This is a genomic window from Novosphingobium sp. HII-3, from assembly GCF_002916655.1.
Taxonomy (GTDB): domain Bacteria; phylum Pseudomonadota; class Alphaproteobacteria; order Sphingomonadales; family Sphingomonadaceae; genus Novosphingobium; species Novosphingobium panipatense.
The window spans coordinates 1-55,015 of sequence record NZ_PPSM01000014.1 but is presented as its reverse complement, the minus strand read 5'-3'; the positions used below and the strand labels follow the sequence as shown (position 1 = coordinate 55,015).

Sequence of the window (55,015 nt, the reverse complement as noted above, 5' to 3'; positions counted from 1 at the left end):
TCTTCCTATCGGCGGAAATGCCGGAACGAAAATGCGGGCGAATCGCGTCACCCGCCACGTCGGCAAGGCGCAGGGCGAGGGCGATATCCTGTTCGATCTTCATCATCTCGCTCTGCCCTGTGGCGCGCGAAGCGGTCAAGTTCCTTGCGACAGCCGCCTGCAACCCCGATCATCCTGACATTTGTTAACACATCCGGATTTTCGTCCATTGCCGACCCTCTGAGCCCGGCGTATCGGCAATAAGGGGCATTAATTCAGGGTTAATATGCAGCGTAAATTTCGCCCTGCGGTCGATCCGATGGTCAAATCGCGCGAGGGCAAGACACGGGATGGGCAGCCCATGTCCTACAACCGCAGCCCGGCCGCCGACCTGGTTCCGTGGCTGGCGCGCTTCCACGTGTCGAGCATGTCCATGCCGGAGGGCCATGTGCTTTCGTGCGGTCTGCTCAACGAAGCGGCCACGGTGCGCATTTTCCTGAGCGGAGAGTGGACAGTACACACCGCCGATGGCCCGGCCCTTCTCAGGAACGGCGCCTTCTACTTCGGACCGAACTCCCGTCACATGCCGGTGACGGTCAGCGGCAGCTTCGTCAGCGTAGGGTTCGCGCTCCGGCCGGGCACCGGCACGGCGCTGAAGCTCCCGCACGTCGGCGACTACGTCGACCGGGTGGTCCCCACGGATGTCCTGAATGCGCCCTCCGCCGACTTCGTTGCGGCGATTGATCCCGGCGCCCCGCCGGAGCAATGGCTTCAGGGAATAGAGGAAGTCACCCGCCGCCAGGTGAAGGAGCGGGGTGGCGGCCGGCCCGATCCCGTCACCGCCGCCTTCGAAGCGATCAGCTTCAGCAACCCGGGTCTGTCGATCAAGGAGGCGGCGGCGGGCTGCGGGGTGGATCGCCGCAAGCTCGAACGCGTGATCAGCCGCGACTTCGGGATGCCGCCCAAACAGGTGCTGCGCCGGGCGCGGGCGCTTGACATGGCCAGCTATCTGCGCGGCGTCGCCGACGCGGCCGAAGGCGAGGAGATGGCTCTTCGCTATTACGACGAGAGCCACCTGATACACGAATTCACGAACTTGTTCGGTATATCGCCGCGACAGTTCATAGCACGGCCCCAGCCTATCCTCACGCTGTCGCTCGAAGCGCGGCAGGCGCGGCGTCTGGAAATGCTGAACCGGCTGACCCCGGGCGGAATCCGCCCTTGGGAATAGCCGGTCACTGCCTCAGTCAAACAGGCTCGACACCGAGCTTTCGTCGGCGATGCGGCGGATCGCTTCGCCGACCAGCGGGGCAATGGTGAGGATGCGGATCTTGTCGGAAGCCTTGGCGGCCTCGGTTGCCTGGATCGAATCGGTGATGACCAGTTCCTTGAGAGCCGAACTCGTCACGCGGCTCACCGCAGCACCCGAGAGGACGCCGTGCGTGATGTAGGCCGTCACGCTGACGGCGCCGGCATCCATCAGGGCCTGCGCCGCGTTGCACAGGGTGCCGCCCGAATCGATGATATCGTCGATCAGGATGCAGGCGCGGCCCTTCACGTCGCCGATGATGTTCATCACCTCGGACTGGCCCGGACGGTCGCGACGCTTGTCGACGATCGACAGCGGCGCGTTGTCGAGGCGCTTCGCAAGAGCGCGGGCGCGCACCACGCCGCCGACGTCGGGCGATACCACCATCAGCGACTGGTCGCCATATCGCGCCTGGATGTCCGCCGCCATGACCGGCGCGGCAAACAGGTTGTCGGTCGGGATATCGAAGAAGCCCTGGATCTGTCCCGCGTGCAGGTCGACCGAAAGAACGCGGTCGGCACCTGCCTCTGTGATCAGGTTGGAGACCAGCTTGGCCGAGATCGGCGTGCGCGGGCCGGGCTTGCGGTCCTGCCGGGCATAGCCGAAGTAGGGAACCACCGCCGTGATGCGCTTGGCCGAGGCGCGACGCAGCGCGTCGATGCAGATCAGCAGTTCCATCAGGTTGTCGTTCGCGGGATAGCTCGTCGGCTGAACGACGAAGACGTCCTCGCCACGCACGTTCTCGTGAATTTCGACGAAGATCTCCTCGTCAGCGAAGCGGCGGACGCTGGCGTCGGTCAGCGGCAGTTCGAGATACGCTGCGATCGCACGCGCGAGCGGCAGGTTGCTGTTGCCGGACATGATCTTCATTTTGGCGAATCCCCGTGACGTTTCCTGGCGGTCTGTCGTTGGGACCGGCCCTGTAGCCTGGAGAGCCGGGAATGCAAGAGAGCGGGCCCTCTTTTCGCTGGTCGAGACCCACGCCCCCAACGAAAAGGCCGGCCTCGACATTGTCGAAACCGGCCTTTTCGGATCCTTCGGGGAGCCGCCGATCAGATGCGGTGTTCGCCCTTGATCCAGCGGACGGTGCCCGAGCTTGCGCGCATGACGACGCTTTCCGTGGTCATGACGCCGCCCTTGCGGCGCTTCACGCCGTCCAGCAGCGAACCGCTCGTGACGCCGGTCGCCGCGAAGATGCAGTCGCCCTTGGCGAGATCTTCGAGCTTGTAGACCTTGTCGAGGTCGGTGATGCCCCACTTGTGCGCACGGGCGCGTTCGTCGTCGTTGCGGAAGAGCAGGCGGCCGTTGAACTGTCCACCCACGCAGCGCAGCGCAGCGGCGGCAAGCACGCCTTCGGGGGCGCCGCCCGATCCCATGTAGAGATCGATCGTCGTGTCCTCGTCCGTGACGGCGATGACACCCGCGACGTCGCCGTCACCGATCAGTACCACGCCGCAACCCAGCGAACGCAGTTCAGCGATGAGTGCCTCATGGCGCGGACGGTCCAGCACACAGACGTTGATGTCCGAGGGCTTCACGCCCTTGGCGGCCGCTACCGCCTCGACGTTCTGCGTAGGCGTCTTGTTGAGGTCGATGATGCCGTCCGGATAACCCGGGCCCACCGCGATCTTGTCCATGTAGACGTCGGGCGCATTCAGGAGCCCGCCTTCCTCGGCGGCGGCGAGCACCGCCAGCGAGTTGGGTCCGGCTTTCGCCGTGATCGTCGTGCCTTCCAGCGGATCGAGAGCGATGTCGATCTTCGGGCCCTTTCCAGGAGCACCGCCGACCTTCTCACCGATGAAGAGCATCGGCGCTTCGTCCCGCTCACCCTCGCCGATCACGACGGTGCCGTCGATGTAGAGGCCATCAAAGGCCTTGCGCATCGCTTCGACTGCGGCATGATCGGCTGCCTTCTCGTCGCCGCGGCCGATGAGATTGGACGCGGCGATGGCGGCGGCTTCGGTGACGCGCACCATCTCAAGAACCAGGACGCGATCGAGTACGTGACTTGCAGGGGTATTGTTTTCGGGCATGTTCACTCCGGATTAATCCAGGGAGGAAGGGTTTTAACCGCTTAGACAGAGGATTTTGAATTGTCGAGAAGCTGGATATACCTTTTCGCACTCGCAATAGCGGCCCCCGTCCCGGCGATTGCTCAACAAGCCCCGCCCGCTTCGGAAAGCGACCGGGCAATCGCTGAAAAGATGCTGGGGACCGGCGGACGAATTACGCGCGATACTTCGCGCAACGCCTGCCTGCGCACTGTCCGGCAGGGTGAGATCGTGGTCTGCGCGCCTGAAACGGACACGTACAGGGTCCCCTCCACAAGCGACGACGATCCCACCGGTGCCGGGGCCGACGACGGGCGCCTGCGCACACCGGACGTTTCCGGCAACGGCATCTTCAAGGGCAAGCCGACAATGGCCGGCCTTTGCGTGATCCCGCCATGTCCGCCAGAGCAGCCTTACATCATCGACCTGTCGACGATACCTGAGGCACCTGCCGGCTCCGACGCGGACCGGATCGCGAAAGGAGAGCTTCGCGCCCGCTGATCGTGCGGCGGGCCGCCGTCCGGAGGAGCCTGCCTCAGGCGCCGATTATTTGCATGACCAGCGGCTGCGCGGCCAGGCTTTCGGAGCCGTCGAGGATCCGCATGGCCTCAGTCACCGCGCTTTCCGGCCCGGGGTGCGTGACAACGGCAAGGATCACTTCGCCATCCTGGTCGGGATCGCCCTTCTGGATCAGGCTTTCGATCGATACGCCCGCATCGCGCATGGCAGCGGTGATATCGGCCAGCACGCCCGGGCGGTCAGGCACGGTGAAGCGGATGTACGAGCTGCCGACACGGTGGCCGGTCTCCGCCGGCTCCATGACTTCCAGTTCACGCGCCGGCATCGAGAACGCCGCGCTCTTTTCCCCGCGCGCGATGTCGATGATGTCCGCCACGACCGCGCTCGCGGTCGGCCCGTCGCCTGCGCCCGCACCCTGGAACAGCAGGCGTCCCATGAAGTTGCCCTCGGCCACGACGGCGTTGGTCGCGCCGTCGACATGGGCGAGCGGGTGGTCGAAGGGAACGAGGTGCGGGCGGACGCGCTGGAAAAGGCGCGGAGATCCGCAGGTCATGTCCACCCCGGCCATGCCGAGCAGACGGATGACGTAGCCGAGCGACCGTGCCTGTTCGATGTCGGCCGCCTTGACCCGGCTGATGCCCATCGTCTCGACCGCATCGAAGCGCAGCTCCGATCCGAACGCTATGGCCGCGAGGATGGACAGCTTGTGTGCCGCGTCGATGCCTTCGATATCGAAGGTGGGATCAGCTTCCGCATAGCCCAGGCGCTGCGCCTCGGCGAGAACGTCCGCGAAGTCAGCTCCTGTGTCCTCCATGGTGGAAAGGATGTAATTGCAGGTGCCGTTGAGGATGCCGTAGACCCGATCGATGGCATTGGCCGCCGCCCCTTCGCTCAGGCCCTTGATGACCGGGATACCGCCCGCCACCGCGGCTTCGAACTTCAAGGCCACACCCATCGCCTCGGCTGCGGAGGCAAGCTCCAGCCCGTGATGCGCGATCATCGCCTTGTTCGCGGTCACCAGGCTCTTGCCGCCGGCGATGGTGTTGCGCGCCAATGCCAGCGCCGGGCCATCGGAACCGCCCACCATCTCCACGACGACGTCCACATCCCCGCGAGAGGCCAGCGCCGCCGTATCATCGACCCAGTCGTAGGCGGAAAAGTCGACCCCGCGATCCTTCGAACGGTCCCGCGCGCTGACGGCAGCGATGCGGATCGGCCGGCGGGCGCGGCGGGCGATCAGCTCCGCATTGGTCTCGATGAGACGGACGACGCCAGTGCCGACTGTACCCAGTCCGGCAAGCGCAATATTCAGCGGTTCGGCCATGCTAGCTCCTTATTCGGAGCGGCCACTAAGGCAGGCGGATCGTAATTTCCAGCAAGAACCGGCCTGCCCAGGCTTCGATGCGTGGCTGTTTATTTCAAATTGCGCATGCAGGGCGCGAGCTGCGCCACGACCAGACGATAGTCGGAGAGCGCCTGCTGCCGTTCCGCGAAGGTGCCGGACTGAGTCACGTCAGCGGGAGGATTGCGAGGAAGGAAGCACGCGAGCCGGTACCATTCCAGCGTTTCGGGTGCGGGCGGCCGCCCCACCGCCGCAACCAGTTCGGAAAACGACGCGCCCCAGACGGGGGGCTGCCCCTGCTCATGGCTGACGGTGATGGATGCGGCGGAGTTGTCGTGCGTCTTCAGGAAGATCTGCGTCTCTCCCTGTCCCGCCAGCGTTCCCGGCACGAAGAGGAGTTCACGCACACCGGTGATCCTGGCGGGCGCGTCCGGCGCGACGAGCGCCTCAAGCACGGAGCGCAGCCGCGCCTCGCGCGCGGGCGTCCACAGGAGTTGCGCCCTGGGGCGGACAAGCTGCAGCTCTCCCGGCCTCCCCGGCACGGCACGCGCGAAAAGCAGCACATCCTCCTTCTTGAGCTTGGGCGCCTTCCCCTTGGCGTCCAGCGGAAGATCGACCAGGTAGCGGATGGACTCGCCAAGCGGGCTGCGGCCCATCAGGAGCGTCCGGGTCTGCGCCTCTACATAGAACCGGCCATGGCCCGGCGTAAGCCCGGGCGCCCGCTGGTCCTCGATGCGCGTCGTCGAAGCGACCTGCGCCCGCACGACCAGACCGGCCGATTCGGCCAGCCCCGCAATATCGGCATAAGCCAGTTCGTTCGTCGTCCCCGGGGTGGCCTGACCGCTCGCCGCAAGCGGCGCCAGCATCAGGCAGGCACCTGCGAAGGCTGCGGCAAGTGGGCGCAGTTTCAATGACATGACCGGTGATCTCCGTGGTAAAGGGCGCGGGTATAACCGCTTGGTGAAGCCATTTCAAAAAGGCACTGGATCAAATTCTCCCGAGGGGGCATGAATCGCGCGTTAACTCCGCGCAGGCTGATAAGGCGTTGCGCGGGGTCGGCTTCAGGGTTAAGACCCCGACAAATTTGGGGTGAAAATAACAAAAACCCCTCGGTTCGCCTCCCGTTTCTTGTTGTTCACGGACAGGTAGACTGTTAGCCGTCAGGGTGGGTAATTTGGAGTTTCGTCATGGGGTCCCCCTTCCGGGTGGGAAACCATGGGCGCCCTTGGGCATGTGTTTCAGGCACCTCTGTCCGGGGCTTGGTAATGGAGTGATGCGTCTGAATGGCTTACGCTGACCAGCAGATGAGCGGTAGCAAGGTTACCGCTCTTGTCATTGTCGCCTTGATCCATGTCTTCGTCGGCTATGCGCTCGTCACCGGCTTGGCCTATGAGGCGGCGAAGAAGGTCATCAACAAGGTGACCACCGTGGATATCAAGGAAGAGAAACCGAAGGAGGAAGAGCCACCGCCGCCTCCGCCGGAACAGCCCGATACGCCGCCGCCGCCCATCGTGGCGCCGCCGCCGCCGATCAATATCGCCCCGGCCCCGCCGCCGGTGCAAACCGTGATCACCCCGCCGCCGGCGCCGCCGGTGGTTATCCAGACCGCGGCTCCCCCGCCGCCGCCGCCGGCACCGCCGCCGGGACCGTCCAAGGCTCGTGGCGTCAAGCCGAAGGGCCAGGCGAGCTGGGCAGGTCGCATCCAGGCGAACTACCCGACCCGCGCCGCTCGCGAAGAACGTGAAGGCCGCGTCGGCGTTCGCGTCACCGTGGGTGCGGACGGAAGGGTCAGCGCGTGCTCGGTGTCAAGCTCGAGCGGCAGCCCCGATCTGGACGAGGCAGCGTGCGACGGTATGCAGCGCTATGCGCGCTTCGACCCCGCCCTGGACGACGGCGGGAACCCGGTTTCGTCCTCGTACTCGACCGCGATCGTCTACAAGCTCAACTAATCTCCAAGGGGTCGGCCCCGACAGCGGCTCCCGACCACAACCTGCATTCTTCTTGAGAGGTAACTCGCATGCTTATCGTTGACATCCTTGCCGCTGCCGGCGAAGCCGCGCCGCAGAACAAGTTCGGCTTCAAGGAAGCACTCGAACAGGGCGGTTTCATCGCTTACGCGACCGTCATCATCCTGGGCATCATGTCGTTCGGTTCGTTCTACATTCTGTTCACCAAGTGGTTCGAACAGTCGAAGATCCTGCGCCAGTTCAACGCCATCCGCACCAACTTCTGGCGCGCCCCTACCCTGCGCGAAGGCGCTGCCAAGCTCGAGAAGAACAGCGCATGGCGTCAGCTCGTCGAAGACGGCCTCGCCGCTGAAGACCAGCACGCCAAGATGACGGACTCGCTCGAGGCCCACGACTGGCTGCACGGGTCGCTCGCTCGCTCGGAGCAGACCATCAACGCACGCCTTGCTTCGGGCCTGCCGTTCCTCGCCACCGTCGGTGCGACCTCGCCGTTCATCGGTCTGTTCGGTACCGTCGTCGGCATCTACCGCGCTCTGATCGCCATCGGTCTCGCGGGTTCGGCTTCGATCGACAAGGTCGCCGGTCCGGTCGGTGAAGCTCTCATCATGACCGCGCTGGGTCTGCTCGTCGCCGTTCCGGCCGTGCTTGCCTACAACTACCTGCAGGCTCGCAACAAGCGTATCGCCGAACTGCTGACCGGCTTCTCGAACGACGTTCTCGCGAACATCAACTCGAAGGGTGCCGTGAAGCCCGCCCTCGCTTCGGCGAAGGCTGCTCCGGCTCCGGCCAAGCCGGCTGCCGCTCCGGCCAAGCCGTAAGAGCACGGGGACCAATGCGGATCGGTCACTGCTCTTTCAGCGGATCGGTCCGCCCCCGTCGGGGTCAGGTAAAGGCGACGGCAGGAAGCATGCGAATGGCCGTCGCCGGCCCCCAGGCAACGCAAGGATTAGGATAAGACTATGGCGATATCCACGGGCGGAGGCGGTGCAGAGACACCGATGTCCGACATCAACACGACGCCGCTCGTCGACGTCATGCTGGTGCTGCTCATCATCTTCCTGATCGCGGTTCCCGTCGCGATCCAGACGATCGAGAAGCTGCGCATCCCCGTCATCGAAGCCGTCGAATCGAAGGACAAGGTCGAAAACCTGCTCCTCACCGTTTCGACAACGGATGCCTCCGGCAAGAGCGCCGGCGAGCCGGGCTTCCAGGGTGCGAACCGCGGCGGTGAATGCCGCATCTACATCAACAATGTGACGCCGGTGACTTCCGAGGAACTGCGCGACCAGGCCTTCAAGCGTCTTGACGCGATCGTGAAGCGTGAAGGTGGTCCGCAGGCTCTGATGACGAACCCGGATCTCATCCCGCAGGTCCACATCCGCGGTGACGTCGAAGCGCCCTGGCGCTGCGTGGCCGGTGCGATCTACAACGTCCAGATTTCGGGCTACCCGACGGTTGGCTTCATCACCAACCCGATCGACCCGAACGGCTGACGCGCGGAACAGGAGTAACATCTCATGGCAATGTCAGGCGGCAAGGACGATGGTTCGCCGATGATGGAGATGAACACGACGCCGTTGATCGACGTCATGCTCTGCCTCCTCATCATGTTCATCATGTCCATTCCGGTTGCGACGCACTCGATCGATATCGATCTGCCCGTAGCCACCCCTCCGACGGACACGCCTCCGCCGATCGATCCGGTCAAGAACAAGATCGTGCTGACTCAGGACAGCAAGATCATGTGGAACGGCACTCAGATCGACCAGGCAAGGCTGATCCAGACCCTGCAGGCGACCACCCGCATGAACCCCGAGCCGGAACTGCAGTTCCAGCCTGAGCCCGAAGCCAGCTATGAGCTGTCGGCGCAGGTGCTCCAGGTCATCAAGGGCTCCGCCGTTACGAAGTTCGGCTTCGTGGGCAACGAACAGTTCGCGACCTTCGGCAAGTAAGCCGAAGTTGGCAGACTGGTCCGAGAGGACACCTGAAAGGGGCGGAACTTTCCGCCCCTTTTTCTTGCGTGCCTCAATCTTCCCCGCGTTCCCGATCTTCCGGCAGCGCATCCACGCGCATCGCGACCGAGGCCAGGCTCTCCGCCTCCAGCAGCAGGTCATCGTCGGCCGCGCCCGATGGCAGGCGCTCGCGGCCCACCATCGAAAGCGCGGGAACGGCTAGCGGGCTGATGCGGTCCAGCCAGACATGATCCACTTCCCGTGCCGCGCGATCGAGCACGTCCCCCACTCGCCCGATGTCGGTCATGCGGGCGCGGGCGTCGGCCCAGGCCGCCTGGATCAGAAGGTGATCCGGCTCGTATTTGCGCAGGACGTCGTAGATGAGGTCGGTCGAGAAGGTGACCTGCCGCCCGGACTTGCGCTTGCCCGGCTGCTGCCGCTCGACGAGGCCCGATATCACCGCCACCTCCCGGAAGGCGCGGCGCAGCAGGTACGACTGCTGGATCCAGTCGACGAATTCATGCGTGAGGATGTCCGGCGAGAGCAGCGACGCTGGATCCCCCACCGGTTTCAGGCCCCATACGATGAGAGTGTAGTCCGTGGCCACGAATCCGAGTGGCCCCAGCCCTCGATCTTCCATCCGGCGGGTGATCAGCATGCCCAGCGACTGATTCGCGTTCCACCCTTCGAAAGTGTAGTAGCTCGTGTAGCACAGGCCCTGGTGCGGAAAGCTTTCCACCAACAACCGTCCGGGCGCCGGCAGGTGTGAACGCCAGCCCTGAACCTCCAGCCACTCCCGCACGTCGTCGGGAAACCGCGCCCATCCCGCCTGATCGCAGAGCATGGCCCGCACGCGATCGGCAAGATGCGTTGAGATCGGCATGCGTTGCCCCATGTAGCTAGGTATCGTGGCCGAGCGTTTTGCGGCCCGCACGATGAGGTCGAGATCCTTGAGCGCCTCGACTTCAAGGTCCATGCCCGCAAAGCGAAACGTGTCGCCGGGGCCGAGGCTCGCGCCGAAACCCTCCTCCACCCGGCCAAGTGACCGCCCGTTGCGGAACCGCACGTCGAGCATCTCGGCATCGACGATGATGCCCGCGTTCAGGCGATGGCGGGCCGCATGTTCGGGATGCGCCAGCCGCCAAGTCCCATCCCGTTCACGCACGATGCGACGAAACCGGTCGTAGGAGCGTAGCGCATATCCGCCGGTCGCCACGAACTCGAGCACGCGCGCGAAGACCGCCTCGTCCACCCAGGCATAGGACAGCGAGGAGCGGACCTCGGCCAGCAAGGCCTCTTCCCGAAACGGCCCGGCGCAAGCGGCTCCCATGACATGCTGCGCCAGCACGTCCAGGCCCCCCGGCCTGAAGGGATCGCCGTCCCGCTGCCCCTCGCGGACGGCCTGCTGCGCGGCGAACGCCTCCAGGAATTCGAAGCGGTTGCCCGGCACCAGGATCGCTTTGCTCGGCTGGTCCAGCCGGTGGTTGGCGCGGCCGATCCTCTGCAGCAGGCGCGAAGAGCCCTTTGGAGCACCCATCTGCACCACAAGGTCGATATCGCCCCAGTCGATGCCGAGATCGAGGCTCGCCGTGCAGACGAGAGCCCGGAGTTTGCCGTCGGCCATGGCCGCTTCGACCTTCCGCCGCGCTTCCCGCGAAAGGGAACCATGATGGATCCCGATCGGAAGGTTTCCTTCGTTCGCGTCCCACAACTGCTGGAAAATGTACTCGGCGAGGAAGCGGGTGTTGGTGAAGACCAGCGTTGTGCGATGCGCCCGGATCTGCTCGATCAGCTGCGGGATTGCCCATGTCGCCGCGTGCCCGCTCCAAGGGATGCGTTCCTCGCGCGGGAGCAATATCTCCACCTGCGGGTCGGCGCCGGGCTCCCCCTCCACCAGTGCGACGCTGTCGATCTCCCCCCACGGAGCGAGCCATCCTCGGTACTCGTCCGGATCGGCAAGCGTAGCGGAGAGCGCCGCGCGCTGCAGGGTCGGGCTGATCGCCTGCAAGCGCGACAAGGACAGGGCGAGCAAATCTCCGCGCTTGCCCGTGGCGAAGGCGTGAACCTCGTCTATGACGACGTGTCTCAGCCCTCTGAAGAGCTCGGGCGCTTCAGGGTAGCTGAGGAGCAGCGACAGCGACTCGGGCGTGGTCAGAAGTACGTGAGGCGGCCGCGCCCGCTGCCTCGCCTTGCGGTCGGACGGCGTATCCCCACTGCGTGTCTCCACGCGAATCGGCAGCTTCATCTCCTCGATGGGTGCGAGCAGGTTGCGCTGCACGTCCGTCGCCAGAGCCTTTAGCGGCGAGACGTAAAGCGTGTGCAGACCCTCAGGCAACGCACCCCCCGCCAGTCTCGACGGGCAGAACGCGGCAAGCGTGGGCAGGAAGCCGGACAGCGTCTTGCCGGCGCCCGTGTCGGCGACCAGCAGGGCGTGTCCGCCTCGGTCGGCCGCTTCCAGCATCTCGCGCTGGTGGCGCCGTATCCGCCACCCCCTCCGGTCGAACCAGTCGGCTATTTCAGGCGGCACCAGGCCGGGCGCGGTGTTCAGCGGAGGCATCGGGATGAGCATATCGGAACGGATAAGGAAAAGCACCGAAAGCCTTACGGTTTCCGGCCTCACACGCATCGCGCCCGGCGGCTACGTTCTTGAAACTCCCGACATGCGCAACTGCTCGTCGATCGCCGCGACGAGGCGCCCTAGCCCCTCTTCGGTGGCGCTTTCCGCGCGCGCAGTCAAAGCTGCCTGAGTGTTGGAGGCTCGCAGCAACCACCAGCCGTCCGGAGTGTCGACCCGCACGCCGTCCATGGCGTTCACCTGCGCGTTCGAAGCCGCGAGCCGGGCCCGCACCTCTTCCACGACCGGGAATTTCCGCTCCTCCGCTACGGGGAAGCGGAGCTCGGGCGTGTTCACCACGGCCGGCGCGGCATCGTGAATTTCGCTCGCCCGGGCCCCATCGCGCACGAGACCGGCGATCAGCCGGATCGCTGCATAGATGCCGTCGTCGAACCCGAACCAGTCGTCGGCAAAGAAGAAGTGGCCGCTTGTCTCGCCGCCAAGGACAGCCCCCGTGGCTTTCATCCGCGCCTTGATGTGGGAATGGCCCGAGGGCGCCATCTCCGCCTTCCCGCCGAGCCGGTGGACCGTATCGAACACCGATGACGATGCCTTCACATCAGCGACGACGCGCCCGCCCGGCTTGCGGCTCAGAACATCACGAGCGAAGGCTATGAGCAGGCGGTCGGCGTTGAGGATACGGCCACTGGCGTCGATCACGCCCAGCCGGTCCGCGTCGCCGTCGAAGGCGACGCCGAGGTCAAGGCCCTTGCTCCTCACCCGCTGCCGCAGGTCCAGCAGGTTGGCTTCTATCGTCGGATCGGGGTGGTGGTTCGGAAACCGGCCATCCACCCGTGTATGGAGAAGATGATGCTTGCCAGGCAGCAGCGCCGCCAGACGCTCAATCACCGGTCCGGCTGCGCCGTTGCCCGTGTCCCAGGCCATGCGCAGAGACGACAGCCGCTCCGCGTCCACTCCTTCCAGTTCCTGCATCAGCCGCGAAACGTAGGCCGGCAGGATGTCGCGTTCTTCCACCTTCCCCGGCGCGGCCGGCATGTCCCAGTCCCCAGCAGCCGCCATGATGCCGAGGCGGGCGATGTCTCGGCCAAAGAAAGGAGCGCCGCCCACGACGAGCTTGAAGCCGTTGTGATCGCGGGGGTTGTGGCTACCGGTGACTTGGATGCCGGCCTGCACCGTGCCGATCGTCGCCTCCGCGAAATAGAGCATGGGAGTGGCGGCGAGCCCGATGCGCACCACCTCGATGCCGGTACGCACGAGACCGTCGACCAGGGCGGCTTCCAGGGCGGGGGAACTCAGCCGACCGTCGCGCCCGACGACGACGCTGCATCCACCGCTGCGCCGCAGATGCGTGCCGAAGGTACGCCCCAGAGCAAAGGCATCCGCCTCGACCAGCGTTTCGCCGAACACACCACGGATGTCGTAAGCGCGCAGCACTTCGGCGCTGAACTCATGCATCGCGCGCTCCCGCGCGTTTGCCAGGCTCCATTTTGTGCCTGCCGCCGATCACCCTCCCCTGCAGCCCCGGCGCAGGCAGCGGCTCAGCCATCCGATGGCAGCTGGGAGAGCAGCAGGTCCCGCGCCGCGTTGGCTTCATGAACCTGCTCGGACGAACCGCCCCTGTCGGGATGGACCTGCGCTACCCGGCGGCGGTGCGCTTCCAGAATGCGGCGCCTGTCCACATCGCCGTCGATGCCGAGAAGGGCGCGCGCGCGGGCCGCTTCGAACGAGGGCGGCGCAGCCTTGCGCATCTGCCAGGGCCAGCGTCCCGCGACCATGCGCCAGACCACGCAACCCAGCGCCAGAAGCCACAGCAGCTTGATCATCGCCGCGCGTCAGCCTGCATCCGCCAGCGCCGGCTCAGACCCGGGCCGGCTGGGCATCGGCAGGTTCAGGCCGGCCACCAGCCCGCGCAGTTCCTGCCGCGCAACCAGGTGGCTCGTACCCAGATCCCCCAGGTGTCCCTTGTCGAGGAGGGTGAGGCCGGAGGGAAACAGCTCACGGAAAATGACGCGTTCGGAAAGGCCCGCCGCCACCCGGAAGCCGGCCCGCTTCGACAACTCCTTCAGCGCTCCGTCGATACGCCGCATGTTGCGTGCTTCAACGTGCTGGACGCGGTTGCGCACCACCACCCAATCCAGTTCCCGCCGTCCTTCGTTGATGGTCTTGAGGCCCCGCTTCTTGCGCGCCTCCCACATGACCTCCGCATAGAAGGACAGGCGCTTCACCTTGAAGGTTTCGCTTTCCACCTGGCCGAGAAGATCGAAATCAACGAAGCTGTCGTTCAGCGGAGTCACGAGCGTATCAGCCGTGGTCGCAACATGGCGGGCGAACGGATCGTCGCGGCCCGGCGTGTCGAATACAAGAAAATCGTACCCTTCCGCGATCTGCTCGGCCAGTTCGTCCAGTTCATTCACGTCATCGCCGTCGTATACGGCGAAGCGCGCACCCGGCAGCGCGATGTCGCGGCTGCGTTCCGTCTCGATGCGGTTTTCGAGATAGCGGAACAAGGTCCGCTGGCGGTGGTCAAGGTCGATGCACGCCACATTGGCGCCCTGGTACGCCAGCGCGATGGCGACGTGGACGGCCGTGGTGGACTTGCCGGTGCCACCCTTTTCGTTGGCGAAGACGATGCGATGCGCTGTCACGTGACCGTATTCCTGCTCGCGGACCGGTAACCCGGCCGACTGTTCCCTGTCCACCGGACAGCCGAGCCGCACCGGTAGGTTCAAATCCATTGCCCCCGTAGGCGCGCCGGGGCTATGGGCCCGTGCGACTGTCGGTCGCGCGCATCATACCGGAGCAGCGAAGCCCAATGCAAATCCTCCATGCCCTTGATCCACTGCGCAATGCTGTCAACGCTCTTCGCGGCAGGGGGACGGTCGCTCTCGTCCCGACCATGGGCGCTTTGCATGAAGGGCACCTGACTCTCGTTCGACAAGCGCGTCAGCAGGCCGAAAGCGTGGTGGTATCGATCTTCGTGAACCCGCTGCAGTTCGGCGCGAACGAGGATCTCGACGCCTACCCCCGGCAGTTGGCGCGCGATTCAGCCCTGCTTGAAGCCGAAGGCGTCGACATCCTCTGGGCCCCCACGGTCGACGCCATGTACCCGGCGGGCTTCGCCACCAGCGTTTCGGTGGCGGGTGTCAGCGAAGGCCTCTGCGGCGCGGCCCGGCCCGGTCACTTCGACGGCGTGGCGACCGTGGTATGCAAGCTGTTCAACCAGGTCCTGCCGGACGTTGCCCTCTTCGGTGAGAAGGACTGGCAGCAGCTTGCCGTCATCCGACGCATGGCGCGCGACCTCGATCTCAGCCGCCCTTGCGCGAGCGCCATCCTCGGCGTGCCCACGGTGCGCGAAAGTGACGGGCTGGCGATGTCGTCACGAAACGCGTACCTTTCAGCCGAGGACCGCGCGCGCGCCGTAGCCTTGCCGCGCGCCATGAAGACGGCCGTCGCGGCGATCGAACAGGGTGCCGTCGTGGCCGAAGTGCTGGCGCAACTGAGGGAGGACATCGTGGCGGGCGGGTTCCTGTCCATCGACTATGCGGAACTGCGCGATGCCGATGATCTGACCGCGCTTTCCGCTCCTGGCGGTAATCCGATGCGCCTGATCGTGGCTGCGCGGATCGGCTCCACGCGACTGATCGACAACATGCCGGTTTCACCGCCGGCGCACTGACGAAGCTCCATCAAAAGGGCTCCTCCGCGCGGGTGAAACCGCGGGGTCTCCTATCCGGAATAGATCGGCCTGTGTCTTGAAGGGCGATTGGCGGGTGCCCAGCATCCTGCCAGATTGCGGGAATGATAGAGCAAGAACAACCTCTTAGTGCCGTCTTGGCGACCGCCTGCCTCCATAGCTGGCTCTAGACGCGATGCACGGCTCCCTGTCCCTCGCAATCCACAATTCCATCCTTAGGGAGGGTCTTCGGCGAATCTTCATCGACGCGGGTTTCGAAGTGCTTCACTCCACCGCCCGGATGGACGATCTGGAGCCTCGGCACCTGGGACAAGGCAGACAGCACACCCTGGTCATCGAACGCGACCTCCTGCCCGAAGAAGCCCGCGCCGCTGTCACCCGGCTTCAGCGCGCACACCCTTCCCTGCGCATTGTCGTCCTGACGCAGGCGTTCGACTTCGACGAGATGATCACGCTCTACTCGGCCGGCGCCTACGCCTACTTCCCGCAGGATGTGCCTTACCTCTCCCTTGTCGCGGTGCTGCAGATGGTCGCCAACGGCCAGAAGGTCGCCCCGCCGCAGGTGATCGACTTCCTGGTCAGCATGCCCGCTGCCGCGCGCCCCGAGAAGGCCGCATCGCAATTGGCCCGGCTGAACCTCAGGGATCGCGAACGGCTCGTCCTCCTTCACCTTGCCAACGGATTGTCGAACAAGGCGATTTCACGGGAGATCAGAATCAGCGAGGCTGCGGTAAAGGCGGGGGTGAAAGCCATACTGCGCAAGCTCGGCGTTTCGAATCGAACGCAGGCTGCTGTCATCGCACGGGAGCTCGCCGCCGCCTCCGGGCTGGGCTCTTCTGAAGAAAGCGAATCACCCAGGGCCGATTCGCAGCCCCCCCACACCCGAAACGCCAATGGCCTTGATGGAGAGGCGTCGCACCATGCTGGACCTCGGTCGGCTTTGATGTGAGGGGCGCGACGGGTCCCTCTGCTCGTTTTTGCCGCTGTTTCATCCAATTGGATGCTTCTGCCTAATTTTTGCAACCCCATTTTAGCACTATGGCAATGGCCTTCGGGCTGAAGAGCTAAGTATAACTCCGAAATATTGCGTGACTCTCCTGAGAGTCGATGCGACACACGGTTTATGGGGTTAACTTACTTCATTTGTGTCTAGGGGGTTTCTATGGAACGAATGTCTGGAAGTGAAAACGTCCAACTTACTTCGCGTGAATTGGACGTTTTGCAGTACGTAGCGATGGGCAGATCGGCTAAGGAAACTGCAATTGAACTCAACATCGCGCCCTGTACAGTAGAACGGCACGTGGAGAACGTGCGGCTGAAGACCCGGACACGCAATCGCGCACACATGATCGCCTACGTCATTCGCGAAGGCCTTCTGACGGAAAGAAGCAACTGATCCTTCGCCAGCGCTGACGAAGGACATACGTCGTCCCGCACGACGCACCAAAGGGACAGAGCAAAGCCCATTCCCCTTCGGGTCGATTACCTACCCTGCAGCTGAACGAAGACGCCGTTGGCGGCGCTGCATCTGCCAGCGAGCAGAACCTCCGGCCATAGTGGCAGATATGGCTGCCACTCTCACCCGGAGTCTGGTCGCCCCCAACCGGGGACCGCGAAGCGACTCTGTCGAAAGCCGTAATCCGTGCGGAGATCTGTGCAAGGGCTGGAGCGGGTAGCGGGAATCGAACCCGCATAACTAGCTTGGAAGGCTAGGGCTTTACCACTAAGCTATACCCGCTCATTGAGCCTGGAGACGCAGCGGGTGGCAACCGTCATGCCGCGTCGTGACGTGCGCTTGCCACGGTCTGGGCGGTTTCGTCAACGCCTCTCTTGCACGAGCCGTGGGAAATATGCCGTGACAGGGATCGCTGCGGCGAATACTCCTGAGCAACTGATTGATTCATCGGATTTATCCTAAAGTCATGACCACCTTGCCGCAACTCTCCACTGACCTTGGTTATTCTCCGGATGCCGGAGCGATGATAGCCTCGGGCTCCCAAGGCAGCGCACGAAGCGAGGTGACGATGAACACGGCACGGCAACAGGCTCCTGGCGAAGCAACCGCAGCACGGCGGCGCAACCCCCTGGATATCCTGATGAACTCCGGCCTCGGCAAGCTGCTGCGGGGCATCGGCATAGCTCCGCGCCAGGACAGCGGCGAAAGCCTGCTCGACCTCGCCGACGCCCTGCTCTCCTTGCGAGGTCGCGCCTCGGGGCCGGCGCTGGCTTCGGCCTTCTTCGACCTGTACGAAGCCAGCGATGTGGCCGCGCGGCAGGAGTTCCTCGCCAAGATCCATGATCGTCATCCGGCCGACGGCAAGGCGATCGACAAGGCCATAGCCAAGTGGCAGGAAAAGCGGGACGACGCATCCGCGCTTGCTCTCAATCAGGCAAGTGAGTCTGTCAGCCGCAGGCTCATCAACCAACTCAACCTGGCGCCCCAAGGCACGCGCCGCCTGATCGACATGCGGGAGGACCTGCTGGCCGTTCCCAAAGGCGCTGCGACGGAAGGTCTCGCCGCCCTGGACCGAGAGTTGGAATGTGCCTTCATTGCCTGGTTCAACGCCGGGTTTCTCGAACTGCGGCGCATCGGCTGGGACAGTTCCGCTGAACTGCTGGAACGGATCATCCAGTACGAGGCCGTTCACCAGATCCAGGGTTGGGAGGACCTGCGGCGCCGCGTGGAGCCGGCGGATCGGCGCTGCTACGGGTTCTTCCATCCGCAGATGCCCGAGGACCCGCTCATCTTCGTCGAAGTTGCGTTGACGGCAGAAGTGCCCGGTTCGATCCACGCCATCATCTCCGAGGAACGCGAAGGCATCCGTCCGAGCGAGGCGAACTGCGCCATCTTCTACTCGATCAGCAACTGTCAGGTCGGCCTCAAGGGTATTCCCTTCGGCAACCACCTCATCAAGCGGGTCGTAGGACTCCTCAAGAAGGAATTGCCTCACCTCAGGACCTTCGCCACGCTCTCACCCGTCCCCGGGTTCGCGAAGTGGCTGGCCAAGGAGCAAGGGAAGGATGCCGATGGCAGCGCCACGATGCCGGGTGCGTCAGACCTTCGCCGGCTGGCGGCGCGTTACCTGTGCGAGGCGAAGGGCAAGGGTAACCAGCCTCTCGACCCGGTGGCGCGTTTTCACCTCGGGAACGGGGCGCGGCTGGAAGCCATTCACGCCAACGCTGACCTGTCCGCAAACGGCCAGAAGCAGTCCCATGGCGTCATGGTGAACTATCTCTACGAACTGTCTGACATCGAGGCCAACTTCTTCGCCCTGACGGAACTGGGTACCGTCGCCGCCTCCAAGGGCGTCCAGAGCCTGCTGGACGAGCCGGAGGGAGGAAACCGCAAGGCGAATGGAAAGAAGGCGAAGAGCAAGAACAAGGACGCTCTGGCTGCATGAGCCTCGCTTCAGCGGGCATCAGTCCTCAAAATTCAGCAATGCGGCCGCAGGAACACCGATTTGCCGCAGTCGGTCTGCACCGCCGAGCGCCGGAAGATCGATGGCGAACAGCGACAGCACCACGTTGCCGCCGGCACGACGCAGCAGTTCCACGGCCGCGAGGGCGGTGCCGCCGGTCGCTATGAGATCGTCAACCAGCACGAGCCTGCTGCCGTCCTCAACGGCGCCGGGGTCGACCTCAAGCGTGTCGGTGCCATATTCCAGTGCGTAGTCGATCGCGAGCACCGGCACGGGCAGCTTCCCGGGCTTACGAACGGGGATGAAAGGCAGCTCCAGCCGGGCGGCGAGTGCCGCACCGAAGATGAACCCCCGCGCTTCGATGCCGGCAATCGCCTGCCCGCCGGCCTCCTTGGTAAAGGCCGCCAGGTGATCGATCGCAGCTGAAAAGCCGGCGCCATGGCCAATCAGCGTCGTGATATCCCGGAACAGGATCCCCGGCTTCGGAAAATCGGGAATGGAGCGTACCAGTTGGCGCAGTTCATCCAGCGTCACGTGCTTTTCTCCGATAAGAAAACGCAAGGTGCCCCGCCATCGCAGGATGGCGGGGCACCAAAGATATCACAGGGCTGACTGAATGCGCTCAGTGCTTCTTGCTGGCCCAGACATTGCGGTAGGACATATAACCCAGCACCGTCGCGAAGAGCAGGAAAAGCACGACGACGAGGCCGGTCTGGTTGCGCTTCTCGAGCTTTGGTTCGGCCGTCCAGACGAGGAAGGCGGCTACGTCCTTGGCCATCTGGTCGACCGTTGGCTTGGGGTTGCCGGGACCGTACTCGACCTGCCCGTCTCCCGTCAGCGGCGGGGCCATCGCCAGATTGAGGTTGGCGAAGTACGGGTTGTAATGAAGGCCGTTCGGGGTCTTGGAATCCGGGAATCTCTTCAGGAGCTCCGCCGGCTGCGCCTGATATCCCGTCAGCAGCGAGTAGACGTAGGCGCTGCCATCGTGGCGGGCCTTGGTCATGAGCGAGAGATCCGGCGGGATCGCGTTGTTGTTCGCCGCCCGTGCGGCAATATCGTTCGCGAAGGGCTTGGGGAAGTAGTCCGTCGGCATGCCGGGGCGGGTGTTTGCCTCACCCGTGTTCGGGTCCGTGCCCGGAACCTGGAAGCCGGCCGCGATGGCCTTCACCTGACCTTCGGAGTAACCGAGCTGGCCGAGATCGCGGAACGCGACGTGGCTCAGCGAGTGGCAGGCCGAACAGACTTCCTTGTAGATCTGGAAGCCCCGCTGGAGCTGCTGCTTGTCGAACTTGCCGAAGGGCCCGTCGCTGGCAAGGTGCAGCGCCTTGGGGTGCTCGTGGAACTCGTGCTCGGCCGTCGGGACCGCGGGCTCGGTGATCGCCGTGTAGGCGCCCTTTCCGAAGGACCACGCGAGGGCGACCGTGAAGAACAGCCCGACGAGGATCGAGAGAATGCGTGCCATGTCTTTCGTCTTTCGCTCTAGCTGTTGATCACGCGCCGTTCACGGCGGCATCGCCATGTACGGCTTCCGTCGCGCCGTGAGCGGGGCGGAGCTGCGATCCCTCATCCGCGCCCAGCACGGATTCCGTGATGGAATACGGCAGCGGCAGCGGCTTCTCGATTGCCGAGACAATCGGGATGATGATGAGGAAGTGGGCGAAGTAGTACAGCGAGGCCAGCTGGCTGAGCATCACGTAGGGCTCTTCGGCAGGAGCGCCGCCGCAGTAGAACAGCACTGCCATCGCCGGGATGAGACCGAACAGGAAGAACTTCTTGTAGAGCGGACGGTAATTGCCCGATCGTACCGGCGACTTGTCGAGCCAGGGGAGGAAGAACCACACCAGGATGGCGCCGAACATGGCGAGGACGCCCATCAGCTTGGCCGGAATGAAGAAGAAGTCCTGCGTGAAGGCGCGAAGGATCGCGTAGAACGGCCAGAAGTACCATTCGGGCACGATGTGCGCCGGCGTGCTCATGGGGTTGGCCGGAATGTAGTTGTCCGGGTGACCCAGGGTGTTCGGAAGGTAGAACACCATGATCGAGAACAGGATCGCGAACACGCCGATGAACCAGCCGTCCTTCGCCACGAAGTACGGGTAGAACGGCACCGTGTCGCTGCTGCTTTTCACCTCAACGCCGGTCGGGTTGGAAGACCCCGGGATGTGAAGCGCCCAGATGTGCAGGATCACGACGCCCAGGATCACGAAAGGCAGCAGGTAGTGCAGCGAGAAGAAGCGGTTGAGTGCCGCGTTGTCCGGTGCGAAGCCACCCAGCAGCCACTGCTGCAGCGGCTCGCCCACGAAGGGGATGGCGCCGAACAGGCCGGTGATCACCTTCGCGCCCCAGAAGCTCATCTGGCCCCAGGGAAGAACGTAGCCCATGAAAGCGGTGGCCATCATCAGCAGGAAGATGACGACGCCCAGCAGCCACACCATTTCACGCGGCGCCTTGTACGAACCGTAGAAGAAGCCGCGGAAGATGTGGATGTAGATGACGACGAAGAAGGCCGAGGCGCCGTTTGCGTGCGCATAGCGCATCAGCCAGCCCCAGTTCACATCACGTACGGTCTGTTCGATCGTGTCGAACGCCACGGCTGTGTTGGCTGCATAGTGCATGGCCATGACAATGCCGGTGACGATCTGGATGATGAGGCAGAGCCCCGCAAGGAACCCGAAGTTCCACATATAGTTGAGGTTGCGCGGCACCTCGTAGCCGCCGCCCACCGCGTTGTACACGAGGCGGGGGATAGGCAGCTTTTCGTCCACCCACTTCATGAAGGGATGGCTGGGGGTATATTCCTGTGCCCAGGGAAAGCTCATGTCAGTGATCCTCTCTCTAGGGCTCAGCCGATCTTGACGACAGTGTCGGAAGTGAACGCGTACTCCGGAACCTCGAGGTTCGTGGGCGCGGGTCCCTTGCGGATGCGGGCGGCGGTATCATAGGACGAGCCGTGGCAGGGGCAGAAGTAGCCGCCGAACTCGCCCTTGACTTCACCCTCGCCGGCGCCGAGCGGCACGCAGCCGAGGTGAGTGCAGACGCCCATGGTGATGAGCCAGTTCTCCTTGCCCTCCTTGGTCCGCTCCGCCAGCGTCTGGGGATCACGAAGGGACGAGGCGTCGACCGCGTTGGCTTCCTCGATCTCCTTGGGCGTCAGGTTGCGCACAAAGACGGGCTGCTTGCGGAAGATCGCCTTGATGGCCTGGCCGGGCTGGATCGCGGAAATGTCGACTTCGGTGGAGGAAGCCGCCAGAACGTCCGCCGATGCCGACATCTGGCTTACGAGCGGGATGACGATCCCGACGCCAGCGACACCCGCGGCGCTAACTGCGGCGATGTTGATGAAATCGCGCCGCCTTACGCCCTCTGTTTCTGCCATGTTTGCCCTTGCCTTGCTTTCGACAACCCACACTGCCGGGGGACCGACAGGAGGCCATCAGACCAACGGTATCCTGGTATCCCCCTTGACGGTTCGAAGCCCGGGCAAAGCCCGCTCCTCTCCCGACTTTGCGGGCCTGATATACGTGAAACCCGGCCGTGCCAACCGTGTTTTTGGTGAAGGCAAGCCACTGTAATGGCACTGATCAACTTGGACTCTACTGTCGCAGTACGACGCCGACTTGCCCGCGACTTCCCGTTCCGGCGTTCCTAAAGGTCAGGAAGACCGATCAGCGAGATCTGCCTGCCATAGGCTTCCTCCCCCCGATGCGTGGCGCGGCGGAACGAATAGAACCGGTCCGGCTGGCTGTACGTGTCAAGCCCCAGCCCTTCGCAGTGGCCGAGACCGGCCGCATGCAGCCGCGCCAGAACGTAACCCTGCAAATCGAACTGGTAATGCTCCGTTCGTCCCGCCTTGAAAAAGGCTGCATTCCCCAGGTCAGCTTCAAGAAACCGCTGGCGAAAAGCCTCATCCACTTCGTAGGACGACTGGGCTATACAAGGCCCTACCGCCGCGACGATACCTTCGCGCGTGGCGCCCAGCGCTTCCATTGCGGCGATCGTTGCGTCGGTCACGCCCTCTACCGCACCCCGCCAGCCTGCGTGGGCGGCGCCGATGACGCCGGCCTCGCGGTCGGCGAGGAGGACAGGAGCGCAGTCGGCCGTGAGGATGCCGAGCACGGCACCGGGCTGGTTCGTGACGATGGCATCGGCCCTCGGCCTCTCGTCCTCCGGCCAGGGCGCGCCCGCCAGGGTCACGCAGTCTGCCGAATGGACCTGGTAGACAGTCGAGAGGCGCCCACCGGGGAGAACGGCCTCGACCGCGATCGCACGGTTGCGCTCGACCACGGCAGGATCCTCCCCCGAGCCGCGGCCGACGTTCAGCCCGGCCACCATGCCTTCGCTCACCCCTCCGCGGCGACCGAGGAAGCCGTGCGGCAGCCCTTCGAGAAGGTGCGCGCTGTTGACTTCGACTGCCTCAGCCAAGGGACTTGGATACCTGTTCACGCACATCGCGCGAAAGGCCCGGAAGAGCCGCGATGCGTTCCAGTTCCTCGCGCATGATCCCGGCCCGCCCGGGCTCGACGCGGCGCCACCGGCCAAGCGCCGGCACGAAGCGTGCCGCCGTCTGCGCATTGATCGGGTCCAGACGGCGGATGAGATCGCCGATCATCCGATACCCCGCGCCGCTCTCGTGATGGAAGGCGTTGGGGTTGGTCGTGGCGGTCATGTAGAGCGCCCGCACGCGATTGGGATTGGTGATCGTGAAGTCGGGCCGTTGGGCAAGGACAGCGATATGATCGAGGACGTTGGGCACGAGGGCACCGGCCTGGAGCGAGAACCACTTGTCTATAACCAGCGCGTTCTGCCCGTAGCGCGCGCGGAAGTCCGCCAAGGCCTGCTCGCGCTCCGGCCCTTCGAGATCGACGAGCACCTTCAGGGCGCCCTGGCGGTCCGTCATGTTGTCGGCCGCGTTGTACTGGGCAAAGGCGCGCCGCCCGCCTTCGGCCGGATCTCCCGCGGCGATGAGCACGAGCGCCTGCGTCTTGATCTTGCGCGCGCCCCGCGCGGCGGCATCGCGTGAGTAGGGCACCGCCAGGGCGCGATCGTGCAGGGCCTTGAGGGGTTCCGCGAGGTGAGCGCCCAGCCACCGCTTGAGCGCCTGCCGCTCCTTGTGGACGACGCCCGGATCGGAGACCGGCAACTGCTCGGCCAGATAGGCCTCGGACGGCAGGATCATCAGCTCGCCCCGCATGAGGTCATCGAGGGCGGGGTCCTCGATAACCGAACCGAGCGCCTGGCTTATGGCCGCACGTCCCGCTTCGCGCGCACGTTCGTCAAGAGTGCCGCTGATGGCCGCAACGAGGTGCTGCACCACAAGCTGCTGAAGCGCCTCGTAACGGGCGAACGGGTCGTCGTCATGTGCGGCCAGAAACACGAGGTCATCCGTCGCGCGCGGGTACTGAATGGCGACCGGAGCGGAAAAGCCGCGGTTTATCGACAGCACGGGCGCTGCCGGGAAGCCGTCGAACGTGAAGGTGTCACGCTCCTTGTCCAACACGATGAGCTTCTCGCCCCCATGCCTGCCGGTGTGGCGATCGAACAGGGCAAGGCGCAGCGGGATCGGCATCGGCTGCTTGTCGGGCTGGCCCGGGGTTGGCGGCACGGTCTGCGAGAGCGCCAGCACCGCCTGCTCCCCTTGCTGTGTCAGCTCCACCGCGACCTGCGGCGTGCCGGCCTGCGAATACCACAGCCGGAACTGCGTGAGATCGAGCCCGGTGCCGTCCTCCATCGCCTTGATGAAGTCCTCGCAGGTGGCCGCCTCGCCGTCATGCCGTTCGAAGTAGAGATCGGTACCCTTCCGGAAACGCTCCTCACCGGCCATGGTCCGCATCATGCGGATCACCTCGGCGCCCTTGTTGTAGATCGTCGTGGTGTAGAAGTTGCTGATCTCCTGGTAGGTGTCCGGTCTGATGGGGTGTGCCAGAGGCCCGGAATCTTCGGAGAACTGGGCGCCGCGAAGGACACGCACATCCTCGATGCGCTTGACGGCGGCGCTGCCCATGTCCGCGCTGAACATCTGGTCGCGCAGAACCGTGAAGCCTTCCTTGAGACTGAGCTGGAACCAGTCCCGGCATGTCACGCGGTTGCCCGACCAGTTGTGGAAGTACTCGTGCCCGATCACGCCCTCCACCGCATCGTAATCGGCGTCGGTGGCGGTTTCGGGGTCTGCAAGGACGTAGCGGGTATTGAAGACGTTGAGGCCCTTGTTCTCCATCGCGCCCATGTTGAAGTCGGAGACGGCGACGATGTTGAACAGGTCGAGGTCGTACTCGCGGCCGAAGACCTCCTCGTCCCACTTCATCGAGTTGATGAGCGATTGCATCGCATGTTCGGTACGGGCTTCGTCACCGGGCCGGACCCAGATGTTGAGATCCACCTTGCGCCCACTCATGGTCTCGAACGTCGCGTGGTTAGCCACCAGGTCTCCCGCCACCAGTGCGAAGAGGTAGCCGGGCTTGGGCCAGGGATCGTGCCATTCGGCCCAGTGCATGCCGTTCTCGCCAGGTCCGCTCGCCATGCAGTTGCCGTTGGCGAGGAGGATCGGGAACTCCGCTTTGTTCCCGCTCATGCGCACCGTGTAGGTGGAGAGCACGTCGGGCCGGTCCGGGAAGAAGGTGATGCGGCGGAAACCTTCCGCCTCGCACTGGGTGCAGAGCATGCCGTTCGACGCGTAAAGGCCCATCAGCTGGCTATTGGCGGCGGGGTTGAGAGCGGTTTCGATCTCCACGACATGCCGTTCCCCGCTCAGTTCCACCAGCAGGTCAGGCCCGTCCAGCCGCCAGTCGTTGACGTCGTGCCCGTCCACCCGGACGGCGAGGGGCGCGATCTGGTCGCCGTTAAGGCGCAACGTCGTCCCGCCCTTCCCGGCGGTGTTGCGCATGACCGAAAGACGCGCGGTGACATGCGTCGCATCAAGGCCCAGCTTGAAGTCGAGAGCGACTTCGGGGATCAGCCAGGCTGGCGGCACGTAATCCTCACGGCGGATCACAGGTGGTGGGGCGATCCCTGCGAGAGCGGCGTCATCGGTGGGTTCGGCGGGTCTGCTGGCGATGTCCATCCCCGTTACTTAGAGGCTCGACGGACGATTGCCAGCGGGAGCCGCTCAGGTTTTCCCTGTTCCGGCTCGACGTCCATCGGCCGAAGAGCTACCGCAGAGGCATGCCTCGCCTGTTCATCTTCGGTCTCGGCTATGCCGCCGGCTTCGTCGCACGGCTGTTCGAAGCCCAGGGCTGGGAAGTTATCTCCACCGGCAAGGACGGCACCCTGTCGTTCGATGATGAAAGCAGCGTACGCCTCGCGCTCGCCGATACGCACCACGTCCTGTCCTCCGTTCCACCGGGCCGCGAGGGGCGCGGTGAGCCGCTTGATCCCGTGCTCGAGGCTTATGGGGCGCAGCTGGACGGCAAGCCGCTTTCCTATCTCTCGTCGACCGGCGTCTATGGCGACACGGGCGGCGCATGGGTCGACGAGAGCGCGCCTGTCGGCACCGGCCGCCGCGCGGCGCGTGCTGAAGCGGACGCCATGTGGCTCGCGCGCGAAGCAAGGGTGTACCGGCTTCCCGGCATCTACGGGCCCGGTCGATCGGTACTGGACCGGGTGAAGGAGGGCCGCGCGCACAGGATCGCGCTTCCCGGGCAAGTCTTCAGCCGCGTCCATGTCGATGACATCGCAGCCGGTGTCTGGCGTGGCATCGGCGCACCGGGCGGCGCGTACAATCTTGCCGACGATCTCCCCTGCTCGCAGAACCGTGTGGTGGAGGAAGCATGCCGGCTGCTGCGAATCGCTCCGCCACCGCTGCAATCCGTCGACGCCGCCGGCCTCTCACCGATGGCCCGCGCGTTCTACTCCGAGAACCGACGCGTGGCCAACGGCAGGGCGCGGCGGGTGCTGGGATGGCGCCCCGTGTTCCCCACTTACGTCGAGGGCTTGCGGGCGCTCAACGCCACGACCAGCCCGGCCATCGCCAGCAGCGCGCCGCCGATGGCGAGTGGGGACCAGCGGTAACCCTCGACGAGGGTGGAGATGACCATCGCCACCACGACGACCACCACCCCGTTGTAGGCCGCCCGTCCGGCGCCGAGCTGGCGGATGAGGTTGTAGTAGAGCGGGAAGGTTACGACCGAACCGAAGATCGCGAGATAGGCGGTGCCCAGCCAGTACGCTGCGCTTGTCGGCAACACGGGCGGACCGGAGGTGACGAGGCCAAGGGCGGCGTTGCACAGCGTGCCGTAGAGCATCGACCAGGCGAGAAGGCTCACCATGGGCACACGGCGCCCCACCTCGTTGGCCTGTATGACGTTCGAAACCGACGCGCACAGCATCGCGATCAGGGCAAAGGCCACGCCCAGTACGACCTTGCCGCCCGCCGGTGCGACACGCGATTCGTGCAGCAGCAGAAGGCCGATGCCGAGGATCGCAATTGTGCTGCCCAGTGCGAAGCGCGGCTGGATGGGCTGCTTGAGCAGCAGCCGCGCCAGCACGGCATTGGGCACCAGCAGGAGCGCAATCATCAGCGCGACGATGCCCGATGTCAGGTGCAGCTCTGCCCGGTAGACGAAGTTGTAATTGCCGCAGAACTGCGTCAGGCCGACAAGGAAGGCCAGCCCGTGCCCGCTGCGGCCAAGGCTGAGCGGCTTGCGCATGGCCATGGCCACGACGAACATCGCGGGCGTGGCCAGCGCAAAGCGCCAGGTCACGGACCAGCTTGCCGGAACATCCCCGATCTGCCCGGTGATTACCCACCAGGTCGAACCCCAGATCAGGGCCACCAGCAGGAACGGCAGGGCCACGGCCGGGCGCAGCATCGACGGCGAATCCGTGTGCGTGCTCATAGTCCGGCAAGTGCCCGCGACAGGGCGCTGACATGCTCGTCCCGCGCGTCCCACGCGGTGACGAGCCGTGCCGCATCGGCTCCCCAGTCGTAGAAGGCGAAGCCTTGCGCCCGCAGCGCCTCGCGTTCGGCGGCCGTGCAGGCGAAGAAGACCTCGTTTGCCTCTACGGGATGCAGCAGGCGCTCGGGCGCGGCGGCGGCCAGCACAGCGGCGGCTGCATTGGCGGCGCGCGCGTTTTCCAGCCACAGGTCGCCTTCGATCATGGCGAGGATCTGCGCGGCGAGAAAACGGCCTTTCGACTGCAGGTGCCCGGCCCGCTTGCGGCGATAGCGGACGGCCTTCGCCGCCTCGCCATCGAAGAACACGATCGCTTCAGCGCCGAGGCCGCCGTTCTTGACGAAGCCGAAGCTCAGCGCATCGATATCACCGGCCGCTTCCGAGGCAGAGCAGCCGAGATAGGCCACGGCGTTGGCGAACCGCGCACCGTCCATGTGAAGACCGAGACCTCGGCCCCGGGCGAAGGCGGCGATGGCGGCAACTTCCTCCGGTCGATAGACGCAGCCATATTCGCTCGCCTGGGTGATCGAGATGGCGTGCGGCTGGACCTGGTGAACATCGTCGCGAATCGGATCGACCACGGCGGCGAGCGTCCGCGGCGTGACCTTGGCGTCGTCACCGTCGGCCAGGAGCAGCTTCGCACCATGGAGATAGAACCCCGGAGCCCCCGCCTCATCCATCTCGATATGCGCTTCCCGGTGGCAGACAACCGCACCGTGCGGCGCCACCAGCGCCGAAAGCGCAAGGCAGTTGGCTGCGGTGCCCGTGGCGACCCAGAGCACGGCGCATTCCCGCCCGAACAGGGCGGAGAAGGTCTCGTCCAGATGCCGGCTCAGACGGTCGCCATCGTAAGGCGCGTCGGCGGCATCAGCGGCCATCATGGCTTTCCACACGGCCGGATGAACGGCGGCGGCATTGTCGGAGGTGAACTGCATGTCCATATGCCCTGAAAGCCCGCGCGAACCGCGTCAAGCATCAACGAGGAGAACCGCATCATGGTCGGCGTAACCATCACCAGGCATGAGACCGGCGCAACCGGCGAGTACCACGCGCACATCGCCGACAGCGATCATATCGGGCGGCTCACCTGGTCCGAACGCAACGGCGTGCGCTATGCCGAGCATACCCTCGTACCGCCGCCGATCGGGGGCCGGGGCGTGGCGATGCGGCTGGTCGAGGCGATGGTGGCCGATGCGCGGGAGAACGACTTCCGGATCGCTCCCGTGTGCAGCTACGTGGAGGTGGCGTTCCGGCGTCATCCCGAATGGTCCGACGTCCGCGCCTGAAAGGGCGCTGACCGGGCGCCCGAACGCCTCTTCAGTTCCATCCGCTCTGCAGGAAACGGCTCGCCAGTCCTGCAAGGAATGCGGAGCCGCGCGGCAGGACGCGCTCGTCGATCATCATCTTCGTGGAGTGGATGCCGCAGCACTGACGCCAGTCCGCGCCTTCCTGGCTAGCCCCGAGGAAGAACATGGCGCCCGGCACTTTTTCAAGCACATAGGCGAAATCCTCCGCCCCCATGATGGGATCGGCGAGACGCAGGAACGCCTCGCCTCCCAGGACTTCGCCGGCAACCTGCTCACCGAAGTCCACCGCCCGGGGATCGCACAGGGTGACGGGAAAGCCCTGCATGATCTCCGTTTCGGCCGTCAGCCCGTGAGCACCTGCGATACCGGCGGCCAGAAGCTGCAGTTCGTCCCGGAGACGTGAGCGGTTGAGCGGCGACAGGGTGCGCATGGTGCCAGTGAGATGCGCGCTGTCGGGTATCACGTTGTGCGCGGTGCCCGCCTCGATCTTCGCGATGGTGACGACAACGGGATCGAAGACGCTGAAGCGTCTGGCCACCATCGTCTGGATGGCGCCCACGATCTCGCACGCGACCGGCACGGGATCGCGCGTGTCATGCGGCATCGATGCATGCCCTCCGCGGCCGGTAACCGTGATCCGGATCTGGTCCGCAGCGGCCATCAATGGCCCCGCCCGGCCGGTGACCACGCCATGCGGCGCGTTCGGCATGATGTGCAGCGCGAAAGCGGCGTCAGGCAGCGGCCGCGCGGCACTCTCGCCGCCCAGCAGACCATCTTCCAGCATGAACCGGGCGCCGTGGTAACCTTCCTCGCCCGGTTGGAACATGAAGCGGACCTCGCCGGCGATGTCCGGCGCCCGCGCCGCCAGAAGCTCCGCGGCGCCCACCAGCATGGCAACGTGCGTGTCGTGCCCGCAGGCGTGCATCAGGCCCGGCACCTTGGATGCGAAATCGAGCCCCGTCTCCTCCGGCATCGGCAGCGCATCCATGTCGCCGCGCAGGAGGACGCAACGACCGCTTCCCCGACCGCCCTTCAGCGTGGCGACAAGGCCTGTCGTGGAGGGGCCCTCCGCCCATTCGAGGGGAAGATGGTCAAGTGCGGCCCGGATCTTGTCCCGCGTTCGGGGGGTATGCAGCCCGATCTCGGGCTCGGCATGAATCGCCCGCCGGAGCGCGACGATACGGTCGGACAGGGCGGCGGCATCAGCTGCAAGGGAGACGGTCATTCCGTCATGATAGCCATGGCCGTCCCCCTGTCGAGCCGGGTCACTCGGCCGGAGGCAAATCCCCCTCGTCGGCGAGGCCGACCGAAATCCTGCCTGCCTCCACCTGCTTGAGCGTGCGCCAGGCCATGATGCCCATCGCAAGGTAGGACACGGCCCCGGCCACGGCCACGGCCCAGGCCGCGCCGCTCGGCCCGATGGGGATGAACTGCCACAGGCCCACGCCCAGCGCCGCGAGCGCGATGAGCCGCGCGACGAGCGAATGGCGTGCCCGCCCGGTTGAATGCAGCACCGGCTCGAAGGCGACGCTTGCGAGATCGAAGCTTGCGGCGATGGCCAGCGGGATCAGGATCGAGCTACCGCTTTCGAAGTCATCGCCGCCGATCATGGCGAGCAGCGTCTCGCCTGCAAGCATGGCGATCACCACCACCACGACCCCCGCAGCCCCTGCGATCATGCTGGTCTGCATGGCCAGCTTGCGGAACTCTTCGGCCTTGGAAGCAACGCGCACGCGGGCGACTTCAGCATAAACGGAGCGGGTGAGCAGAGTGGAAAGTTTGCTGAGCGCCTGCGAGATCTGGGAGGCGAGGCGGTAAAGGCCCGCAGCCCGCGTCCCCACCCAGCCGCCGACAACCAGCAACGGCCCGTTCTTCATCGCGGCATCGATGGTCGACCCGCCGTAGGTGATGAGGAAGAAGCGCGTCACGCCCGGGTTCTCGTGGATCGCCTGGCGCCATTTCGCGAGGTTGGAGAACCGCAGCGCATCGGGGGCCAGCCGCCGGGCCATGATCCAGTAGAGGATGGCCTCGAGAATATCGATCAGCGCCCAGGCTGCGAGGAACCGCCCGACGCTCGGTCCGGTCAGCCAGATCACCAGCGCGGCAAGAAGCCGGCCACTCGGCACGATCGCCTCTACGTAGACGGCCATGTCGAAGCGGTTGAGCGCCCGCACCAGCCCGGTAGGCGCCGAAACCAGCGCCCATAGCGAACCGACGCAGTACCAGAAGGCGATGTCCACGAAGTCGGGGTTGAGATCGAGGACATGGGCGAAGCCATAGATCAGCACTGCCGCAAGGACGCTGCCCAGCACGGCGCCCAGCGCGTCCAGCATGCCGCACAGCATGCCCAGCCGGCCGAACTTGCCCCATTCCCCATTGTGAACGTGCTCCGACCCGTAGCGCACCACGACGCGCCAGGTCTGAAAGCTCGCAAGCGCGGTCAGCGCCTGCGCGGTGCCGAAGATGAGCGAAAAGTGGCCGAAATCCTTCAGGCCCAGCGTTCGCGTCAGGATGGCAAGATATGCGAGACCACAGATTGCACCGAAGCCCTTGCCGCCGAGCAGCCAGGCCGTGTTCTGGAGAATCCGCCTCAACGGAGATGCGTTCTCCTGGCGGTTACGTTTGGCGGACATTGGCTCGCATTTGAACGAGGGTGCTCTCAGTTGCAAGTGTGTCCCTTGCCGTTTGTGCCTGTGCTCTTGTGCCTAACGCGCGCACGCTCACCCGCAGCGCGCTTTCCCTTTTGGCGCGCAGAGGGTAAGCGCGCGCTTCCCTTTCTCTCCACAATGAAGCCGGATCATGATCGAACACGCCATACTTCTCAGCGCCGGGCAGGGCTCGCGCCTTCTGCCCCTGACGGCCGAGCGTCCCAAGTGCATGATCGACTTTTCCGGCCGATCGCTGATCGAATGGCAGATCGAGATGCTGGCCCGCGGCGGCGTGAAGCGGATCGACGTCGTCACCGGCTTCATGACCGACATGCTCGAAGAGCACCTCAACGCCATTCACGATCCGCGCGTGGAGATCACCGTCAGGTTCAACCCGTTCTTCAAGGTCGCGGACAATCTCGGTTCATGCTGGATCGCGCGTGAAGCCATGCGCGGGGATTTCCTGATCCTCAACGGCGACACGCTGGTGTCCGAAGACATCGTGCAGGTCGTCCAGCAGGGCGCCACCGGTCCTGACGGCAAGCCCTGGCCGATCACCGTGACGGTGGACGTGAAGGCGGAGGGCTACGACAGCGACGACATGAAGGTGGAACGCACGTCCGCCGGCCGCCTCGTTCATATCGGCAAGACGCTGACCGCCGCGCAGTCGAATGCCGAATCAATCGGCTTTCTCGCCTTCCGGGGCGAAGGGGCAGACCTGTTCCGGGAGACCGTCCGCCAGGCGATGCGCACGCCCGAGGGCGTACAGCACTGGTACCTGAAGGTGATCGATTCCATTGCGCCCTCCGAAAAGGTGGGCACGGTTTCGATCGAGGGGCTGGACTGGGCCGAAGTCGACTTTCTCAACGACATCGAAATCGCCACCAGACTGACCGACACGTGGTGATCGGACGCCCCGGCAAAGCCGGGGCGCTTCTCCTCAGGCGAAGTGGCCTTTCAGCCAGGCGACCAGCGCTTCGAGATCCGCATCGTCGGGCGTAACCGCCTGCCCCAGGTCCGGGACTTTCGGCCAGCCATGGTCGGTGAAGGTACGCCCCTTCCACTCCCGTGCGCCCTCGTAACGGGGAATGACGTGGAAATGGACGTGCGGGTCCACCATCATCAGCATCAGGTAATTGAGCCTGGCGTAACCCACCGCAAGGCCGAGAGCGCGCTCGATGGCGGTCGTGGCAGCCTTCAGCTCGGCGTGCGCTTCAGCCGGCAGATCACCGAACGCCGTCGCCTCGCTGCGCGCCGCGAGCACGAGGGAGCCCAGCGTCGGCTGCGCCGGGCGGGCCAGAACCACCCAATGCGGGAATTCGGCAACCGCCGTTTGCGGCCAGCCGAACTTTTCCCAGGTTGCGTTCATCGCCTCAGCCCTCCGCCAGCCAGGAGCGGATCATACCGCCCCGGGCGCGCACGATCCAGGCCTGGACCAGCCGTACTGCATGGATGAGGCAGGAGATGACGGTCCACCACGCGACGGCGATCAACCCCAGGTCCGGGCGCGAGAACACCATCGCGATGAACAGGATCACCATGTTCGGGTTACGCCGTGCCGTGATGAGGCGGAAGCGGCTGTCGAATCGGCGCCAGACGTGGATGTGCATCGCACCGTTCTGACGCATGAAAATGCCCTCGATCAGGCGCTGCACGACATAACCGCCCTGGATTGCGCCCTGCACCCACCAGAACGTCGCGGTGTCGTAGGCCAGCCCCAAGGCGCCGAGGCCGGTGGCCCAGAACCACCACCAGAACGGAGGGTGGACAAGATCCATGCCGTGATCGAACACGTTGCCCCAGGCCGAAGACGTGATGGTACAGCGCGCCAGCTTGCCGTCCACCGTGTCCAGAACCATGAACACCAGCCCCGTCGCCATGCCGGCCCAGTAGTGGCCGTAAGCGAACAGCACGGTCGCCACCACGCAGAACACGGCCCCTACGGTCGTCACCATGTTGGGCGTCACGCCAAGCCTTGCGCAGATGCGCGTCAGCACCAGCGCCCATTCCGGCCAGAGGTATTTGGTCAGGAGGTCAGTGACGCCTTTGTAGGCGCCGAAGTAGCTGGCTCGCTCGATCGGTCGCAGCGTATCGGGCGTCAGCGCCATGAGAAAGGGCGTCTCGCGCTTCCTGAGCTGCTTGTTCTCGATCGTCGGCCCGTCCTCGAAGGCGATGAGCTCCATGCCCGCGCGGTCCTCCAGCGGCACATCGCGGGCCATGGCCTCGGCGATGCGTGCAGTCTGACCGCCATCCGCCGCATGGGCGAGAGCAGGCACGCCGCCCAGGGTCAACACCGTCCCGGGCCGCTCCACGATGTTAGCGAACCAGGCCGGATCCCAGGCGAACCTGGCGTTCGACAGCACCGCCGCGCCCGAAGGGACATCTTCTGTTGGCCTCATGCCGGCCGCGCGGGCTATCCGGCCGACCCGCTGCGCGGGCGAAAGGCCCCAGAGTTTCACAGGATTAGCGCCGATCGTGACGACCGGCAGCACGTTCATATCTTGCTTCATGAATGGGGATTAGAAGCAAGCAGGCGCGCTGACAATCGCCCTGCGCCGGTACGGGTCTGCACTCGTGCAAGACCCGTCCCGGACCGCAACATAAGTGTAACTTAAATGTGTCACGCCCTATTTGAGGGTGATTTTCCGGACGAGCGACACTAAATGAGTGACCGTGCACGGACACATTCACTCCTTCGAAACGCTGCCGATCTTCGGTGAGCTTGGTAGCCGGGATAATTCCCGCCCTTCCCGCCCCTCCCGTCGCGCCGTTCCGCTGGTGGGTATCGTCCGCAATCCCCGCAGTCATCGCAACAAGGGCGTCTCCCCGGAGATGGCGGACTGCTCCAACATCCTTACCCAGACGCCCCGCACGCGGCAGGAACTGCACTATACCCTGGCCGAGTTCGCGCGGCGTGGCATAGACTATCTCGTGGTGGACGGCGGCGACGGCACCGTGCGCGACGTGCTGTCCGCCGGCGCCGACATCTTCCGCGATGACTGGCCCACCTTCATCGTCCTCCCCAAGGGGAAGACGAACGCGCTGGCCGTTGATCTCGGCCTGCCGAATCACTGGTCCCTGAGCGAAGCCCTTCACGCGGCCAATGGGGGCAAGACCATCTGGCGCCGCCCTTTGCGTATCTCCCCCGCCGATGGATCAACCCAGTGCGTGCAGGGATTCATCCTTGGCACCGGCGCGTTCACCATCGCGACCGAAGCCGGCCAGGAGGCGCACAGGCGCGGCGCATTCAACAGCTTCGCGGTCGGCCTCACCATCTTGTGGGGTGTGATCCAGACGCTGTTCGGCGGCGCCGGCAACGCCTGGCGTGCATGCGTCCCCACGCGCATCAGCGATCCACACAGCGGCGCCCGCCTGCCCTACCACGGGGACGGCAGTGCGGACGAACGCTACCTCACGATCGCGACCACTTTCGAACGGTTTCCCTTGGGCGCAAGGCCGTTCGGACGTTCGCCCGCGCCGGGCCTGAAGCTTGCCGTCATTGATTCGCCGATCCGCTGGCTGGTGGCGCTGCTGCCTGCCATGATGTTCGGCTTCAATCTGCCCGTCCTGAGCCGCAAGGGCGCGCAGCGCTTCAGCGCAAGAATGGTGGAGATGGACATCGGCGGCCCCTTCATCCTCGATGGCGAGGCGTTCCCGGCCGGTCGCTACATCGTCGAGGAAGGCCCGCAGCTTAGCTTCGTGGTTCCCTGACACGCTCGCCAGAAGGCTTGTAAATGGCCCGGGCCTGTTCGACTTACGCGCGCATGACTGACACGCCTCTTCTCGAAGATCGGATAGCGGCCGCCCTCACCCGTGAGGTCATGCCTGAAGTTCGCGCCTTCGCCGAGCGGCTCGGCAACCATGCCGGGGCTCTCGGCGTGGTGTTCTACGGCTCGAACCTGCGTACGGGCTCCCTCGAGGGCGTGCTCGACTTCTATGTGCTGCTTCCCGGTGCGCAGGTAGAGCGGGTGTGGCCGCGGGTCAGCTACCACGAATGGTCCTGCAACGGCGTCCCCCTTCGCGCCAAGGTGGCGACGATGGCGCTGGAGACCTTCCGCTCGGCTGCTGCCGGCGAACGTCTCGACACGACCATCTGGGCCCGGTTCGTGCAGCCAAGCGCCCTTGCCTGGCAGCGCGACGCAGCCGCGGCAGAAGGGATCGCCGCAGCGGTTGCGGGCGCGGCACGCACGGCGGCGCGGCTGGCGGTTGCGCTGGGCCCCGCCTCCGGAACCGCAGAGGATTACTGGCGCGCCTTGTTCCGGGCCACTTACGCCGCCGAGTTCCGTGTCGAGAAAGCCGGGCGGGAGGATTCGATCCTGGCCGTAAACCGTGCGCACTTCGACGGGCTGCTGCCACTGGCCCTGGAGAGCGCGGGAATACCCTTCAAAATCTCGGGACCGACGCTCCATCCGCAGCTTTCAACCGGCCAGCGCGCCCGCACTCTTGCATGGTGGGCCCGGCGCCGGCGTCTCGGGAAGCCTTACAACGTGCTGCGGCTCCTCAAGGCTTCCACCACCTTCGAAGGCGCCGCCCGTTATGCCGCCTGGAAGATCGAGCGGCATACCGGCGTGCCCGTCACCATCACTCCCTGGCGGGAACGGCATCCCGTCCTTGCCGCGCCCGGCGTGCTCTGGCACGTCTGGCGGCGCAAAAAGGCAGGTGCACCATGAACCTTTCTCCCGCTGTAGCCGCTCTGGTGCTGGCCGGCTCCCGGCCCGGCGCTCCCGATCCGGTCGCACAGGCCGAAGGCGTCTCGCACAAGGCGCTTGTCGAGATCGCCGGGCGCCCCATGCTCGCCCACGTGGTAGCTGCCCTGCGCGGTGCCGGTATCGACAGGGTGGCCGTTTCGGCCAGTGACAGGGAGGTGCGCGATCTGGCGCTGCGGCTCGGTTGCGAGGTTCTCGCCACGGGCTCGGGCCCAAGCGCGAGCGTCGCCATCGCCCTCGATGCGCTGGGAGCGCCGCTCCTGGTGACGACCAGCGACCATGCGCTACTGAAGGCCGAGTGGGTCCGCGACTTCATCGCCGATGCGCCGCAGGAAGCGGATGTGGCGGTCCTTCTTGCCGACAGGGCCGCGATCGAGGCCGCCATGCCGGGCAGCCGGCGCACCTATCTGCGCTTCGCGGATGGTCACTGGTCCGGCTGCAACCTCTTCCTGCTCGCTACGGCGCGGGCCGGTCTTGCCATCGACACGTGGAAGACGGTGGAGGCGGACCGGAAACGCCCGTGGCGCATCGCCGCGCGGCTGGGGCCCGGCATGCTGCTCGGCTACGCGCTTGGCCGGCTTCCGCTGTCGGGAGCCATCGGACGCCTGGGCCGCAGGATCGGCGTGTCTGCAAGCCTTGTCGCGGCCCGGGACGGGCTGGCCGCCGTCGACGTCGACAAACCGGCAGACCTTGCGGACGCCCGCACCATCCTCGAACGACGGCGGGCAACCGCGAAGGCCTGAACGGCTGCTTACATGTACTTCATCTGGACGCGGATGGACTTGACGCCGTTTCCGACCGGAACGCCCACCTTGGTGTAGCTGGGCTTCCCGAGATTGAAGATGCTGATCGAGGGGTTGTTGGACATGGCACCGCCATCGGTCCGGATATCCGTGCTGCCGTTGCCGTTGACGTCATGGCGGACGGCAATGCCATAAGTGCCGGCAGCGGGCACAGGCACGCAGAAGGTCATCGTGCCGGCACGGGCGGGAGCCTCGACGCGGGCAAGCCACTTGCCCTTGGCCAGCCACTCCCCTGCCGTTGCGCGATAGGACTGCACGCGAATCTTTCCGGTCGACGCCTTGATCCCGTCCACCGTGACTAAAAGGGCGGAGCCCCGGTCGGAATGGCAACGCTGCAGGTCATTGCGAATCTCGTTGCGGTACTGCGCCAGCGCAGGCGTCGGACCCAAGAGGCAGGCTATGGCTACCAGGGCAAGCGCCGAAGGTAGCCGCCGCAGCGGAGTAGTCCTGAAATCAGTCTTCGTCATCTCTATCCTGTTCGCGTGGATCCCGGCCGCCCAGCAGACGGTCACGACATGTGCAACCTTTGTCTTGGCTTCTAGTGCCCGAGTTGCCGTGAACACGCTCTGAACCCACTGTTTCGTCGAAGGAAAGCCTCGGCTCGGCGCATCATGGTCGCTTTTGCCCTTCCGTCCGCGATCGTGCAGGATCGCGTGTGGAAAAGGCGTGCAGACGGCTTGTCGGCCCGAGACGGGGTGGCGTATCCCGGGGAAAAGGAGCGTTGGTCACACAGCCATGACAGTCCCCCTGATATCCCCCTCCATCCTCTCCGCCGACTTCGCCCGGCTCGGTGAAGAAGTCCGCGCCATCGACGAGGCCGGAGCCGACTGGATTCACATCGACGTCATGGACGGCCATTTCGTGCCAAACATCACGATCGGACCGGCTGTCGTGAAGGCCCTGCGGCCGCACAGCACCAAGCCCTTCGACGTCCACCTCATGATCTCCCCTGTGGACGCCTACCTGGAAGCTTTCGCGGATGCCGGCGCGGACTACATCACGGTCCACCCTGAAGCAGGGCCGCACGTGCACCGCACGGTGCAGACCATCCGCAACCTCGGCAAGAAGGCCGGCATTTCGCTGAACCCTGCAACCCCGGCCAAGATGCTCGACTACCTGATCGACGAGATCGACCTCGTCCTCATCATGAGCGTCAATCCGGGCTTCGGCGGGCAGAGCTTCATCACCAGCCAGCTGCGCAAGATCGAAGCCGTGCGCAAGATGATCGAGAAGTCGGGTCGTGACATCCGCCTCGAAGTCGATGGCGGCGTCGATGCGCGCACGGCCCCGCTATGCGTGGACGCCGGTGCCGACGTGCTGGTGGCCGGTTCGGCAACCTTCAAGGGCGGCCCGGCGCACTATGCCGCCAACATTCGCACCCTGAAGGGCCTCGACCAGCCGTGACGCTCCGCACCCACCCGCAGCCTGCGACATGGAACCCGGATGCAGCCGGAGCAATTCCTCCGTCACAGGCTGGAGGGGAGGGTGCGACGGACATGGCAGAGATGGCGCTAGGCGAGCGCGGAGCACGTGTTCCTGCTTCACAGGGCTTCGTTCCCGCGATGGAGCGTGTCCAACCCGGTCATGTGGAACCGGGCCGGGCCCTGGCGCTGGTGGATTTCTCCTCTCCCGACGTCGGCATGGGTGATCGCCTGCTGCGCATGGCCTATCGCCTGGGCGTGCCAGGCGCGATGCTGTCCGGATCCATGGGTGCGAAGGGGCGAACGCGGCTCCTGGCCACGGTCAATAACACCCTCCCCGGCAACCGCTTGGCCGGCACCGCCGTTCGCGCCGGGCATTTCCTCGTCCACGGCGCCAAGACGCCGATCGCGCAGATCGACTTTGCCGGCATCGCCCGCATGACGCCCCCGCTCGAGAAGGTGGTTCACTCCTTCTCATGGCTTACGGATCTCGAGGCCTGCGCTCCACGGGAACAGGGCGCTCCTGTCGCAGAGCGCATCCTGGGCGCGTGGCTGCAGGCAAATCCAAAACCTGCCCCAAAACCCGGAAAAGCCCCGGCGTGGAGCGTCGGCAACACCGGCACACGCCTGGCGAACTGGCTTGCTCATGCTCCGCTGATCCTTTCCGGCGAGAAGGCGCTGCGCCTGCGGACGCTGGCACACATCTCCGCGACCGCCCGCTGGCTGGACCGCCATGTGACGAACGCGGAGGATGGGCTGGCCGAGGTGGCCGGCTGGGTGGGCATTGTCGCGGCCGGACTGCTCCTGCCCGATGGACGGGCGCGGCGCCTCTATGGAGAAGCCGGGCTGATCCGGGCTCTGGGCGAACTGATGGGCGACGATGGCGGCGTGCTCTCGCGTAGCCCGCTGGCCCAGATGGAAGCGATCGCGCTGCTGATCCGCCTGCGCAACTGCTATCACGCCACGCGCCGCGACGCTCCACCGGCGGTGGAGCGCGTGCTCGAACTGCTGGTCCCCCCTCTCCTCGCCCTCACGCACGGGGATGGCGGGCTGGGCTCGTGGCAGGGTGGCTGGGCGGTCGACAGCGTGGACGTCGAAGCCCTCATCCACGCGAGCGGAGTACGCGCTCGCCCGTTGCGCGACGTGCGGCAGTGGGGATATCAGCGGGTGTCGGCGAACAAGTCGATCCTGCAGTTCGACACCGCGCCGCCGCCGATGCCTTCGCAGGCGCGTTTCGGCTGCGCTTCGACGCTCGCGTTCGAATTGTCGCACGGCCCGCACCGGCTGGTGGTGAACTGCGGCGGTGCAGCGAGCGGCGGAGGCCTGGTGCCCGTGCGCCTCGAACAGGGGCTGCGCGCTACCGCGGCCCACTCGACGCTGATCCTGGACGATGCGAATTCCACCGCCGTCCTCATCAACGGCATGATCGGCTCGGGCGTTACCGAAGTCGCCGTCGATCGCAAGACGCTGCGACAGGAAACCGGCGCCAACGCCACGCGGCTCGAAGCCAGCCATAACGGCTATGCCTCGCGGTATGGCCTCACGCACCAGCGGATCCTTCTGCTGCGCGACGACGGCACGGAGCTGCGCGGCGAGGATCTCCTGCTGCCCACCGGGAAAAAGGCGAAGCGTGGCAAGGTCGGCTTCGCCATCCGCTTCCACCTGGGTCCGGAGGTCGATGTGAATCTCAGCGCCGATGGACGCGGCGCAGGGCTGTCGCTCCCCGATGGGAGCCACTGGCAGTTCCGTTCGACGAGCGAGGACGGCGAAATCACTGTCGAAGACTCGCTGTGGGTCGATGGGCAAGGCCGACCGCAGGCCACACAGCAGATCGTGATGCAGGGCATGGTCTCGCGCGGCGGCGGAACCTTCGGCTGGCTCATCAAGAAAATGAACTGAGCCGCACACGGCGTCCCGCCATTCGGACAAAGCGCCGCCCGGCCCTTGCCCCCTTCTCCCGCCCGTCCTAATGGCCCGCCCAACGAGACATGCTCCAAGGAAGCCCGCTCATGACCGACGCCGTCCAGATCCGCCGTGCCCTCCTCTCGGTATCAGACAAGACGGGGCTCGCCGAACTCGGCAAGGTCCTGAGCGCGCGGGGCGTCGAACTCGTATCCACCGGCGGCACGGCCAAGGCCCTGCGCGATGCGGGACTGACGGTTAAGGATATCTCCGAGATCACCGGCTTTCCCGAGATGATGGACGGCCGCGTGAAGACGCTGCACCCGATGGTCCACGGCGGCCTGCTCGCTGTCCGCGACAATCCCGAACACGCCGCCGCCATGGCAGAGCACGCGATCGGCGGCATCGATCTCGTGGTGGTCAATCTCTACCCCTTCGAAGCGACCGTCGCGAAGGGCGCCGAGCGGGACGAGATCATCGAGAACATCGACATCGGCGGCCCGTCCATGGTTCGCTCGGCCGCCAAGAACCACGCCTACGTCACCATCGTCACGGACCCGAAGGACTATCCGGGCCTTCTCTCCGAACTGGAAACGACGAACGGCTGCACCACGCCGGGCTTTCGCAAGCTGATGGCGGCGCGCGCCTTCGCCCAGACGGCGGCATACGATTCGATGATCTCGCAGTGGTTCGCCTTCTCCGACCAGGGCCTCGAGTTCCCCGAAATGCTCAGCATCAACGGCCGCCTCGCCACGGAACTGCGCTACGGCGAGAACCCGCACCAGAAGGCCGCGCTCTATACGCCCGTCGGGCCTTTCACCAAGGGCCTGGCACAGGCGGAGCAGGTGCAGGGCAAGGAGTTGTCCTACAACAACTACAACGACGCCGACGCCGCCTTTGAACTCGCGGCCGAGTTCAAGGGCCAGAAGCCGGCCGTCGTGATCGTCAAGCATGCCAATCCCTGCGGCGTCGCACAGGCCGATTCGCTCCTCGACGCCTGGAACGGCGCGCTGGCCTGCGACGACGTCTCCGCCTTCGGCGGCATCGTCGCGGTCAACCAGACGCTCGACGGCCCGACCGCCGAGGCGATCTGCAAGATCTTCACCGAAGTGGTCGTCGCGCCGGACGCCGATGAGGACGCCCGTGAATTCTTCGCCCGCAAGAAGAATCTGCGCCTGCTGCTCACCGGCGAACTGCCCGACCCGCGTCGCGGTGGCCTCACCGTACGTCCGATCACCGGCGGCCTGCTCGTACAGGGCCGCGACAATGGCGCCATCGGCTTTGACGACCTCACGGTCGTGACCAAGCGCGCGCCGACGGATCGCGAACTTGCCGACTGCCTCTTCGCCTGGACCGTCGCCCGCCACGTGAAGTCGAACGCGATCGTCTACGCGAAGGATGGCGTGACGGCAGGCATCGGCGCCGGCCAGATGAACCGGCGCGATTCCTCGCGCATCGCCGCGATGAAGGCTGCCGAAGCCGCCGAGAAGTTCGGTTGGGATGCCCCTCGAACAGTGGGCTCCGCCGTCGCCTCCGACGCCTTCTTCCCGTTCGCGGACGGCCTCCTTGCCGCCGCCGAGGCAGGCGCCACCGCCGTTATCCAGCCAGGCGGCTCAATCCGCGACGACGAGGTCATCGCAGCCGCCGATGAGGCGGGCCTCGCGATGGTCTTCACGGGAATGCGGCACTTCAAGCACTGATGGTCGCAGGTCCGCCAGACGTGTTGCCGCGGCCATGAGTGTCACCGAAATCGGACCTCTCGTTGTCGCCGGCTTCATGGTGGGCCTCATGCTTGCCGCCGTGCTCCTGCGGCTCGGCAAGCTGCGGAGCCCCGGCAGCGCCCTTTCCGCAGCGGCCCTGCCCTTTGGATGCGCCGCTCTGCCGGTCCTGCTCCTCGTTGCCTTCTCCGTGCTGGCGACGGCGTCCTTCGGGTAAGGTTGCCTCAAAGAACTGCCGTTCATCGCAAAAGGGGCGCGTTTCGTCGACGATGGAGGGGTGGGAGGCCGCCGTTCACTGGACGGCAAGCCGTCCCCCCCCAAAGGGGCTCTCGCGCAAACCACCGGCATGGTGCCGGTTCGCACAGGACACATCGAAAGCCGAGCATCATGGGACTCTTCAAGGCCGACTTCTACCGCTACTTCGCTTTCGGCTTTGCCGGTGGCGCGCTACTGGTGCTCGGCACGCTGGGTCTGGGCAACATGTCGCCGCTTTCGAACGATCTGCTTCCGCCGGCGCAGGCCGCCCAGGCGGAGTAATCGCGCCGCCGATTGCGCAGGTGCGCCGAAAGGCCCATATCGGCCCCATGTCGGGTCATCATACACATCATGAACACTCAGGGGACAACCTCGTAGAGGCGGCCCGCCGTGCGCTCGTCGATGCGGGCGAGCAATGGACGGACATGCGTTCCGACGTCTTTTCCGCCCTGATGGAGATGGACCGCCCCGCCTCCGCCTATGACCTGGCGGAGAAGGTGTCGGCCCTTCGGGGCAAGCGCGTGGCGCCGAACAGCGTCTACCGCATCCTTGATCTCTTCGTGCGCACCAATCTTGCTCGCCGCGTGGAAAGCGCGAACGCCTATGTGGCGAACAGCCATCCGGGGTGCCAGCACGACTGCATCTTCCTGATCTGCGACAGCTGCGGCCAAGCCGTGCATATCGACGATGACAAGCTCACCGGCGCTCTCATCGCCGCAGCCCGGACCGCCGGGTTTGCCGACGTGAGGCCGGTGGTTGAGCTGCGGGGCATCTGCGCGCAGTGCAGCTGACACCCCTTCGCTCCCTGGGGAACAACGCCCCCTGACAACGGAGCGATCCTGCCGAGGATCGCACCGCAAGGGGAACGATCGTTGCAGTCCGACCGTTCCTGCTGCACACAGGTCCCCAAGGCGGCGGCGATATTCTCCAAGCCGTCAATCGACACGTACAGCTCAAGGGTGTAAGGGCCCGACGATGAACGCCAACCCGGCCACGCCTTTGCTCGACACGGTTTCGACCCCCGACGATCTGCGCAAGCTCAAGCCTTCGCAGCTCCGCCAGCTGGCGGATGAACTACGCAGCGAAATGATCTCGGCTGTGGGCCAGACAGGCGGTCACCTGGGCTCCGGCCTTGGTGTGGTCGAACTGACGGTGGCGATCCATTACGTCTTCGATACGCCGGTCGACCGGTTGATCTGGGACGTGGGGCATCAGGCCTATCCGCACAAGATCCTTACGGGACGGCGCGACCGGATCCGCACGTTGCGTCAGGGCGGTGGGCTGTCCGGCTTCACCAAGCGTTCGGAAAGCGAATACGACCCGTTCGGAACGGCGCACAGTTCGACCTCGATCTCCGCCGCGCTGGGCTTTGCGATCGGCAGCAAGATCAAGCGTGAGCCGGGGCGCGGCATCGCCGTGATCGGCGATGGCGCGATGAGCGCGGGCATGGCCTACGAAGCCATGAACAATGCTCGCGAGGCAGGCAACCGCCTGATCGTGATCCTCAACGACAACGACATGTCGATCGCCCCGCCCGTCGGTGGCCTCTCGGCCTATCTCGCCCGTCTCGTCTCCTCCGGCCGTTTCCTCGGCCTGCGCGAGCTCGCCCGCAAGTTCGCCCGCCGCCTCCCGCGCCCGCTTCACCAGGCCGCCAAGAAGACGGATGAGTTCGCCCGGGGCATGGCGATGGGGGGCACGTTGTTCGAGGAACTGGGCTTCTACTACGTCGGCCCGATCGACGGTCACGATCTGGAGGCGCTCGTCCCCGTCCTGGAAAACGTGCGCGACGCCGGCGAGGGGCCGATCCTCGTCCATGTCGTGACCCAGAAGGGCAAGGGCTACGCACCGGCCGAGAACGCGGCCGACAAGTACCACGGCGTCCAGAAGTTCGACGTGATCACCGGCGAGCAGGTCAAGGCACCGGCAGGACCGCCGAGCTACACCGGCGTCTTTGCCAAGGCACTTGTCGCCGAGGCCGAACGGGATCCCGCCATCTGCGCGATCACGGCGGCCATGCCCACGGGCACCGGCCTCGACAAGTTCGCCCAGATGTTCCCCGAACGCAGCTTCGACGTCGGCATCGCCGAACAGCACGCGGTGACCTTCGCGGCCGGTCTCGCGGCGCAGGGCATGCGCCCTTTCTGCGCGATCTACTCCACGTTCCTCCAGCGCGCCTTCGACCAGGTCGTTCACGACGTGGCGATCCAGAACCTTCCCGTTCGCTTCGCCATCGACCGCGCCGGCCTTGTCGGCGCGGACGGAGCGACGCACGCGGGTTCGTTCGACATCACTTATCTCGCCACTCTGCCGAACCTTGTGGTCATGGCGGCGGCGGACGAGGCCGAACTCGTCCATATGGTCCACACGGCAGCCAAGTATGACGCCGGGCCGATCGCCTTCCGCTATCCGCGCGGCAATGGCGTGGGCGTGGACATGCCGAAGACGCCCCACCTGCTGGAGATTGGCAAGGGCCGCATCGTGCGCGAAGGCACGAAGGTTGCGCTGCTCTCGCTCGGCACCCGCCTTGGCGAAGCGCTCAAGGCGGCGGATCATCTCGAAGCCAAGGGCCTTTCCACCACGGTGGCGGATCTTCGATTCGCCAAACCGCTCGATACGGATCTCATCCGCAAGCTCATGCTGAGCCACGAAGTGGTGGTCACCATCGAGGAAGGGGCGATCGGCGGTCTCGGCGCGCACGTGCTCACCATGGCCAGCGACGAGGGATTGACGGATGCGGGCCTCAAGATCCGCACGATGCGCCTGCCCGACATCTTCCAGGATCAGGACAAGCCCGAAGCGCAGTACGACGAGGCAGGCCTCAATGCGCCTCAGATCGTTGACACGGTGCTGAAGGCGCTGCGTCACAACAGCGCCGGTGTGAGCGAAGCGCGCGCCTGACAGCGCCGTGAGGCGCGCAGCGGCGGCTTCTCACCCCCTGCTCCCCACGCGTGTCGGCAGAAAGCTGCAGGGGGTCTGAGCCCCCTGCATCCCTTCCTTACCAGTCGTACGCCTTGGGCAGGTAGGCTTCGTCCAGATCCCGGTATCGGGCGCGCAGGCGGCTCTGGCGACTGTTGGCGGGCTGCCTGACACCATCGATCCACACCTCCACCGGAGCGGAGGCCAGCTCCAGCGGATCGCCGTCCCACAGCACGACGTCCCCGAACGCACCCGGCGCCAGAACGCCTGCCTTGCCGCCAAGACCGCTGATCTCGGCCGGGACGGACGTTATCGCGGCCAGTGCCTCACCCCAGCTGAGACCCACGGCGCCCGGCATCTTCGTCAGTGCCACGAGGTTGCCCGCCTGTTGCGGAGCATAGCGCGGCTGGTTGTGCCCGGAGAACATGCCGATCGCGACCTTCACGCCTGCTTTCTTCATGCGCCCGGTGTTGGACATCGTGGCTGCCAGCGATTCGAAATTGGCCGGCAGATCGCGCATCGGCATCGTCACGACCGGTACCCCGGCGGCGGCGATCTCGGGAGCGACGAGCCAGCCTTCGGTTGCGCCCACGATAACGAGGTTGAGCTTCGGGAACTCGGTCTTGAGTGCGAGGACACTGCGGATGTCCGCGGCGCGTTCCACACCCACGTAGAGCGGCTGGGTGCCGTCCAGAACCGGAGCCAGGGCCGCCGCGTCCGCACGTGTCAGGAGCACATCGCTTTGCCGCTGCGCCGTGGCGCCAAGACGTGCGGCTTCGCTTGCTTCGCGCAGGGCGTTGCGCAGCGCCGTATAGGCCGCCACGCGGCTGCCGCCGGCAAGGCGCCCCCCGGCCTCGCCCAGTTCCACGTACTGGAAGGCGCGGGGCCGGGTCAGGATCTGTGGATCGGTGCCAAGGTCGATCACCGCACCCTGTCCGGCGAAGATCGACTTGCCATGCACGGGAGCAACGGTGGCGCGGGTCACGCCGCCTTCACGGCTGACGGCGATATGCTCGCTGGCGGGATTGAGCGCGGGAGCCACGTCCAGCGCGGCGTTGAATGGCGACGCGTCGGCCGAGGTGTCGTTGCTCTCGTCCAGAGCTTCGATGTCCCAGAGGCCAAGGTCGGTCACGGCGGAGAACAGGCCGGGGGTCACCCACTTGCCGGTGCCGTCCACCGTCTCGATGCCGGCGGGGACGGCAATCCCGGCGCCAGCGACAACGACCCTTCCGCCGCGCACCAGAACGGTGCCGTTGTGGAGAGGTTCTGCGCCATCGCCAATCGCGACGGTGGCATTGGTAATGGCGAAATCCTGCGCGAGGACCGGCGCGGGAGCGGCGGCAAGCAGGGCTGCCAGAAGCAGGCGGCGGCTCATTTCACGTCTCCTTCACCAGGCTGTCCAAGTTCGAAATCGCTGACCGGCTTGCGCTTGGGATCGGCCGCATCGTACATCAGCGCGCCGTCCATCCAGACCTTGTCCGGACGGGAATAGACCGACAGCGGATTCCCGTTCCAAAGCACTACGTCGGCCATCTTTCCGTCTTCAAGGCTACCGGTCTTCTCGCCGATGCCCATCGCCTTCGCCGCGTTGTAGGTGAACCAGCCGACGACCTGTGCATCGGGAATGTCGATGCCGATGCGCCTGCCCGCCGCCTGGGCGCGGGACGCGGCCTGATTGAGCCGCTGGATACCGTTTTCGTCGTCTGAGTGAATCACCACGCAGGCGCCCTGGTTGGCCAGCAGAGCCGCGTTTTCAGGGATGCCGTCGTAGGCTTCCATCTTGAAGCCGTACCAGTCCGCCCAGATCGCCGAGCAGACATCGTTCGCCTTCAGAAGATCGCCGATCTTGTACGCCTCGACCGCGTGGTGGAACGCCGTGACCTTGTAGCCGAACTCCTTGGCCATATCGAGGACCTGCGCCATCTCGTCGGCCCGGTAGCAGTGGTTCTGGACGAGGATCTCGCCCTTCAGGACACCCTCGAGCGTGTCCTTCCCGAGGTTACGTTCGGCGTGGTCACCGTCCATGTACTTCTGCGCGTCGATCCACGCCTGGCGATTGACCGCAAAATTGCCCATGCGGGTGGAGGGTTCCTGCCCCTTGCCGCCGTAGACGCGCTTCGGATTCTCACCGCAGGCCATCTTGAGCGAGTAAGGCGCGCCGGGGAACTTCATGCCCTGAACGGTGCGGCTCGGCACGTTGCGCAGGGTCACCGCGCGACCGCCCATCAGGTTGGCCGACCCCGGAAGGATCTGCAGGGTCGTGACGCCGCCGTTCACCAGCGCCCGGCTGAAGCCCGGGTCCTGCGGCCAGACCGAATGCTCCGCCCATACATGCGGCGTGACGGGCTTCGTCATCTCGTTCCCGTCCGACAGCGCGTCGATCGCGGGGCTGGGATAGACCCCAAGATGCGAATGGATGTCGATGACACCCGGCGTCACGAACTTGCCCGCCGCGTCGACGCGATCGTACCCGTCCGGCACGGCAAGGTCCGCCCCGCCGACAGCCACGACCTTGCCGTCCCTGAAAAGTACCACGCCATTGTCAATCCGGCCTCCGCGGCCGTCATAGACCACGGCACCCACCAGGGCGGTGGGTCGGCCGGGATAGGGCTTGTACGTCGAGGCGTACGGCGCTTCGGCAGACGCCGCCTTGCGGTCCTTCTTCCTGGCGTCAGCCGGCTGTGCCGTGAGTGCCAGCGTTGCTCCAAGCATGAGGCTGCACGTCAGCCCCCGGCCCAGTCCTTGCTTCCAAGGCGATACCCTCATCGATGAATTCCCCTGTTCTAAAAAAAGAACGGCCCGGGATCGCTCCCGGGCCGCTCTGGATCACTTTGTCCTGGTCGTCGGGTGAACGCCCGCCTCCTGGGCTTCGAGTCCGACGGTGGACCGTCCTTCCAGATCGTCGTCGCTCACGCGGTCATCCAGCGTGTCGAGGTGCATCCAGCGCCGCACGATAGGCGACACCGCCAGCACCACGACGCCAGCGGCAACGGTGACCCAGCCGATCTTGCTGTAGATCGACAGCGTCACGGCCTTGTCCATGATCCCGCTCTCACCACCTGTGGCTTCGCCGATCTTGCCCGCCACGAAGTTGCCCACTGCGGTCATGTAGAACCATGCGCCCATGATAAAGCTGCCGAGATGCAGCGGCGACAGCCGCGTCATGGCCGAAAGCCCTACCGGGGAGAGACACAGTTCGCCTGTCGTGTGCAGCATGTAGATAAGGAACACGAAGATGACCGGCGTCAGCGCGGCGGGATCGCCCGATCCTGCGCCCCACGAAAAGACGAGGAAGCCCAGTCCCACCTGTGCGAGCGCCAGCGCGAACTTGGCCGGCGCACTCGGCTCCAGGCCCTTCTTGCCCAGCCATGCCCACAGGCCCGCGAAGAGGGGGCCGAAGAGCACGATGTAGATGGGATTGATCGACTGGAACAGGCTGGTCGGCACGCCGCCGCGATCCACGAACTTGTCCGTGTAGAGGCTGAGGCTGCCGCCCGCCTGTTCGAACAAGCCCCAGAACAGCGGGTTGAGGGCGATCAGGAACAGGATCGCGAACATGCGCTCACGCGGTTCCTTGGGCAGCTTGAACGCTTCGTAAAGCGTGTAGAGCAGCATCGCGATGCCTGAGATCACCAGCAGGGTCTGGATGACGTCGACGTACTGGATCAGGAACCAGATCACCGCAACCGACGCCGCGCCGACGCCGTAAAGAACGAATTCGTGGTTCCGGCTCAGAACCTTGGGCGGCTCGCCCTTGCCCCTGAGCGCCGGCTTGCCGACGACGAATATGACGAGGCCCAGAACCATGCCGATGCCCGCCAGGCCGAAGCCCCACGACCAGCCGATCGTCTCGCCCAGGTAGCCGACCAGGATCGTGCCCAGCGCCGCGCCCGTGTTCACGCCCATGTAGAAGATCGTGTACGCGGCATCACGGCGCGTATCGGTCATCTTGTAGAGCTGCCCGACGATCACCGAGATGTTCGCTTTCAGGAAGCCGGAGCCCACGATGATGAGCGCCAGCGCGAGCCAGAACACGTCGATCGCCGGATCCGCCTGCTTCACGGCCGGATCGGTCACGCCCTGAAGGCCTTCGTACGCCATGAACAGGTGGCCCAGCGCCAGCACCAGTCCGCCGAACAGGACGGCCTTGCGCTGCCCCAGCCAACGGTCGGCGAGATAGCCGCCAAGGACCGGAGTGATGTAGACCAGGCTGGTGTAGGCTCCATAGATCAGGTTCGATGAGCCGTCCGAAAACAGCCAGAACTTGGTGAGATAGAGGATCAACAACGCCCGCATGCCGTAGTAGGAGAAGCGCTCCCACATTTCGGCGTAGAAGAGGACGAAGAGGCCGCGGGGATGCCCCACGAACTCCTCGCTCTTGCGCGTCGCGATCACGCCGCCAATGGCGAGCACGGCGAAGAGGAACACGGCGCCGATCGCGGCGATCCAGTCCCCTTCATTCCAAAGTGCAATATCCTTCATGGTGCTGGTGCCTTCGCGCCCTGTCTTGTCTGATTATAAGATGCGGCCAACCGGCCGCGTATGAAAGCGATCGACGTTAGCGCGCAATGCGACGGTGTAAATGGCAGGAGCATGTCCACAGACGGTGTTTTGACCCAGCAGATACTGACTTTCCCGCAGGTCGTGCGAAGGCATTGCGCGAAGTGGCGCCCGGTGGCATTTTCCAGCGCGGTCGGGGAGAGGCCACGAAATATCTGTTTAAGCGCGCGGAAGGAAAAAATTTCCTTCGCGCATTTTTTCAAGATTCTATTGCCGGGAAAACAGCGATGATCAGGTCGGAATTGCTACAGATTCTCGCCAAAGAGAACCCCGAACTGCGCGCCGAGGATGTCGAGCGCGCCGTCGACACGTTCTTCGAGGAAATCAGCCGCCGCCTCGCGGACGGCGGCCGCGTGGAACTGCGCGGCTTCGGTGCGTTCTCGACGCGGCAGCGGGACGGCCGAAAGGGTCGCAACCCCCGCACCGGGGAAAGTGTCGAAGTGCCCGAGAAGCGAGTACCTTACTTCAAGCCCGGCAAGGAGATGCGCGTTCGCCTGAACGACAGCCCCGAGTAGCGCCCCTTTCAAGGATCATTGCACCGCCGCCCCGGCGCAGGTAGAGGCGGCTTTCCGGTCGCCGTGTGCGGGCGTGGCGGAATGGTAGACGCTGCGGACTTAAAATCCGCTTGGGTATCCCAGTGCGGGTTCGAGTCCCGCCGCCCGCACCAGACCGATGCGGCCAGTACTTGCCGCCCGGGCGCGCAGTTGAATTACATAAATGATCTCATTTACAATTGCGCACCAAGAAAAAGAAATAGATGGTGTCCTGACGCAAGACGTTCGTGTGAAGGCGGCGCGTCCAGGATGAGGCACTACTGACATGATTTCACCCGAAAGCCTGTCTCCAAGGCCCCAGACCTATGAGGAGCAGCGCGCCAGCCCGCGTTTTGCTCTGCTGCTGCGGGCTGCCAAGCTCATCGGGAACTACGGTGAATACCTATCCATCGTGCGCGACGTTTCGGAAACGGGCGTAAGGCTGCGGCTCTTCCACTCTCTCGCGGCTGAACGGCGGCTCTACCTTGAAAGCGTGGCCGGCCATCGCCTCGGCGTGGAAAAGGTGTGGGAGAATGCCGGTGAAGCCGGCTTCCGCTTCGACGCTCCAATCGACGTCCAGCGGTTCATCGCCGAAGCTGGCCCTTACCCCAAGCGCCCCATCCGCATCAAAGTCACGGATGAGGCCTGCATCGTCGTCAATGGCGAAAAGTCCGCGGCTCACGTTCGCGATATTTCTCGGCAGGGCGCCTGCATCGAGACAAACCGTCACCTGGCAATCGGACAGCATCTGCGCATCGAAGGAGTCGTGCTCCCCGAATTCGAGGCGACGGTCTGCTGGCGAAAGCACCCGGACTATGGCCTGGTTTTCCGCCAGCTGATGAGCCTTGAGGAACTGGCCGTCTGCGCCTTCAAGATGCAGCCGGACGTGCCCTTCGTCTAGGCACGGGCGCGCCGCCACCAGGGGCGGCCGCCACCCTGCGGACCGGATTTCATCGCCCGCTTGCGGAACAGCGTTGCTCCGCCCTTCACCAGCAGAAAGACCCATAGCGTCTGCCAGGCCAGGGCGGCAACGTGGGGTAGGAGCGCCGGCTCCTGCGCTGCCCGCGCCAGCATGGCGAAAGGCGAACTGAACGGCAGTACCGCGGCCAGTATCTCCACAGGGCTGCCCGGCTGAGTCATGGCGTAGGTGGCGAAGAAGAACAGCATGAGCTGCATCATCGTCACCGGCATGGATAGCGTCTGAACCTCGCGAACCGTGTTCGCCAGCGAACCGATCGACAGGAACACGGACCCCAGCAGCAGGTAGGCCATCGCGAAGTAGACGACGCCAAGGCCGACGAGCATGGGCCAGCCCACGGCAGGTTCCGGCAACGGAAGCGTCGCGCTGGCGGCCATCAGCACCGGAGCGCCCACCGCCGCCCAGACCGCGATGCCGACCAGCGAAACACCCAGCATCGCAAACAGCTTGCCGAAGAAGACCGATTCCATGGGAATGGCCGCCGCCAGCACCTCTATGATCTTGTTCCCCTTCTCCTCGACCAGGTTCGACAGAACCATGCCTGCAAGCATCATCGTAAGGAGGAAAAGCAGCGTCTGCGCCCCTTGCGCCGTCTTCAGGCGGGACCGCCGATCGGTCGGCCGCGCGTCCCCCTTCGGCTCAAGCCGGACACGGGGCCAGGAACGGAGCGAATCCTCCCGCGCCTGAGCGGCGATCATTGCTACGTCGCCGCTCCACCCCTCGATCTGGGCGGAAGGGCCCGAGAGCACGGGCGCCGCCGGGCTGCCGGACAGGACCGCGGCGGCGCCGCCGCGCGTTGCCGAGGCCTCGTCCGCCGCCACCACGAGGCGAGGCAACCCCTCACCGAGGCGATCGGCCAAAGCATCTCGCGCCTGGACCATCGCACGGGCATCCCCCTCCTGCATGACCACGGCAATGCTCGGCCCCGCGCCGCTCTCCGCAACTCGGTTGCCGACACTCCCGGCAAGAACGCCCACGATCACTGGAAACAGCGGGCCGAGGAGGAAGAAGAAAAACGTGCGCGAGAACAGGATTGCGGTGAAGTCCCGCCGCGCGACGACCCAGGCGGCCGCCAGCATCGACAGGCGGCCGCGATGCGCAGCAATCGGCGAATCGGAAGTCATCGGTGGGGTTCCTCGGGCTTTTCGTCCTTGAGTGCGCGTGCCGCAGCCTCTCCCGCGATCGCGACGAAGGCGTCGTGCAATCCCGCGCGCTCGATCGACAGTGACAGGATGCCGGCCTCTCCCGCGATCAGCGCCCGCAAAAGCGGCTCGATGCCGCCTTCGGGCAGGGTGAAATGCCAGAACCGGCCGTCCCGCCGCGCGTCCGGCGGCAGGGCTGAACGCCAGGCGCCGTCCTGCGCCCTCGTCTCGAGCCTGACCTGCGCAGGGATCCGGTCCCTCGCCTCGTCAACAGGACCTGCGAAGGGCACTCGCCCTCCGGCGATGATGGCCACTTCGTCGCACAGGCGCTCGGCATGGGCGATGACGTGAGTGGAGAAGATCACCGTCGTCCCTTCCGCCGCGAGCCCGCGCATCATGGCTTCCAACTTCCCCTGGTTCAGAGCGTCCAGTCCGGAAAACGGCTCATCGAAGATGACCAGACGGGGCCGGTGCACGATCGTGCCCAGTATCTGCACCTGCTGCGCCATGCCCTTCGACAATTGCCGGATCTGCCGGTCCGCAGCGTACCCGAGGCCATGACGTTCCAGCAATTCGCCTGCCCGCCTGCGCCCCTCCTGCAACGGCAGGCCCCGCAACGCGCCAAGGAAGGCGATGGCGTCCGTGGCCTTCATAGAAGGATAGAGCCCTCTCTCTTCGGGCAAGTAGCCGATGGCGTGAGCCACATCGTGTGGCCGTTCGGCGCCGAGAATCCGGCGGTAGCCCGAATCGGGCTCTATGATGCCCAGCAGCATCCGCAGGGTCGTGGTCTTGCCGGCACCGTTGGGCCCAAGGATGCCGTAGACAGAGCCCTGGGGCACCGAAAGATCGACACCGTCAACGGCGGTGGTACGGTCGAACCGCTTCACCAGCGCGCGCGCTTCGATGGCGATCGGGCGTTCGTCGCTTCGCGCATTGCCGGTCAACCCGGGATCTCCTACTTGCGCATCCATGAGGCCCTCTGGCTCCAGTTCCTATGACGACGATGATGCAGACCGGGTTAAGGACGGGATAACCGCTTTCAGCCAGTCTGTAGAGGATCAAGCGCGCGCGCTCGGTTTTTGTGCCTTTGGAATTACATCCGCAAGGCCTGACCCGGCTCGTACCGCGCGCCTTGACCAGTGGCTTGCCGAAGGCATGCACGGGACGATGACCTGGATGGAGGAGCGCGCGCATCACCGCCGCAGCCCTGAAGGGCTCTGGCCCGAGGCGCGCAGCGTGATCGCTCTCGGCATGAGCTATGCCCCCGCCAGCGACCCGCTGCGCCTGGCTGACGAGAATGGCATCGGCCGCATTTCAACCTACGCGCAGGGCGCCGATTACCACGATACCGTCAAGAAGGCGCTCAAGCATCTCGCGCGCTGGATCGTGTCGGAGGGCGAGCGGCAGGGCCTGGGCCCGGTCGGCGTAAAGGTCTTCACCGACACCGCGCCCGTGATGGAGAAGCCGCTTGCTGCCGCTGCCGGGCTGGGGTGGCAGGGCAAGCACACCAATATGGTGAGCCGGGAGCACGGCTCGTGGCTGTTCCTGGGCGAGATCTACACCACGCTGGACCTGCCGCCTTCCACGCCGGGTCGGGACCGTTGCGGCTCGTGCCGCGCCTGCCAGGACGCCTGCCCGACCGACGCCTTCCCTGCGCCTTATCGGCTCGATGCCCGCCGCTGCGTCAGCTACCTGACCATCGAACACAAGGGCCCGGTGCCCGAGGACCTGCGCGAAGGGCTGGGAAACCGCATCTATGGCTGCGACGACTGTCTGGCGGTGTGCCCGTGGAACAAGTTCGCCGCCACGGCGCGCCGGATGAAGGCGTTCCTTCCACGCGCCGAGCTGACCGCACCTGACCTCGCCGATCTCCTGACGCTGGACGACACCGGCTTTCGCGCCTTGTTCTCAGGCAGCCCCATCAAGCGGATCGGGCGCGACAGGTTTGTCAGGAATTGTCTTTACGCCGCCGGCAACAGCGGCCGTTCAGCGCTGCTTGAGCAGGTCGAGGCCCTGCTGGCTGACCCGGATCCGGGGGTTGCCGACGCGGCGCGCTGGGCCTGCGACCGTCTGCGCTCCTCCCCACCGTCAGCGGACGATGGGGAGGCTAGGGTCAGACGAGTTCCTTGAGCGGAGTGGCCGCGTCGGCAAGGCGCTCGAGGTCAGGCCGCGCGCCCGCTTCGACGAGCTTGCGGCCCTGAACGTAATCCTTGACCATGTTCACGCAGTCCAGCGCCAGCACCTTGCCGTCCCTGAGGTAGACCACCGAGAAGCTGCGCGCGCTCACGTCGCCCCGGACGACGGTCTGGTCGAAGCCCATGTTGATGCCGGCGGTCTGCAGGCGCAGGTCATACTGGTTCGACCAGAACCAGGGGAACGCCTTGTACGGCTTCTCGTCGCCGCAGATGCCCTTCGCCACACAGGTCGCCA

54 protein-coding genes and 2 tRNA genes (1 of these 56 cut by a window edge) are annotated in these 55,015 nt (G+C 65.4%); 27 read left to right on the top strand and 29 right to left on the bottom strand.

Annotated features, from left to right (window positions below):
* Positions 1-103, bottom strand: partial view of an inositol monophosphatase family protein gene (locus C2R25_RS04055; RefSeq protein WP_103728563.1) — the 5' end (the start) only. It extends 686 nt beyond the left edge of the window; the window shows 103 of its 789 coding nt (coding positions 1-103); it begins with the start codon at positions 101-103; its stop codon lies off the left edge, out of view.
* A gap of 195 nt (positions 104-298) precedes the next feature.
* Here C2R25_RS04055 and C2R25_RS04050 point away from each other — a divergent pair, with 195 nt between their 5' ends.
* Complete coding sequence (locus tag C2R25_RS04050) at positions 299-1,210, top strand: AraC family transcriptional regulator (protein WP_233203754.1); 912 nt, start codon at positions 299-301, stop codon at positions 1,208-1,210.
* 12 nt (positions 1,211-1,222) lie between these two features.
* Here the strand turns inward: C2R25_RS04050 and C2R25_RS04045 are convergent, their stop codons facing one another.
* Complete coding sequence (locus tag C2R25_RS04045) at positions 1,223-2,158, bottom strand: ribose-phosphate pyrophosphokinase (protein ID WP_103727961.1); 936 nt, start codon at positions 2,156-2,158, stop codon at positions 1,223-1,225.
* Between the two features lie 182 nt (positions 2,159-2,340).
* Positions 2,341-3,321: a class II fructose-bisphosphatase gene (glpX, locus tag C2R25_RS04040; RefSeq protein ID WP_103727960.1), complete on the bottom strand. Its 981-nt coding sequence runs from the start codon at positions 3,319-3,321 to the stop codon at positions 2,341-2,343.
* Positions 3,322-3,492: 171 nt separating this feature from the next.
* On the opposite strand from glpX, the gene C2R25_RS04035 reads away from it, so the two are divergent.
* The gene (locus C2R25_RS04035) at positions 3,493-3,840 is read left to right on the top strand and encodes a hypothetical protein (RefSeq protein ID WP_103727959.1); all 348 of its coding nucleotides are present in this window, start codon (positions 3,493-3,495) and stop codon (positions 3,838-3,840) included.
* Between the two features lie 34 nt (positions 3,841-3,874).
* Here C2R25_RS04035 and C2R25_RS04030 read toward each other — a convergent pair whose 3' ends face one another.
* Both C2R25_RS04030 and C2R25_RS04025 read right to left on the bottom strand, forming a co-directional pair.
* The gene (locus tag C2R25_RS04030; RefSeq protein WP_103727958.1) at positions 3,875-5,182 is read right to left on the bottom strand and encodes a homoserine dehydrogenase; all 1,308 of its coding nucleotides are present in this window, start codon (positions 5,180-5,182) and stop codon (positions 3,875-3,877) included.
* An 89-nt stretch (positions 5,183-5,271) separates the two neighbouring features.
* Positions 5,272-6,117, bottom strand: coding sequence for a hypothetical protein (locus tag C2R25_RS04025; RefSeq protein ID WP_103727957.1), 846 nt, complete (start codon positions 6,115-6,117; stop codon positions 5,272-5,274).
* 366 nt (positions 6,118-6,483) lie between these two features.
* Here C2R25_RS04025 and C2R25_RS04020 point away from each other — a divergent pair, with 366 nt between their 5' ends.
* From C2R25_RS04020 to C2R25_RS04005, 4 genes are all read left to right on the top strand, one after another.
* On the top strand, positions 6,484-7,149 hold the full coding sequence (locus C2R25_RS04020; protein WP_103727956.1) for an energy transducer TonB: 666 nt from the start codon (positions 6,484-6,486) through the stop codon (positions 7,147-7,149).
* 68 nt (positions 7,150-7,217) lie between these two features.
* Positions 7,218-7,985, top strand: a complete 768-nt coding sequence (locus tag C2R25_RS04015; protein WP_103727955.1) for a MotA/TolQ/ExbB proton channel family protein — start codon at positions 7,218-7,220, stop codon at positions 7,983-7,985.
* A gap of 141 nt (positions 7,986-8,126) precedes the next feature.
* Complete coding sequence (locus tag C2R25_RS04010; protein ID WP_199183758.1) at positions 8,127-8,660, top strand: biopolymer transporter ExbD; 534 nt, start codon at positions 8,127-8,129, stop codon at positions 8,658-8,660.
* Between the two features lie 24 nt (positions 8,661-8,684).
* Complete coding sequence (locus C2R25_RS04005; protein ID WP_103727953.1) at positions 8,685-9,119, top strand: biopolymer transporter ExbD; 435 nt, start codon at positions 8,685-8,687, stop codon at positions 9,117-9,119.
* 73 nt (positions 9,120-9,192) lie between these two features.
* Here the strand turns inward: C2R25_RS04005 and C2R25_RS04000 are convergent, their stop codons facing one another.
* The 4 genes from C2R25_RS04000 to C2R25_RS03985 form a co-directional block, all read right to left on the bottom strand.
* On the bottom strand, positions 9,193-11,676 hold the full coding sequence (locus tag C2R25_RS04000) for a ligase-associated DNA damage response DEXH box helicase (RefSeq protein ID WP_103728562.1): 2,484 nt from the start codon (positions 11,674-11,676) through the stop codon (positions 9,193-9,195).
* A gap of 81 nt (positions 11,677-11,757) precedes the next feature.
* Positions 11,758-13,149 carry a phosphoglucomutase/phosphomannomutase PgmG gene (pgmG, locus tag C2R25_RS03995; protein ID WP_103727952.1) on the bottom strand — a complete coding sequence of 464 codons (1,392 nt, stop codon included), beginning with the start codon at positions 13,147-13,149 and terminating at the stop codon, positions 11,758-11,760.
* Between the two features lie 83 nt (positions 13,150-13,232).
* A complete protein-coding gene (locus C2R25_RS03990) occupies positions 13,233-13,517 on the bottom strand; it encodes a J domain-containing protein (RefSeq protein ID WP_103727951.1) in 285 nt (94 codons plus the stop codon).
* 9 nt (positions 13,518-13,526) lie between these two features.
* Positions 13,527-14,339 carry a division plane positioning ATPase MipZ gene (locus C2R25_RS03985; protein ID WP_103728561.1) on the bottom strand — a complete coding sequence of 271 codons (813 nt, stop codon included), beginning with the start codon at positions 14,337-14,339 and terminating at the stop codon, positions 13,527-13,529.
* A gap of 167 nt (positions 14,340-14,506) precedes the next feature.
* On the opposite strand from C2R25_RS03985, the gene panC reads away from it, so the two are divergent.
* From panC to C2R25_RS03970, 3 genes are all read left to right on the top strand, one after another.
* Positions 14,507-15,370, top strand: coding sequence for a pantoate--beta-alanine ligase (panC, locus tag C2R25_RS03980; protein WP_103727950.1), 864 nt, complete (start codon positions 14,507-14,509; stop codon positions 15,368-15,370).
* 193 nt (positions 15,371-15,563) lie between these two features.
* Positions 15,564-16,337 (top strand): response regulator transcription factor, encoded by a 774-nt coding sequence (locus tag C2R25_RS03975; protein ID WP_103727949.1) that lies wholly within the window; start codon positions 15,564-15,566, stop codon positions 16,335-16,337.
* Between the two features lie 213 nt (positions 16,338-16,550).
* Positions 16,551-16,784, top strand: a complete 234-nt coding sequence (locus C2R25_RS03970; RefSeq protein WP_103727948.1) for a response regulator transcription factor — start codon at positions 16,551-16,553, stop codon at positions 16,782-16,784.
* Positions 16,785-17,052: 268 nt separating this feature from the next.
* On the opposite strand, the gene C2R25_RS03965 is transcribed toward C2R25_RS03970, so the two are convergent.
* A tRNA-Gly gene (locus C2R25_RS03965) sits at positions 17,053-17,126 on the bottom strand.
* Between the two features lie 184 nt (positions 17,127-17,310).
* On the opposite strand from C2R25_RS03965, the gene C2R25_RS03960 reads away from it, so the two are divergent.
* Positions 17,311-18,789 (top strand): malonyl-CoA decarboxylase, encoded by a 1,479-nt coding sequence (locus tag C2R25_RS03960; protein WP_233203753.1) that lies wholly within the window; start codon positions 17,311-17,313, stop codon positions 18,787-18,789.
* An 18-nt stretch (positions 18,790-18,807) separates the two neighbouring features.
* On the opposite strand, the gene C2R25_RS03955 is transcribed toward C2R25_RS03960, so the two are convergent.
* From C2R25_RS03955 to pepN, 6 genes are all read right to left on the bottom strand, one after another.
* Positions 18,808-19,341: an adenine phosphoribosyltransferase gene (locus C2R25_RS03955; protein ID WP_103727947.1), complete on the bottom strand. Its 534-nt coding sequence runs from the start codon at positions 19,339-19,341 to the stop codon at positions 18,808-18,810.
* An 88-nt stretch (positions 19,342-19,429) separates the two neighbouring features.
* A complete protein-coding gene (locus tag C2R25_RS03950; protein ID WP_103727946.1) occupies positions 19,430-20,269 on the bottom strand; it encodes a cytochrome c1 in 840 nt (279 codons plus the stop codon).
* Between the two features lie 28 nt (positions 20,270-20,297).
* Positions 20,298-21,626 carry a cytochrome b/b6 gene (locus tag C2R25_RS03945; protein ID WP_103727945.1) on the bottom strand — a complete coding sequence of 443 codons (1,329 nt, stop codon included), beginning with the start codon at positions 21,624-21,626 and terminating at the stop codon, positions 20,298-20,300.
* A gap of 23 nt (positions 21,627-21,649) precedes the next feature.
* Positions 21,650-22,183 (bottom strand): ubiquinol-cytochrome c reductase iron-sulfur subunit, encoded by a 534-nt coding sequence (gene petA / locus C2R25_RS03940; RefSeq protein WP_103727944.1) that lies wholly within the window; start codon positions 22,181-22,183, stop codon positions 21,650-21,652.
* 269 nt (positions 22,184-22,452) lie between these two features.
* Positions 22,453-23,229 carry a peptidoglycan editing factor PgeF gene (pgeF, locus tag C2R25_RS03935; RefSeq protein ID WP_233203752.1) on the bottom strand — a complete coding sequence of 259 codons (777 nt, stop codon included), beginning with the start codon at positions 23,227-23,229 and terminating at the stop codon, positions 22,453-22,455.
* Positions 23,222-25,864 (bottom strand): aminopeptidase N, encoded by a 2,643-nt coding sequence (gene pepN / locus C2R25_RS03930; RefSeq protein WP_103727943.1) that lies wholly within the window; start codon positions 25,862-25,864, stop codon positions 23,222-23,224. Before pepN ends, pgeF begins: the two co-directional genes overlap by 8 nt.
* Before the next feature lie 101 nt (positions 25,865-25,965).
* On the opposite strand from pepN, the gene C2R25_RS03925 reads away from it, so the two are divergent.
* Positions 25,966-26,811, top strand: coding sequence for an NAD(P)-dependent oxidoreductase (locus tag C2R25_RS03925; protein WP_103727942.1), 846 nt, complete (start codon positions 25,966-25,968; stop codon positions 26,809-26,811).
* Here C2R25_RS03925 and C2R25_RS03920 read toward each other — a convergent pair.
* Positions 26,721-27,638: a DMT family transporter gene (locus C2R25_RS03920; protein ID WP_103727941.1), complete on the bottom strand. Its 918-nt coding sequence runs from the start codon at positions 27,636-27,638 to the stop codon at positions 26,721-26,723. The two genes, C2R25_RS03925 and C2R25_RS03920, sit on opposite strands and share 91 nt — an antisense overlap.
* A complete protein-coding gene (locus C2R25_RS03915; RefSeq protein WP_103728558.1) occupies positions 27,635-28,630 on the bottom strand; it encodes a low specificity L-threonine aldolase in 996 nt (331 codons plus the stop codon). Before C2R25_RS03915 ends, C2R25_RS03920 begins: the two co-directional genes overlap by 4 nt.
* Positions 28,631-28,690: 60 nt before the next feature.
* Between C2R25_RS03915 and C2R25_RS03910 the strand changes: the two genes are divergently transcribed.
* On the top strand, positions 28,691-28,981 hold the full coding sequence (locus tag C2R25_RS03910; protein WP_103727940.1) for a GNAT family N-acetyltransferase: 291 nt from the start codon (positions 28,691-28,693) through the stop codon (positions 28,979-28,981).
* Positions 28,982-29,012: 31 nt separating this feature from the next.
* Here the strand turns inward: C2R25_RS03910 and C2R25_RS03905 are convergent, their stop codons facing one another.
* Complete coding sequence (locus C2R25_RS03905; RefSeq protein ID WP_103727939.1) at positions 29,013-30,227, bottom strand: M20 family metallopeptidase; 1,215 nt, start codon at positions 30,225-30,227, stop codon at positions 29,013-29,015.
* Between the two features lie 40 nt (positions 30,228-30,267).
* Entirely contained in the window at positions 30,268-31,635 is a 1,368-nt protein-coding gene (locus tag C2R25_RS03900; protein ID WP_103727938.1) for a lipopolysaccharide biosynthesis protein, read from the bottom strand.
* Positions 31,636-31,801: 166 nt separating this feature from the next.
* Here C2R25_RS03900 and C2R25_RS03895 point away from each other — a divergent pair, with 166 nt between their 5' ends.
* Positions 31,802-32,557, top strand: a complete 756-nt coding sequence (locus C2R25_RS03895) for a sugar phosphate nucleotidyltransferase (protein WP_103727937.1) — start codon at positions 31,802-31,804, stop codon at positions 32,555-32,557.
* 33 nt (positions 32,558-32,590) lie between these two features.
* Here C2R25_RS03895 and C2R25_RS03890 read toward each other — a convergent pair whose 3' ends face one another.
* Both C2R25_RS03890 and C2R25_RS03885 read right to left on the bottom strand, forming a co-directional pair.
* Positions 32,591-33,019, bottom strand: a complete 429-nt coding sequence (locus C2R25_RS03890) for an HIT family protein (RefSeq protein ID WP_103727936.1) — start codon at positions 33,017-33,019, stop codon at positions 32,591-32,593.
* A 4-nt stretch (positions 33,020-33,023) separates the two neighbouring features.
* The gene (locus C2R25_RS03885; protein WP_103727935.1) at positions 33,024-34,160 is read right to left on the bottom strand and encodes a CDP-alcohol phosphatidyltransferase family protein; all 1,137 of its coding nucleotides are present in this window, start codon (positions 34,158-34,160) and stop codon (positions 33,024-33,026) included.
* 163 nt (positions 34,161-34,323) lie between these two features.
* Between C2R25_RS03885 and C2R25_RS03880 the strand changes: the two genes are divergently transcribed.
* Genes C2R25_RS03880 through C2R25_RS03870 form a run of 3 tightly spaced genes read left to right on the top strand, consistent with a single transcriptional unit; the run spans position 34,324 to position 37,099 of the window.
* Positions 34,324-35,361, top strand: a complete 1,038-nt coding sequence (locus tag C2R25_RS03880; protein WP_103728557.1) for a diacylglycerol kinase family protein — start codon at positions 34,324-34,326, stop codon at positions 35,359-35,361.
* A 53-nt stretch (positions 35,362-35,414) separates the two neighbouring features.
* Complete coding sequence (locus tag C2R25_RS03875) at positions 35,415-36,320, top strand: hypothetical protein (protein ID WP_103728556.1); 906 nt, start codon at positions 35,415-35,417, stop codon at positions 36,318-36,320.
* The gene (locus C2R25_RS03870) at positions 36,317-37,099 is read left to right on the top strand and encodes a nucleotidyltransferase family protein (RefSeq protein ID WP_103727934.1); all 783 of its coding nucleotides are present in this window, start codon (positions 36,317-36,319) and stop codon (positions 37,097-37,099) included. The genes C2R25_RS03875 and C2R25_RS03870 overlap by 4 nt, the downstream gene beginning before the upstream one ends.
* 8 nt (positions 37,100-37,107) lie before the next feature.
* Here the strand turns inward: C2R25_RS03870 and C2R25_RS03865 are convergent, their stop codons facing one another.
* Positions 37,108-37,626, bottom strand: a complete 519-nt coding sequence (locus C2R25_RS03865) for a DUF2141 domain-containing protein (RefSeq protein ID WP_103727933.1) — start codon at positions 37,624-37,626, stop codon at positions 37,108-37,110.
* 268 nt (positions 37,627-37,894) lie between these two features.
* Between C2R25_RS03865 and rpe the strand changes: the two genes are divergently transcribed.
* The 7 genes from rpe to dxs all read left to right on the top strand — a co-directional run bounded on the left by rpe (position 37,895) and on the right by dxs (position 45,353).
* Entirely contained in the window at positions 37,895-38,563 is a 669-nt protein-coding gene (gene rpe / locus C2R25_RS03860) for a ribulose-phosphate 3-epimerase (protein ID WP_103727932.1), read from the top strand.
* A 92-nt stretch (positions 38,564-38,655) separates the two neighbouring features.
* Positions 38,656-40,479 (top strand): heparinase II/III family protein, encoded by a 1,824-nt coding sequence (locus tag C2R25_RS03855; protein ID WP_369825689.1) that lies wholly within the window; start codon positions 38,656-38,658, stop codon positions 40,477-40,479.
* Between the two features lie 110 nt (positions 40,480-40,589).
* Positions 40,590-42,182, top strand: coding sequence for a bifunctional phosphoribosylaminoimidazolecarboxamide formyltransferase/IMP cyclohydrolase (purH, locus tag C2R25_RS03850; protein ID WP_103727930.1), 1,593 nt, complete (start codon positions 40,590-40,592; stop codon positions 42,180-42,182).
* A 34-nt stretch (positions 42,183-42,216) separates the two neighbouring features.
* Positions 42,217-42,417 carry a hypothetical protein gene (locus C2R25_RS03845; protein WP_103727929.1) on the top strand — a complete coding sequence of 67 codons (201 nt, stop codon included), beginning with the start codon at positions 42,217-42,219 and terminating at the stop codon, positions 42,415-42,417.
* Positions 42,418-42,587: 170 nt separating this feature from the next.
* A complete protein-coding gene (locus C2R25_RS20660) occupies positions 42,588-42,737 on the top strand; it encodes a hypothetical protein (RefSeq protein ID WP_199183757.1) in 150 nt (49 codons plus the stop codon).
* A 47-nt stretch (positions 42,738-42,784) separates the two neighbouring features.
* Positions 42,785-43,246 (top strand): Fur family transcriptional regulator, encoded by a 462-nt coding sequence (locus C2R25_RS03840; RefSeq protein ID WP_103727928.1) that lies wholly within the window; start codon positions 42,785-42,787, stop codon positions 43,244-43,246.
* Positions 43,247-43,430: 184 nt separating this feature from the next.
* The gene (gene dxs / locus C2R25_RS03835; RefSeq protein WP_103727927.1) at positions 43,431-45,353 is read left to right on the top strand and encodes a 1-deoxy-D-xylulose-5-phosphate synthase; all 1,923 of its coding nucleotides are present in this window, start codon (positions 43,431-43,433) and stop codon (positions 45,351-45,353) included.
* Between the two features lie 97 nt (positions 45,354-45,450).
* On the opposite strand, the gene C2R25_RS03830 is transcribed toward dxs, so the two are convergent.
* The 3 genes from C2R25_RS03830 to C2R25_RS03820 are packed head-to-tail and all read right to left on the bottom strand — an operon-like array spanning position 45,451 to position 49,853.
* Positions 45,451-46,746, bottom strand: a complete 1,296-nt coding sequence (locus C2R25_RS03830; RefSeq protein ID WP_103727926.1) for an amidohydrolase family protein — start codon at positions 46,744-46,746, stop codon at positions 45,451-45,453.
* Positions 46,743-48,137: an amidohydrolase gene (locus tag C2R25_RS03825; RefSeq protein ID WP_199183756.1), complete on the bottom strand. Its 1,395-nt coding sequence runs from the start codon at positions 48,135-48,137 to the stop codon at positions 46,743-46,745. Before C2R25_RS03825 ends, C2R25_RS03830 begins: the two co-directional genes overlap by 4 nt.
* 60 nt (positions 48,138-48,197) lie before the next feature.
* Positions 48,198-49,853 carry a peptide MFS transporter gene (locus C2R25_RS03820; protein WP_103727924.1) on the bottom strand — a complete coding sequence of 552 codons (1,656 nt, stop codon included), beginning with the start codon at positions 49,851-49,853 and terminating at the stop codon, positions 48,198-48,200.
* 305 nt (positions 49,854-50,158) lie between these two features.
* On the opposite strand from C2R25_RS03820, the gene C2R25_RS03815 reads away from it, so the two are divergent.
* From C2R25_RS03815 to C2R25_RS03805, 3 genes are all read left to right on the top strand, one after another.
* On the top strand, positions 50,159-50,446 hold the full coding sequence (locus tag C2R25_RS03815) for an integration host factor subunit beta (protein WP_103727923.1): 288 nt from the start codon (positions 50,159-50,161) through the stop codon (positions 50,444-50,446).
* Between the two features lie 67 nt (positions 50,447-50,513).
* Positions 50,514-50,598: transfer RNA gene (locus C2R25_RS03810), tRNA-Leu, on the top strand.
* Between the two features lie 152 nt (positions 50,599-50,750).
* Complete coding sequence (locus C2R25_RS03805; RefSeq protein WP_103727922.1) at positions 50,751-51,365, top strand: PilZ domain-containing protein; 615 nt, start codon at positions 50,751-50,753, stop codon at positions 51,363-51,365.
* Here C2R25_RS03805 and C2R25_RS03800 read toward each other — a convergent pair.
* A complete protein-coding gene (locus C2R25_RS03800; RefSeq protein ID WP_103727921.1) occupies positions 51,362-52,567 on the bottom strand; it encodes an ABC transporter permease in 1,206 nt (401 codons plus the stop codon). The two genes, C2R25_RS03805 and C2R25_RS03800, sit on opposite strands and share 4 nt — an antisense overlap.
* Positions 52,564-53,556 (bottom strand): ABC transporter ATP-binding protein, encoded by a 993-nt coding sequence (locus C2R25_RS03795; protein WP_103727920.1) that lies wholly within the window; start codon positions 53,554-53,556, stop codon positions 52,564-52,566. The genes C2R25_RS03800 and C2R25_RS03795 overlap by 4 nt, the downstream gene beginning before the upstream one ends.
* Here C2R25_RS03795 and queG point away from each other — a divergent pair.
* Positions 53,555-54,715, top strand: a complete 1,161-nt coding sequence (gene queG / locus C2R25_RS03790) for a tRNA epoxyqueuosine(34) reductase QueG (protein WP_103727919.1) — start codon at positions 53,555-53,557, stop codon at positions 54,713-54,715. The two genes, C2R25_RS03795 and queG, sit on opposite strands and share 2 nt — an antisense overlap.
* On the opposite strand, the gene C2R25_RS03785 is transcribed toward queG, so the two are convergent.
* Positions 54,699-55,015: oxidoreductase C-terminal domain-containing protein (locus C2R25_RS03785; protein WP_304465944.1), on the bottom strand; the 317-nt coding region annotated here is incomplete at its 5' end. The genes queG and C2R25_RS03785 overlap by 17 nt on opposite strands.

Coding starts and splice junctions, on each gene's coding strand:
- C2R25_RS03975 (WP_103727949.1), top strand. CDS start 15,564: ATGCACGGCTCCCTGTCCCTCGCAATCCACAATTCCATCCTTAGGGAG.
- petA (WP_103727944.1), bottom strand. CDS start 22,183: ATGGCAGAAACAGAGGGCGTAAGGCGGCGCGATTTCATCAACATCGCC.
- C2R25_RS03885 (WP_103727935.1), bottom strand. CDS start 34,160: ATGAAGCAAGATATGAACGTGCTGCCGGTCGTCACGATCGGCGCTAAT.
- C2R25_RS03945 (WP_103727945.1), bottom strand. CDS start 21,626: ATGAGCTTTCCCTGGGCACAGGAATATACCCCCAGCCATCCCTTCATG.
- C2R25_RS04030 (WP_103727958.1), bottom strand. CDS start 5,182: ATGGCCGAACCGCTGAATATTGCGCTTGCCGGACTGGGTACAGTCGGC.
- C2R25_RS03830 (WP_103727926.1), bottom strand. CDS start 46,746: ATGAGCCGCCGCCTGCTTCTGGCAGCCCTGCTTGCCGCCGCTCCCGCG.
- pepN (WP_103727943.1), bottom strand. CDS start 25,864: ATGGACATCGCCAGCAGACCCGCCGAACCCACCGATGACGCCGCTCTC.
- C2R25_RS03825 (WP_199183756.1), bottom strand. CDS start 48,137: ATGAGGGTATCGCCTTGGAAGCAAGGACTGGGCCGGGGGCTGACGTGC.
- dxs (WP_103727927.1), top strand. CDS start 43,431: ATGAACGCCAACCCGGCCACGCCTTTGCTCGACACGGTTTCGACCCCC.
- C2R25_RS03920 (WP_103727941.1), bottom strand. CDS start 27,638: ATGAGCACGCACACGGATTCGCCGTCGATGCTGCGCCCGGCCGTGGCC.
- C2R25_RS03890 (WP_103727936.1), bottom strand. CDS start 33,019: ATGAACGCAACCTGGGAAAAGTTCGGCTGGCCGCAAACGGCGGTTGCC.
- C2R25_RS04000 (WP_103728562.1), bottom strand. CDS start 11,676: ATGCCTCCGCTGAACACCGCGCCCGGCCTGGTGCCGCCTGAAATAGCC.
- C2R25_RS03795 (WP_103727920.1), bottom strand. CDS start 53,556: ATGGATGCGCAAGTAGGAGATCCCGGGTTGACCGGCAATGCGCGAAGC.
- C2R25_RS03970 (WP_103727948.1), top strand. CDS start 16,551: ATGGAACGAATGTCTGGAAGTGAAAACGTCCAACTTACTTCGCGTGAA.
- C2R25_RS04050 (WP_233203754.1), top strand. CDS start 299: ATGGTCAAATCGCGCGAGGGCAAGACACGGGATGGGCAGCCCATGTCC.
- C2R25_RS03895 (WP_103727937.1), top strand. CDS start 31,802: ATGATCGAACACGCCATACTTCTCAGCGCCGGGCAGGGCTCGCGCCTT.
- C2R25_RS03990 (WP_103727951.1), bottom strand. CDS start 13,517: ATGATCAAGCTGCTGTGGCTTCTGGCGCTGGGTTGCGTGGTCTGGCGC.
- glpX (WP_103727960.1), bottom strand. CDS start 3,321: ATGCCCGAAAACAATACCCCTGCAAGTCACGTACTCGATCGCGTCCTG.
- C2R25_RS03910 (WP_103727940.1), top strand. CDS start 28,691: ATGGTCGGCGTAACCATCACCAGGCATGAGACCGGCGCAACCGGCGAG.
- C2R25_RS04015 (WP_103727955.1), top strand. CDS start 7,218: ATGCTTATCGTTGACATCCTTGCCGCTGCCGGCGAAGCCGCGCCGCAG.
- C2R25_RS03870 (WP_103727934.1), top strand. CDS start 36,317: ATGAACCTTTCTCCCGCTGTAGCCGCTCTGGTGCTGGCCGGCTCCCGG.
- C2R25_RS20660 (WP_199183757.1), top strand. CDS start 42,588: ATGGGACTCTTCAAGGCCGACTTCTACCGCTACTTCGCTTTCGGCTTT.
- C2R25_RS03915 (WP_103728558.1), bottom strand. CDS start 28,630: ATGCAGTTCACCTCCGACAATGCCGCCGCCGTTCATCCGGCCGTGTGG.
- C2R25_RS04020 (WP_103727956.1), top strand. CDS start 6,484: ATGGCTTACGCTGACCAGCAGATGAGCGGTAGCAAGGTTACCGCTCTT.
- C2R25_RS03800 (WP_103727921.1), bottom strand. CDS start 52,567: ATGACTTCCGATTCGCCGATTGCTGCGCATCGCGGCCGCCTGTCGATG.
- C2R25_RS03840 (WP_103727928.1), top strand. CDS start 42,785: ATGTCGGGTCATCATACACATCATGAACACTCAGGGGACAACCTCGTA.
- C2R25_RS03865 (WP_103727933.1), bottom strand. CDS start 37,626: ATGACGAAGACTGATTTCAGGACTACTCCGCTGCGGCGGCTACCTTCG.
- C2R25_RS03900 (WP_103727938.1), bottom strand. CDS start 31,635: ATGTCCGCCAAACGTAACCGCCAGGAGAACGCATCTCCGTTGAGGCGG.
- C2R25_RS03855 (WP_369825689.1), top strand. CDS start 38,656: ATGGCAGAGATGGCGCTAGGCGAGCGCGGAGCACGTGTTCCTGCTTCA.
- C2R25_RS03950 (WP_103727946.1), bottom strand. CDS start 20,269: ATGGCACGCATTCTCTCGATCCTCGTCGGGCTGTTCTTCACGGTCGCC.
- C2R25_RS03820 (WP_103727924.1), bottom strand. CDS start 49,853: ATGAAGGATATTGCACTTTGGAATGAAGGGGACTGGATCGCCGCGATC.
- queG (WP_103727919.1), top strand. CDS start 53,555: ATGAGGCCCTCTGGCTCCAGTTCCTATGACGACGATGATGCAGACCGG.
- C2R25_RS03905 (WP_103727939.1), bottom strand. CDS start 30,227: ATGACCGTCTCCCTTGCAGCTGATGCCGCCGCCCTGTCCGACCGTATC.
- purH (WP_103727930.1), top strand. CDS start 40,590: ATGACCGACGCCGTCCAGATCCGCCGTGCCCTCCTCTCGGTATCAGAC.
- C2R25_RS03875 (WP_103728556.1), top strand. CDS start 35,415: ATGACTGACACGCCTCTTCTCGAAGATCGGATAGCGGCCGCCCTCACC.
- C2R25_RS03815 (WP_103727923.1), top strand. CDS start 50,159: ATGATCAGGTCGGAATTGCTACAGATTCTCGCCAAAGAGAACCCCGAA.
- panC (WP_103727950.1), top strand. CDS start 14,507: ATGCAAATCCTCCATGCCCTTGATCCACTGCGCAATGCTGTCAACGCT.
- C2R25_RS04045 (WP_103727961.1), bottom strand. CDS start 2,158: ATGAAGATCATGTCCGGCAACAGCAACCTGCCGCTCGCGCGTGCGATC.
- C2R25_RS03960 (WP_233203753.1), top strand. CDS start 17,311: ATGACCACCTTGCCGCAACTCTCCACTGACCTTGGTTATTCTCCGGAT.
- C2R25_RS04035 (WP_103727959.1), top strand. CDS start 3,493: ATGCTGGGGACCGGCGGACGAATTACGCGCGATACTTCGCGCAACGCC.
- C2R25_RS04005 (WP_103727953.1), top strand. CDS start 8,685: ATGGCAATGTCAGGCGGCAAGGACGATGGTTCGCCGATGATGGAGATG.
- C2R25_RS03805 (WP_103727922.1), top strand. CDS start 50,751: ATGATTTCACCCGAAAGCCTGTCTCCAAGGCCCCAGACCTATGAGGAG.
- C2R25_RS04025 (WP_103727957.1), bottom strand. CDS start 6,117: ATGTCATTGAAACTGCGCCCACTTGCCGCAGCCTTCGCAGGTGCCTGC.
- rpe (WP_103727932.1), top strand. CDS start 37,895: ATGACAGTCCCCCTGATATCCCCCTCCATCCTCTCCGCCGACTTCGCC.
- C2R25_RS03925 (WP_103727942.1), top strand. CDS start 25,966: ATGCCTCGCCTGTTCATCTTCGGTCTCGGCTATGCCGCCGGCTTCGTC.
- C2R25_RS04010 (WP_199183758.1), top strand. CDS start 8,127: ATGGCGATATCCACGGGCGGAGGCGGTGCAGAGACACCGATGTCCGAC.
- C2R25_RS03845 (WP_103727929.1), top strand. CDS start 42,217: ATGAGTGTCACCGAAATCGGACCTCTCGTTGTCGCCGGCTTCATGGTG.
- pgmG (WP_103727952.1), bottom strand. CDS start 13,149: ATGCATGAGTTCAGCGCCGAAGTGCTGCGCGCTTACGACATCCGTGGT.